53 protein-coding genes and 1 tRNA gene (2 of these 54 running past the window's edge) are annotated in these 54,825 nt (G+C 68.8%); 11 read left to right on the top strand and 43 right to left on the bottom strand.

What is annotated here, in order from left to right:
- A protein-coding gene (locus PGB34_RS13320; protein WP_271428582.1) for a hypothetical protein crosses the window boundary here: on the top strand, positions 1-430 show its 3' portion. Its footprint begins 305 nt before the window's first position; the window shows 430 of its 735 coding nt (coding positions 306-735); its start codon lies beyond the left edge, outside the window; the stop codon is at positions 428-430.
- Positions 431-479: 49 nt separating this feature from the next.
- Here PGB34_RS13320 and PGB34_RS13315 read toward each other — a convergent pair whose 3' ends face one another.
- The 25 genes from PGB34_RS13315 to PGB34_RS13195 all read right to left on the bottom strand — a co-directional run bounded on the left by PGB34_RS13315 (position 480) and on the right by PGB34_RS13195 (position 24,841).
- Positions 480-1,469, bottom strand: a complete 990-nt coding sequence (locus PGB34_RS13315) for a Bug family tripartite tricarboxylate transporter substrate binding protein (protein WP_271428581.1) — start codon at positions 1,467-1,469, stop codon at positions 480-482.
- An 86-nt stretch (positions 1,470-1,555) separates the two neighbouring features.
- Entirely contained in the window at positions 1,556-2,839 is a 1,284-nt protein-coding gene (locus PGB34_RS13310) for an MFS transporter (RefSeq protein ID WP_271428580.1), read from the bottom strand.
- 158 nt (positions 2,840-2,997) lie between these two features.
- The gene (locus PGB34_RS13305; RefSeq protein WP_271428579.1) at positions 2,998-4,020 is read right to left on the bottom strand and encodes a porin; all 1,023 of its coding nucleotides are present in this window, start codon (positions 4,018-4,020) and stop codon (positions 2,998-3,000) included.
- Positions 4,021-4,147: 127 nt separating this feature from the next.
- Positions 4,148-5,116, bottom strand: a complete 969-nt coding sequence (locus tag PGB34_RS13300; RefSeq protein ID WP_271428578.1) for a PDR/VanB family oxidoreductase — start codon at positions 5,114-5,116, stop codon at positions 4,148-4,150.
- Positions 5,117-5,214: 98 nt separating this feature from the next.
- Positions 5,215-6,249, bottom strand: a complete 1,035-nt coding sequence (locus PGB34_RS13295) for an aromatic ring-hydroxylating oxygenase subunit alpha (RefSeq protein WP_271428577.1) — start codon at positions 6,247-6,249, stop codon at positions 5,215-5,217.
- A gap of 25 nt (positions 6,250-6,274) precedes the next feature.
- Positions 6,275-6,556: a recombinase-like helix-turn-helix domain-containing protein gene (locus PGB34_RS13290; protein ID WP_408647886.1), complete on the bottom strand. Its 282-nt coding sequence runs from the start codon at positions 6,554-6,556 to the stop codon at positions 6,275-6,277.
- A gap of 50 nt (positions 6,557-6,606) precedes the next feature.
- Positions 6,607-7,602 carry a Bug family tripartite tricarboxylate transporter substrate binding protein gene (locus tag PGB34_RS13285; RefSeq protein WP_271428576.1) on the bottom strand — a complete coding sequence of 332 codons (996 nt, stop codon included), beginning with the start codon at positions 7,600-7,602 and terminating at the stop codon, positions 6,607-6,609.
- An 11-nt stretch (positions 7,603-7,613) separates the two neighbouring features.
- Entirely contained in the window at positions 7,614-8,585 is a 972-nt protein-coding gene (locus tag PGB34_RS13280) for a VOC family protein (RefSeq protein WP_271428575.1), read from the bottom strand.
- Positions 8,586-8,611: 26 nt separating this feature from the next.
- Positions 8,612-10,093 carry an aldehyde dehydrogenase gene (locus PGB34_RS13275; protein ID WP_271428574.1) on the bottom strand — a complete coding sequence of 494 codons (1,482 nt, stop codon included), beginning with the start codon at positions 10,091-10,093 and terminating at the stop codon, positions 8,612-8,614.
- A gap of 23 nt (positions 10,094-10,116) precedes the next feature.
- A complete protein-coding gene (locus PGB34_RS13270; protein ID WP_271428573.1) occupies positions 10,117-10,914 on the bottom strand; it encodes an aspartate dehydrogenase in 798 nt (265 codons plus the stop codon).
- A 13-nt stretch (positions 10,915-10,927) separates the two neighbouring features.
- Positions 10,928-12,622 carry a thiamine pyrophosphate-binding protein gene (locus tag PGB34_RS13265; protein ID WP_271428572.1) on the bottom strand — a complete coding sequence of 565 codons (1,695 nt, stop codon included), beginning with the start codon at positions 12,620-12,622 and terminating at the stop codon, positions 10,928-10,930.
- 37 nt (positions 12,623-12,659) lie between these two features.
- Complete coding sequence (locus PGB34_RS13260; RefSeq protein WP_271428571.1) at positions 12,660-13,487, bottom strand: SDR family oxidoreductase; 828 nt, start codon at positions 13,485-13,487, stop codon at positions 12,660-12,662.
- Between the two features lie 34 nt (positions 13,488-13,521).
- Positions 13,522-14,373 (bottom strand): IclR family transcriptional regulator, encoded by an 852-nt coding sequence (locus PGB34_RS13255; protein WP_271428570.1) that lies wholly within the window; start codon positions 14,371-14,373, stop codon positions 13,522-13,524.
- A gap of 37 nt (positions 14,374-14,410) precedes the next feature.
- Positions 14,411-15,304 (bottom strand): alpha/beta fold hydrolase, encoded by an 894-nt coding sequence (locus PGB34_RS13250; RefSeq protein WP_271428569.1) that lies wholly within the window; start codon positions 15,302-15,304, stop codon positions 14,411-14,413.
- A gap of 7 nt (positions 15,305-15,311) precedes the next feature.
- Complete coding sequence (locus PGB34_RS13245) at positions 15,312-15,869, bottom strand: cupin domain-containing protein (protein WP_271428568.1); 558 nt, start codon at positions 15,867-15,869, stop codon at positions 15,312-15,314.
- 43 nt (positions 15,870-15,912) lie between these two features.
- Positions 15,913-16,659, bottom strand: a complete 747-nt coding sequence (locus tag PGB34_RS13240) for an SDR family oxidoreductase (protein WP_271428848.1) — start codon at positions 16,657-16,659, stop codon at positions 15,913-15,915.
- Positions 16,660-16,763: 104 nt separating this feature from the next.
- Positions 16,764-17,735, bottom strand: coding sequence for a Bug family tripartite tricarboxylate transporter substrate binding protein (locus tag PGB34_RS13235; RefSeq protein ID WP_408647898.1), 972 nt, complete (start codon positions 17,733-17,735; stop codon positions 16,764-16,766).
- Positions 17,736-18,363: 628 nt separating this feature from the next.
- Complete coding sequence (locus PGB34_RS13230) at positions 18,364-18,600, bottom strand: type 2 periplasmic-binding domain-containing protein (protein WP_271428566.1); 237 nt, start codon at positions 18,598-18,600, stop codon at positions 18,364-18,366.
- A 52-nt stretch (positions 18,601-18,652) separates the two neighbouring features.
- Positions 18,653-19,096 (bottom strand): cyanase, encoded by a 444-nt coding sequence (gene cynS / locus PGB34_RS13225; protein ID WP_271428565.1) that lies wholly within the window; start codon positions 19,094-19,096, stop codon positions 18,653-18,655.
- Positions 19,097-19,155: 59 nt separating this feature from the next.
- A complete protein-coding gene (locus PGB34_RS13220) occupies positions 19,156-20,010 on the bottom strand; it encodes an ABC transporter ATP-binding protein (RefSeq protein WP_408647885.1) in 855 nt (284 codons plus the stop codon).
- Positions 20,000-20,866 carry a nitrate ABC transporter permease gene (gene ntrB / locus PGB34_RS13215; RefSeq protein ID WP_271428563.1) on the bottom strand — a complete coding sequence of 289 codons (867 nt, stop codon included), beginning with the start codon at positions 20,864-20,866 and terminating at the stop codon, positions 20,000-20,002. Before ntrB ends, PGB34_RS13220 begins: the two co-directional genes overlap by 11 nt.
- A gap of 9 nt (positions 20,867-20,875) precedes the next feature.
- Entirely contained in the window at positions 20,876-22,270 is a 1,395-nt protein-coding gene (locus PGB34_RS13210; RefSeq protein ID WP_271428562.1) for a CmpA/NrtA family ABC transporter substrate-binding protein, read from the bottom strand.
- 165 nt (positions 22,271-22,435) lie between these two features.
- Positions 22,436-23,095: a response regulator transcription factor gene (locus tag PGB34_RS13205; protein WP_271428561.1), complete on the bottom strand. Its 660-nt coding sequence runs from the start codon at positions 23,093-23,095 to the stop codon at positions 22,436-22,438.
- A 1-nt stretch (position 23,096) separates the two neighbouring features.
- On the bottom strand, positions 23,097-24,317 hold the full coding sequence (locus PGB34_RS13200; protein WP_408647884.1) for a sensor histidine kinase: 1,221 nt from the start codon (positions 24,315-24,317) through the stop codon (positions 23,097-23,099).
- Positions 24,318-24,358: 41 nt separating this feature from the next.
- Positions 24,359-24,841 carry a nuclear transport factor 2 family protein gene (locus PGB34_RS13195; protein WP_271428559.1) on the bottom strand — a complete coding sequence of 161 codons (483 nt, stop codon included), beginning with the start codon at positions 24,839-24,841 and terminating at the stop codon, positions 24,359-24,361.
- A 98-nt stretch (positions 24,842-24,939) separates the two neighbouring features.
- Between PGB34_RS13195 and PGB34_RS13190 the strand changes: the two genes are divergently transcribed.
- Complete coding sequence (locus tag PGB34_RS13190) at positions 24,940-25,539, top strand: TetR/AcrR family transcriptional regulator (protein ID WP_271428558.1); 600 nt, start codon at positions 24,940-24,942, stop codon at positions 25,537-25,539.
- An 11-nt stretch (positions 25,540-25,550) separates the two neighbouring features.
- Here PGB34_RS13190 and PGB34_RS13185 read toward each other — a convergent pair whose 3' ends face one another.
- Genes PGB34_RS13185 through alaS form a run of 3 tightly spaced genes read right to left on the bottom strand, consistent with a single transcriptional unit; the run spans position 25,551 to position 29,989 of the window.
- A complete protein-coding gene (locus PGB34_RS13185; RefSeq protein WP_271428847.1) occupies positions 25,551-26,537 on the bottom strand; it encodes a 2-dehydropantoate 2-reductase in 987 nt (328 codons plus the stop codon).
- A 31-nt stretch (positions 26,538-26,568) separates the two neighbouring features.
- The gene (locus PGB34_RS13180) at positions 26,569-27,276 is read right to left on the bottom strand and encodes a histidine phosphatase family protein (protein WP_271428557.1); all 708 of its coding nucleotides are present in this window, start codon (positions 27,274-27,276) and stop codon (positions 26,569-26,571) included.
- A 19-nt stretch (positions 27,277-27,295) separates the two neighbouring features.
- A complete protein-coding gene (alaS, locus tag PGB34_RS13175) occupies positions 27,296-29,989 on the bottom strand; it encodes an alanine--tRNA ligase (RefSeq protein WP_271428556.1) in 2,694 nt (897 codons plus the stop codon).
- A 265-nt stretch (positions 29,990-30,254) separates the two neighbouring features.
- Here alaS and PGB34_RS13170 point away from each other — a divergent pair, with 265 nt between their 5' ends.
- A complete protein-coding gene (locus PGB34_RS13170) occupies positions 30,255-31,550 on the top strand; it encodes an Hsp70 family protein (protein WP_271428555.1) in 1,296 nt (431 codons plus the stop codon).
- Positions 31,551-31,588: 38 nt separating this feature from the next.
- Positions 31,589-31,843, top strand: a complete 255-nt coding sequence (locus PGB34_RS13165; protein WP_271428554.1) for a hypothetical protein — start codon at positions 31,589-31,591, stop codon at positions 31,841-31,843.
- Between the two features lie 3 nt (positions 31,844-31,846).
- On the opposite strand, the gene PGB34_RS13160 is transcribed toward PGB34_RS13165, so the two are convergent.
- On the bottom strand, positions 31,847-33,274 hold the full coding sequence (locus tag PGB34_RS13160) for a short-chain fatty acyl-CoA regulator family protein (protein WP_271428553.1): 1,428 nt from the start codon (positions 33,272-33,274) through the stop codon (positions 31,847-31,849).
- Between the two features lie 116 nt (positions 33,275-33,390).
- Here PGB34_RS13160 and PGB34_RS13155 point away from each other — a divergent pair, with 116 nt between their 5' ends.
- The 5 genes from PGB34_RS13155 to PGB34_RS13135 all read left to right on the top strand — a co-directional run bounded on the left by PGB34_RS13155 (position 33,391) and on the right by PGB34_RS13135 (position 39,787).
- The gene (locus tag PGB34_RS13155) at positions 33,391-33,801 is read left to right on the top strand and encodes an acyl-CoA thioesterase (protein WP_271428552.1); all 411 of its coding nucleotides are present in this window, start codon (positions 33,391-33,393) and stop codon (positions 33,799-33,801) included.
- On the top strand, positions 33,785-34,954 hold the full coding sequence (gene prpC, locus PGB34_RS13150; RefSeq protein ID WP_271428551.1) for a bifunctional 2-methylcitrate synthase/citrate synthase: 1,170 nt from the start codon (positions 33,785-33,787) through the stop codon (positions 34,952-34,954). The genes PGB34_RS13155 and prpC overlap by 17 nt, the downstream gene beginning before the upstream one ends.
- A gap of 71 nt (positions 34,955-35,025) precedes the next feature.
- A complete protein-coding gene (gene acnD, locus PGB34_RS13145; protein ID WP_271428550.1) occupies positions 35,026-37,674 on the top strand; it encodes a Fe/S-dependent 2-methylisocitrate dehydratase AcnD in 2,649 nt (882 codons plus the stop codon).
- A gap of 20 nt (positions 37,675-37,694) precedes the next feature.
- Positions 37,695-38,894, top strand: coding sequence for a 2-methylaconitate cis-trans isomerase PrpF (gene prpF / locus PGB34_RS13140; protein WP_271428549.1), 1,200 nt, complete (start codon positions 37,695-37,697; stop codon positions 38,892-38,894).
- Between the two features lie 32 nt (positions 38,895-38,926).
- On the top strand, positions 38,927-39,787 hold the full coding sequence (locus PGB34_RS13135; RefSeq protein ID WP_271428548.1) for an isocitrate lyase/PEP mutase family protein: 861 nt from the start codon (positions 38,927-38,929) through the stop codon (positions 39,785-39,787).
- Here PGB34_RS13135 and PGB34_RS13130 read toward each other — a convergent pair.
- On the bottom strand, positions 39,778-40,674 hold the full coding sequence (locus tag PGB34_RS13130) for a LysR family transcriptional regulator (RefSeq protein WP_271428547.1): 897 nt from the start codon (positions 40,672-40,674) through the stop codon (positions 39,778-39,780). The two genes, PGB34_RS13135 and PGB34_RS13130, sit on opposite strands and share 10 nt — an antisense overlap.
- A 115-nt stretch (positions 40,675-40,789) precedes the next feature.
- Between PGB34_RS13130 and metE the strand changes: the two genes are divergently transcribed.
- A complete protein-coding gene (metE, locus tag PGB34_RS13125) occupies positions 40,790-43,135 on the top strand; it encodes a 5-methyltetrahydropteroyltriglutamate--homocysteine S-methyltransferase (RefSeq protein WP_271428546.1) in 2,346 nt (781 codons plus the stop codon).
- Between the two features lie 37 nt (positions 43,136-43,172).
- Here metE and PGB34_RS13120 read toward each other — a convergent pair whose 3' ends face one another.
- The 7 genes from PGB34_RS13120 to PGB34_RS13090 are packed head-to-tail and all read right to left on the bottom strand — an operon-like array spanning position 43,173 to position 50,787.
- Entirely contained in the window at positions 43,173-43,610 is a 438-nt protein-coding gene (locus PGB34_RS13120) for a GlcG/HbpS family heme-binding protein (protein WP_271428545.1), read from the bottom strand.
- Positions 43,611-43,634: 24 nt separating this feature from the next.
- A complete protein-coding gene (locus PGB34_RS13115; protein ID WP_271428544.1) occupies positions 43,635-45,377 on the bottom strand; it encodes a thiamine pyrophosphate-binding protein in 1,743 nt (580 codons plus the stop codon).
- A gap of 1 nt (position 45,378) precedes the next feature.
- Positions 45,379-46,356, bottom strand: a complete 978-nt coding sequence (locus tag PGB34_RS13110) for a tripartite tricarboxylate transporter substrate-binding protein (RefSeq protein WP_271428543.1) — start codon at positions 46,354-46,356, stop codon at positions 45,379-45,381.
- A 30-nt stretch (positions 46,357-46,386) separates the two neighbouring features.
- The gene (locus tag PGB34_RS13105; RefSeq protein WP_271428542.1) at positions 46,387-47,367 is read right to left on the bottom strand and encodes a Bug family tripartite tricarboxylate transporter substrate binding protein; all 981 of its coding nucleotides are present in this window, start codon (positions 47,365-47,367) and stop codon (positions 46,387-46,389) included.
- A gap of 53 nt (positions 47,368-47,420) precedes the next feature.
- Positions 47,421-48,983: a bifunctional 3-(3-hydroxy-phenyl)propionate/3-hydroxycinnamic acid hydroxylase gene (locus PGB34_RS13100; RefSeq protein ID WP_271428541.1), complete on the bottom strand. Its 1,563-nt coding sequence runs from the start codon at positions 48,981-48,983 to the stop codon at positions 47,421-47,423.
- The gene (locus tag PGB34_RS13095; RefSeq protein ID WP_271428540.1) at positions 48,980-49,846 is read right to left on the bottom strand and encodes a fumarylacetoacetate hydrolase family protein; all 867 of its coding nucleotides are present in this window, start codon (positions 49,844-49,846) and stop codon (positions 48,980-48,982) included. Before PGB34_RS13095 ends, PGB34_RS13100 begins: the two co-directional genes overlap by 4 nt.
- A 38-nt stretch (positions 49,847-49,884) precedes the next feature.
- Positions 49,885-50,787: a VOC family protein gene (locus PGB34_RS13090; RefSeq protein WP_271428539.1), complete on the bottom strand. Its 903-nt coding sequence runs from the start codon at positions 50,785-50,787 to the stop codon at positions 49,885-49,887.
- Positions 50,788-50,931: 144 nt separating this feature from the next.
- Between PGB34_RS13090 and PGB34_RS13085 the strand changes: the two genes are divergently transcribed.
- Positions 50,932-51,858, top strand: coding sequence for a LysR family transcriptional regulator (locus PGB34_RS13085; protein ID WP_271428538.1), 927 nt, complete (start codon positions 50,932-50,934; stop codon positions 51,856-51,858).
- A 127-nt stretch (positions 51,859-51,985) separates the two neighbouring features.
- Here PGB34_RS13085 and PGB34_RS13080 read toward each other — a convergent pair.
- The 6 genes from PGB34_RS13080 to PGB34_RS13055 form a co-directional block, all read right to left on the bottom strand.
- A tRNA-Gly gene (locus tag PGB34_RS13080) sits at positions 51,986-52,059 on the bottom strand.
- Positions 52,060-52,097: 38 nt separating this feature from the next.
- On the bottom strand, positions 52,098-52,283 hold the full coding sequence (locus tag PGB34_RS13075; RefSeq protein WP_271428537.1) for a hypothetical protein: 186 nt from the start codon (positions 52,281-52,283) through the stop codon (positions 52,098-52,100).
- A 117-nt stretch (positions 52,284-52,400) separates the two neighbouring features.
- A complete protein-coding gene (locus tag PGB34_RS13070) occupies positions 52,401-52,580 on the bottom strand; it encodes a hypothetical protein (RefSeq protein WP_271428536.1) in 180 nt (59 codons plus the stop codon).
- Between the two features lie 154 nt (positions 52,581-52,734).
- Positions 52,735-53,655 carry a hypothetical protein gene (locus PGB34_RS13065; RefSeq protein ID WP_271428535.1) on the bottom strand — a complete coding sequence of 307 codons (921 nt, stop codon included), beginning with the start codon at positions 53,653-53,655 and terminating at the stop codon, positions 52,735-52,737.
- Positions 53,656-53,699: 44 nt separating this feature from the next.
- Positions 53,700-54,266 carry a 2'-5' RNA ligase family protein gene (locus PGB34_RS13060; RefSeq protein ID WP_271428534.1) on the bottom strand — a complete coding sequence of 189 codons (567 nt, stop codon included), beginning with the start codon at positions 54,264-54,266 and terminating at the stop codon, positions 53,700-53,702.
- A gap of 7 nt (positions 54,267-54,273) precedes the next feature.
- Positions 54,274-54,825 carry the final stretch of an error-prone DNA polymerase gene (locus tag PGB34_RS13055; RefSeq protein ID WP_271428533.1) on the bottom strand. Its footprint extends 2,958 nt past the window's final position, so only the last 552 of its 3,510 coding nucleotides appear in the window; its start codon lies off the right edge, out of view; the stop codon is at positions 54,274-54,276.

Raw genomic sequence — 54,825 nt, 5'->3', positions numbered from 1 at the left:
GGCGCCTCGCGTGGCACATGATGCGATGCGAGGTCTGAACGCCACCTACGTGCATGAGCTGGCGCACGTCCTGACCTGGCGCTATCACAGCCACACCTTGCGCGAAGGCCTGGCCGACTACCTGGCGCTGCAGGTGGTTCCAGGCGCCGGTGTCGGCCCAAACCGCGCCGGAGTGCCGCCCCCCGGGCGGGTCACGCCGCAGATCAGCGCCCTGCTTGGCAGCAGCACGCCATCGCCCGCCTGGCTGACTACTGACGCCGAGCTTCGCCGCGAGTACTACTGGGCCAGCCGGCGCTTCGTGCAGCACCTGATCGAACTCAAGGGGCTCGAAACCTTCATGCGTCTGTACGAGAGCCCGCAACCCGAGCAGTTGCTGCCCGAGTTCTACGGCACCGATCAAGCCACGCTGGTGCAGCAGGCCGGACTATGAGGGCGGGTGCACGTTCTAAGAACGAATGGCCTCTGCCCGGCCACGTCCCTCAATCCGCCTGAATCCCAAACTCCTTGATCACCTTGCCGAAGCGCGCGTGGTCGTTGGCCACGGTGCGGCCCAGGGTGGCGCCGTCGGCGATCTCGGGGGTGACGGCCATGGTGCCCAGCTTGGCGACCACGTCGGGCATCTTGATGACTTCACGCATGGTGGCGTCGATCTTTTTCGCCACGTCCTGCGGCAGGCCCCTGGGGCCGAACAGGCCCCACCAGGCCGTGACGTCCACATCCTTGTAGCCCAGCTCCACCAGCGAGGGCACCTCAGGCAGGATGGGCGAGCGGCCCTGGCCCGTGACGGCCAGCGGCACGACCTTCCTGTCGGCCAGGTAGCCCGCTGCCGCGCCAGGCGTGGCGTAGACGGTGGGCAGGTGGCCGCCCAGCAGATCGGCCAGGCCGGGGGCGATGCCCTTGTAGGGCACGTGGGTCATCTTGATGCCGGCGGCCTTGTTGAACATCTCGCCCACGATGTGCATGGGCGAGCCCGAGCCGGAGCTGCCATAGGCCAGTTCCTTGCCGCCCTTGGCCTGGGCCACCAGGCTCTTGACGTCTTTCAGGCCCGACTGCGTGCTGGCCACCAGCAGCAGCGGCGAGGCGCCCACCTGGGTGATGGGCGTGAAGTCCTTGTTCACGTCCATGGGCACGCCACCCTTGAGCACCAGCGGCGCGATGGCGAAGGTGCTGGGCGCGAACAGCAGGGTGTAGCCGTCGGCGGGCGACTTGGAGACATAGCCGGCGCCCAGGGTGCCGGTGGCACCGGGGCGGTTGTCCACCACCACGGCCTGGCCCAGGCGCTGGCCCAGCTTCTCGGCGTAGATGCGGGCCATCGCGTCGGTGTCGCCGCCGGCCGGGTAGGCCACGACGATGGTGACGGTCTTGGCGGGCCAGGCCGCCTGCGCCTGCGCGGCGCCGTGGGCAAGCAGGCCGGCGCCCAGCATCAGGGCAGCCACAGCGGTGGCACGGCGTCGGGTCAGGCGATTCATGGCAACTCCTGGTTCAGCGGGCATGGCGCCCATGGTGGTGGTGAATGAAAAACGGTCACAGCGGGAAAACAGCAGCAGCAGGCCTGTCAGGCCGCGTGGGCCGGCGCGTGTTCGTCGGCGGGCCCGGCCCGCTCGCGCAGCCACAGCAGCGCGCCGCAGGCCATCACGACGACCTGCGTGCCGATGAGCAGGCCGAAGCCGGCCAGGAAGCCGCCGCCCGCGGACTGCGAGGTCCAGCCGATGACGGCGCCCATGATGGCGGGCATGAAGCCGGCCACCAGGCTGCCTGCGCCATTGACCACGCCGTAGGCGCTGGCCACGTGCTCTGGCCGCGCGCAATGCTGCACGGTGCTGGGGAAGGCCGGGCTCATCAGGCCCCAGCAGAAGTTGGCGAGGATCAGGCAGTAGGCGGCCGTGTAGCGGTCCTGCACATGGATGGCCAGCCACACGCCCAGCGCCACGCCCAGGCTGCCGAAGATGAAGATCAGCGGCACCTGCCGGCGCTGGATGCGGTCGATGATCACGCCGCCCACGAAGACGGCCAGCACGCTGGCGTACTGCGGCAGCGAGGCCAGCCAGCCCATCTCGCGCATCGAAAAACCGCGCGATTCCTTGAGGTAGGCCGGCAGCCAGTTGCTGCTGCCCCAGAGGTAGGAAAGAAAGGCCGCCGTCATCACCGTGACCAGCAGCAGGTGCCGCGTGTGCAGCGCGCCGCGCACGATCTGGCCCACCTGCCCCACGGCCTCAGTCATCGAACGGGGCTTGGGCAGGCCGCTGTCCACCCTGGGCATGCGGATGAAGGCCAGCACCAGCGGAATGCCTAAAGCGATGTTGATCAGGCCCAGCACATGGAAGGAGGTTTCCCAGTCATGCCCCACCACGAGGTAGCCGATGAAGGGGTAGCCCACGGCCAGCCCCAGGCCGGTGCCCATGTTGACCAGCGAATTGGGCTTGCCGTTCTCGCGGCTTTCGAAGTGCGCCTTGATGTAGCTGCCGGCCAATGAAAAAAGCGGCCCTTCGGACACGCCCAGCAGGATGCGCGAGGCCAGCAGCAGCCCGTAGCTGCTCATCATGGGCGACAGGAAAGTGACCACGCCCCACAGCACCAGCCCCGCGATGAGGCTGCGGCGCACGCCGAACAACGCGGCCGCAAAAGGCGTGAGCACGAAGGACGAGACGCCGTAGCCCACCATGAAGGCCGTCGCCAGCAGGCCCTGGCGCGTGCGGTCATCGGGCGTGAGGCCGATGTGCGCCAGGAACGCCGGGTCCGTGATCAGGATCGAGATGTTGATCCGATCCACATAGGAGATGGCCACGATCACGAACAGCGTGATCACGCCCATCCAGCGCAGACTGCGCGCGTCCTTCATACCTTCACCTTCCAGACTCGTCCATCACACCGGCGGCCGCACGGCCGCAGGTTCATACGGTTTCGCATTCGAGCGCAGAGCGAGGCGGGGTGCCGCAGACAGTGCTGACGCACGGCAAGGCACCCCAACGAAGCTATGCGCTTGAAGGCGAAGCCGTATTAGAAGAAGTGGCGCATGCCGACTTCGTAGCCGGTGGACTTGCCGCCCGGCACATTGGTGGGCGCTGCCAGGCCCTGCACGCCGATGGCCTTGAGCGCCCCTTCGGCGTTGTTCACGCGCGCGACGGTGGCGTAAAGCTGGGTGCGGCGCGACAGGTTGTGGCCATAGCCCAGCGCGACCTTGTTCCAGTCGGCATTGCTGTTGTTGCCGCGCGTGTCGTAGCGGGCCACCGAGGCGCGGATCTCGCCCGCGCCCACGGGCACCTTCACACCCAGCTGCAGGCCGCGCACTTCCAGGTCGCCGCGCTTGTGGCTGGCCCACAGCAGCATGGGCTGCGCCACGCCGAAGTCGTAGGACAGGCCCACGTTGCGAAAGCGCTGGTCCTGCGCCTGCGTCAGGCCCTGCAGCTTGGCCGCCGAAGCCGAGGCATGGAAGCCGCCCTGGCGCCAGCCGAAGCGCGCGCCGTTGTACTCGCCGGCCACCGTGGGGTCGGTGTTCAGCCTTTCGCTGAAGGCATGCTGCACCTGGCCGTAGAAGCCGCCCAGGTTGGGCGGCAGGAAGTAGCTCACCGCGTTGCTGATCTGGATGGTGGGCGCGCCGTTCATCACAAAAGCGTTGGTGCCGCCCACGCCGTTGGTCAGGAAGGGGTCGAAGATCAGCGTGTTCAAAAAGGTGGCCGAGTCGTCGCGGCCCAGGCGCAGCTCGCCCCAGCGGCCGTTCAGGCTCACGGTGGCGCGGCGGTTGAAGCCGGCATTGACTTCGCCGGTGTCGGGCGAGAAACCAGCCTCGAGCCAGAAGCTCGCGCTCATGCCGCCGCCCAGGTCTTCCACGCCGCGAAAGCCGAAGCGGCTGATGTTGGCGCCGCTGTGCGACAGGCCGGTGCGCGAACCGGTGTCGCTGCGCACATGGCTCACGCCCACGTCCACGGTGCCGAACACGGTGACGGAGGACTGGGCGTGGGCAGCGGCGGCACCCAGGGCCAGCACGGCGGCGGCCGTGGCGGAAGAAGCGAATCGGTTCATGGTGAGGAAATGAGCAAGAAGGGAAAGGGCGCAATGCGGCAGCCTGGCCCGCCGCAGCGGGCGGGGTTCTCAGGCCAGGGCGCAGTGAGGAAAAAAGAGGAGGAAAAAGGGTCTGACGACGTCGCGTTCAGATGTCCAGCACCAGGCGCTTTCCGGTGCAGCGCGAGACGCAGATCATCATGGTCTTGCCCGACTGGCGCTCGATCTTGGTGAGGATGCCGTCCTGGTGGTCCAGCTCGCCGTCGAAGTCCAGCACGGCGGTTTCGCAGGCACCGCACACGCCTTCCTTGCAGCTGTGGTCGGGGTTCAGGCCGGCGTCGATCAGCGCGTCCAGCACCGACTTGCCTGCCGGCACTTCCACCGACTTGCCGCTTTGCTCGCACACCACCTCGAAACCGTGCGAGTCGCTGGCCGACTCCACCACCACGGCGGCGAAGCGTTCGATGTGCGCGTTGGCGTAGCCCAGCTGCTCGCAGTTCTTCTCGAAGGCGTCCAGCATGGGCGTGGGGCCGCAGCAGTAGTAGTGGCTGTCTGCCCCGCGGCCGGCCAGCAGGCTGGCCAGGTCGGGCGGACCGCCGGCCTCATCGTCGAAGTGCCAGGTGATGCTGGCCTTGTCGGCCAGGCCTTCGATGGCCTCGATGAAGGCCGCTTCCTTGCGGGTGCGCGCGCAGTACACCACCTCCACCGGGCGGCCCAGGGCCGCCAGGCGCTGCAGCATGCAGAAGATGGGCGTCACGCCGATGCCGCCCGAGACCAGCACCGACTTGGGCGCGTCCTCGTGCAGCTCGAAGTTGTTGCGCGGCGCCGAGATGTCGATCACCTGCCCCACGCGCAGCTGCTGGTGCACGTAGCGCGAGCCGCCGCGGCTTTTCTTGTCGTTGAGCACGCCCACCACGTAGCGACCGCGGTCGCTGTCGGGATTGCACAGCGAATAGCTGCGCACCAGGCCGTTGGGCAGATGCAGGTCGATGTGCGAGCCGGCCGCAAAGGGCGGGAACGCCACGGCGGCGCTGGCCGGGCGGAACTCGACGCTGACGATGCCATCGGCTTCGTAGCGCATGGTGTGCACCAGGGCCTTGAGCGTGGAAGCGGACATGATGGAAGGAACCTCGTGGGCGAATCAGGGAACGGGCACCGGCCCCGTCAGGCCGGTGCCGGAAGGCGCGGGCGATTCTGCCGCCCGGCCTGCAGGTGTCAGGCGGCTGCGGGTTCCGCCTGCTTGTCGAGCTGGGCCTGGGCCTGGCCGCGCAGGTAGCGGCGCAGGCGCACGATGCCCAGATCGTGCTGGTAGAGGTTCTCGTGCTGGTTGGCATCGGCGGGCATCTGCTCGAGCACCACGCGGTCCTGCTCCAGCACGTGCCAGTGGCGTGCCTCCAGGCGGTTGCGGTACAGGAAGCGCCAGGTGTCGCGCTGCCAGCCGGCTTCCAGCTTGCGCACGCGCCAGAAGAACACGGCCGACAGCTTGGGCGTGATCGGCGTGCACATGCCCACGATGATGAAGTTGCCGCCGGGGCCGCCGGTCTTCGGGTACGGAATCTCCAGGCGCATCCAGTGCGCGCCGGTGTCGCCGAACTCGGTCCAGTCGAAGTTGACGTTGCGCTGGCCTTCCTTCTCGAACACGAAGCCCGTGTCGGTGGGGCGCACCACGAACTTGGCGGTGTTGTCGCCCTCGGCCATCGAATGCGACTGCTTGTGCAGGAAGGTGCCGTGCATGGGGTCCATGACGTTGTCCAGTGCGTAGCGGTAGTCGCACTTCCATTCCGTGTAGCACAGGAAGTTCGAGTACGCATCGTCCTGCGTCAGCTCCTCGGGCAGCACCAGCGGCGGGGGTTCGTCCACCGCCTCGCTGGCGTTGTAGATGAACACGGTGCCGGCCACTTCGCGCACATGGAAGCTGCGGGTGGCCTTCTGGCCTTCGAGCTTGCAGCCCGGGCTGCCGGGCACGCTGGTGACCACGCCGTCGTGGCGCACTTCCACGCCGTGGTACGGGCAGGACAGGCGGTCGCCCAGCGTCACGCCCTGCGACAGCGGCGCGCCGCGGTGCGGGCAGCGGTCTTCCAGCGCGCGCACCTGGCCCTGGGCGTCGCGCCACAGCGCCAGCTTGTAGCCAAAGCGCTGCAGCGACACCGGGCGCTCCTTGATGAAGTGCGAGGGGCACACCGCGTACCAGAGGTCCTGCAGGCCGGTTTCAAGGCGCTGGTCCACCGGGTCGATTCGTGGGTTGCTCATGATGTTTCTCCTTCAGGCGTGCGGTTCAGCGGCTCAGGGCGGCGATCTCGGGGCCGTAGTTCTCTTCGGTCCAGCGCTCGCCGGCACGCGTGGTCATGCCCTGGCGATTGAGGCTTTCGACCAGGCCGGCCAGGTCGTGCACGCCGGAGGCGAAGGTGCGCTCGATGGCGTCGCCCAGCAGGTCTTCGTAGTTGGTGGGCGCGCGGTACTGGGCCTGCTTGGGCTGCAGGTAGCGGTCGGGTTCCTGGCTGGGTGCGGGCAGCTGGCTGCCGACCACCTGGACGAGTTGCATGATTCGTTCTGCCATGGGGATCTCCTGCGGATGCCTGTGGTGTCAATGGGTGCGGGGGCTCTTGTTCATTCCGCCTTGATCTGGCGGTCCTGGATGACGCCGGCCCAGGTGGCCGTCTCGTCCTTGATGTACTTGGCGAAGGCGGCGGGCGCCATCGTGTTCTGGGTCATGCCCTGGGCCGCCAGGCGCTGCTTCACATCGGGCTGCGAAAGGAACTCGGCCGCATCGCGCGCCAGCTGCTGCACCACCACCGCGGGCGTGCCGGCCGGGGCCATCATGCCGTACCACGAGGTGACGTTCACGCCCTTGATGCCCTGCTCCGCCAGGGTGGGGATGTTGGGCGCCACGCTCGTGCGCTGCGCTTCGGTGATGCCCAGCGCCACCAGCTTGCCGGAGGCCAGGTGCGGCAGCGCGGCCGGCAGGTTGGTGAACATCAGCGGCACGGTGCCGCCCAGCACGTCGTTCATGGCCGGGCCCGTGCCCTTGTAGGCCACGTGCAGCAGGTCGGTGCCGGTGTGCTGCTTGAACAGCTCGCCGGCCAGGTGCAGGCCGCTGCCGATGCCCGGCGAGGCATACGAGAGCGTGCCCGGCTTGGCCTTGGCCAGTGCGACCAGCTCCTTGGCGCTCTTGATGCCGCTGGAGGGCGCCGCCACCAGCAAGTTGGGCGCCTTGGCCAGCATGGTCACGGCCTCGAAGTCCTTCTCCACGTTGAACGTGAAGTTGGGCATCAAGGTCGGGTTGATGGTCAGGTTGCCGGCCGGGATCAGCAGCAGCGTGTGGCCGTCGGCCTTGGCACGCTTGACCTTGTCCATGCCGATCTTGGCGGCCGCGCCGGGCACGTTCTCCACCACCGCGGGCTGCCCATAGCGCCTGGAAAGGCCATCGGCCATCACGCGCGCCAGCGTGTCCACTGGCCCGCCCGGCGGGAAGGGCGAGATGATGGTGAACTTGTCATCCGAGAGCTGCTTGAAGGCTTCGGCGTTGACACCCGCGGGCGCCTGCGCCAGCAGCGGCAGGCTGACGATGCCCAGGCTCAGGGCGATAAAGGTCTTGCGCAACATGACTTCGTGCTTCACTTCTTTTCGGTCAGGAACTTGCCGGCGGCTTCGACGCCCCTCTGGCGCCGCGTGTGGCCGTCCAGGCCGCCATCGACGGCCCATTCGGCGAACACCGTCGGGCCGGGCTCGAACTCGCGCGGCTGCCAGTCGCCGGTCAGCTGGTCCTCGTCGGCGTAGTACTCGATCAGGCCGCCGGCCGGGTTCTTGAAGTACCAGAAATAGGCCGAAGACACCGGGTGCCGACCCGGGCCGAGCTGGGTTTCCCAGCCGCAGCGCGAGAAATGCAGGCCGCCGCCGAACACCTCGTGGATGTCGCGCACGGTGAAGGCCACATGGTTGATGCCGCGCTTGCCCGTGGGCAGCTGCAGCAGGAACAGGTCGTGGTGGCCGCCCTCGGGTGCGCAGCGCATGAAGGCGCCGCGGCCCGGGTAACGGTCCGACGAGACGAAGCCGAAGCGGCTGGCGTAGAAGGCTTCCACGGCCTGCACGTCGGCCACGAAGAAGACCACGTGGCCCACCTCGATGGGCGTGGCGCGCTCATAGATGGGCGCCGGCTGGTTCACGCGGGTCTTGCTGGTCCAGGTGTTCATCACGGCCGAGCTGAGGTCGGTCAGTTCCCGCTTGCGCGTGAGCTGCAGCCGCACGGCCAGGCCGTTGGGGTCGGTGCAGCCGATGCGGCGCGCGCCGTCCACCAGGCCGTCGACGAAGCCGGGGTCGTTGCGGATCGCGTCGGCGTAGGCCGTGAGGTCGGCTTCGCTTTCCACGCCCCACACCACTTCGCGCAGCGTCGGGCCTTCCTCGATGCCGGGCGGCAGGCCGGCCTTGTCCATGTGGGCCACCACCACGCGGCAGCCGTTGAGGCATTCGAAGACCAGCTCGTCGGCGCTCTCGTTGGCCAGGGTCAGACCCCAGTCCTGGAAGAAGCGGCGCGACAGCAGCAGGTCGTCGGTGCCGTAGGTGATTTGATCGATGCCGAGAACGCTCATGGGTTTCTCCTTGCCTTGTGCCGGTCTCAGAGCGCGTTGGCCCAAGGGATCGGCTGTTCGTTGGTGCCCCAGTACATGCTCTTTTGCTCCATGTACTGGAAGATGCCTTCGCGGCCCTTCTCGCGGCCCAGGCCCGAGTCGCGCCAGCCGCCAAAGGGCGTGGACACCGAGAACTGCTTGTAGGTGTTGACCCAGACGGTGCCGGCCTGCACGGCGCGGCCCAGCTTCCAGGCCCGCTTGAAGTCGCGGCTCCACACGCCGGCGGCCAGCGCATAGATGGAGTCGTTGGCCTTGGCAATCAACTCCTCTTCGGTGTCGAAAGGCATCGCCACCAGCACCGGGCCGAAGATCTCTTCCTGCGTGATGCGGGCTTCGTTCGTCAGCCCTTCGAGGATGGTGGGCGTGTAGAAGTAGCCCTTGTCATAGCCCTCGCCCTGCGGACGCACGCCGCCGGTGCGGATGCGCCCGCCCTCGGACACGCCCAGGTCCACGTAGCGCTCGATGCCTTCGCGGTGCCTGGCCGTGATCAGCGGGCCCATCTGGGTGCTTTCGCTGGCCGGGTCGCCCACGCGCAGGTTCTTGGCGCCTTCGGCCACGCGGGTCACGAATTCGTCGTAGATGCTGCGCGCCACGAACAGGCGCGAACCGGCGATGCACGATTCACCCGAGCTGCTGAAGATGCCGTAGAGCACGCCGTTGACCGCATGGTCGAGATCAGCGTCTTCCAGCACCATGGTGGGCGACTTGCCGCCCAGTTCCAGCGAGACCGGCATCATCTTGTCGGCCGCGATGTGGGCGATGTGCTTGCCCGTGGTGGTGCCGCCCGTGAAGGACACGCGCTTGACCAGCGGGTGCTTGGTGATGGCGTCGCCGATCACCGAACCCTTGCCCGGCAGCACGCTGATGATGCCCTTGGGCACACCGGCCTCTTCGCACAGGCGGGCCAGCTCCAGCGCCATCAGCGGCGTGACTTCGGCGGGCTTGACGACCACGGCGCAGCCGGCGGCCAGCGCGGGCGCGAGCTTCTGGGCTTCGCTGGCGATGGGCGAGTTCCACGGCGTGATGGCCGCGACCACGCCCATGGGCTCGTGCACGCTCAGGGTCACGTAGGGGCCGCGCGAAGGCGTGATGGCTTCTTCCAGCGTTTCGCAGGCGGCGGCGAAGAACTGGAAGGTGCCGGCCGCGCTGGCCACCAGGGCGCGCGTTTCGCTGATGGGCTTGCCGTTGTCCAGGCGCTGCTTCTGCGCGAGTTCTTCGGCATTGGCGCGGATCAGCTGGGCCACGCGGTACAGCACGGCGGCGCGCTCATGGGGCAGCTTCTGGGCCCAGCCGCTGGTGCGGAAGGCCTTGTCGGCGCCGGCGATGGCCTCTTCCACGTCGGCCAGGCTGGCGGCCCGCAGGCGCGCGATCACCTCGCCCGTGGCGGGGTACAGGCTTTCATACACATCGCCGCCGCCCAGGCGCCATTGCCCGGCCACGTTGATGGGGAGCAGTTCGAGATTCGACATCGTGAGCTCTCTTCTTCGTTCGGTCAGATGACCAGGGGGGCGACGCGGCCGCGCAGCGCACGCACCGCGCTGTAGACGGTCAGCGCCGAGGTCTTGGGGTTGGCGGCCAGCGCCTGGTTGCGCATGGTCAGCTCGAAGCGGCCGAAGGCACCTTCGGCTTCCACCTGGTGCACGTTCTCGCTCACGCCGGGGTCGGCGATCAGGCGCACGCTGGTGTGGTCCAGGCCCAGCCCGGCCAGCGACACGGTGGCCGCCACGTTGGCGTTCTTGGGGAACAGGCGCGCGGCTTCGCGGGCGCTGCCCTCGAAGATCACGGTCTCGGCCGTCAGCGCCGCCAGGTCGCGCCCTTCCTCGGCCGGCGTGCCGGTCCAGGCGTGGGGCGGCTTGCGGCCGGTGTAGCGCACGCTTTGGAGCCCGCCCACGCGGGCCGCGGCCAGTGCGTCGATGGCGCCGATGGCACCGGCGATCAGCTGGGCCTGCGTGCCGCCCTTGCGGGCCGCAGCTTCCAGCTGCTCGGGCAGGCCGGGCGCCGACAGCGCACCCACCGAGGCCACGATGGCCGGCAGGCCGCGCTCCAGCGCCGGCAGCACATGCTGCTCGATGGCGGCGTGGCCTGCGGCCTCCACCACCAGCTCGATGCCGGCGGCCGGCACGGCTTCCACCACCTGCGCCTTGGGCGCCAGGCGCGCGGCGGTCTCCCGTGCCGCGTCGGCCGCAAAGGCCGGCACCACGATGGCGGCAATCTCGATGCCGGCGTCGTCCTTCACCAGTTCCAGCAGCGAGGTGCCGATGGCACCGCAGCCGATCAATGCGATCTTCATGGCGCTGACGTCCTCAGGCGTTCTTGGGGGTGGCGGGAACCTGGTCCATCTTGTTCACCGGCGGGCCGGCGAACTGGGCCTTGAAGCCGCCGATGGCCTGCATGTCGATCTCCAGCAGGAAGGGGCCCTTCTTCGCCAGCGCCGCATCCAGCACGCCCGGCAGGGCCTTGAGGTCCTGCACGCGGGCGTGCGGCAGCTTGATCGATGCGCACAGCTGCTCGTAGTCGGGCGTGTGCAGGTCCACGTAGCAGCGGCGGCCACCGTAGGAGGCGTCCTGGATGTTGCGGATCACGCCATAGCGCTGGTCGTTCATCAGCACGATCACGGCGTCGCATTCTTCCTGCACCAGCGTGGCGAGTTCGCCCAGGTTCAGGATGAAGCCCCCGTCGCCGGCCAGGCCGATGGTCTTGCGGCCCGAACCCGTTTCGGCCGCGCCGATGGCCGCGCCGATGGCCATGGGCATGCCCATGCCGATGCCGCCGCCCGTGGCGTGCACGCCGGCATTGGCTTCGAAGAAGCGCAGCTCGCGGTTGCCCCAGATGCTGTTGGACAGCGTGACGTCGCGCACCCAGTTGAACTGGCGGCCTGCGGCCTTCTGCAGCGCCTGCACCAGCTCGGTGTAGGGCCCCAGGCCGTCATGCAGCGTGGCGGTCACTTCGTCGTGCGTCTTGCGCAGGTCGGCCAGCAGTTCCGCATCGGCCTTGTAGCCGCGCTTTTCCAGGCGCTCGGCCAGGCCGGTCAGCACCAGGGCCGAATCGCCGCACACGAAGCCGTCGTCGGCGTAGCAGCGGCCCGACTGGGCGGCGTCCACGTCCACGCGGTACAGCGGGCGCGGCAGCTTCAGTTCGTACTTCAGCGTTTCATTGCTGCGCAGGCGCGTGCCCACGGCCAGCATGGCGTCGCAGCGCTGGTAGAAGGCTTCCACCGGCTTCTGGATGTTGTAGGCGCCCAGCGAGGCAGGGTCGTCCTCGGCCACGATGCCGCGGCCCTGCACGGTGCTGACGATGCCGAAGCCCAGCGCCTTCAGGCGTGCCACGGCCGCGCCCGCATGGCGTGCGCCACCGCCCAGCCACAGCAGCGGGCGGCGGGCCTTGGCGATGTTGTCGGCCAGTGCGTCCAGCGCGGCCTCGGTGGGTGCCGCCACGGTGACGGGCAGCGGCGACAGGTCGGCCGGCATGTCGATCACCGACTGCTGGATGTCGATCGGGATCTCGACGCTGACCGGGCCCGTGGGCGCCGTCAGCGCGCACTGCACGGCGGCCTTGAGCGTGGACAGGCAGGTCTCGGCCGTGCGCACGCGGAAGGCCGCCTTCGACACGGCCAGCAGCATGTTGAGCTGGTCCGGTGCCTCGTGGATGTAGGCCAGGTTCTGGTCGAGGTACTGGGTCTCGATCTGGCCCGTGATGTGCAGCAGCGGCGTCCCGGCATTGCGCGCTTCCACCAGGCTGCCCGCGATGTTGCCTGCGGCCGGGCCCGTGCTGGTGATGGCCACGCCCAGGCTGGAGGTGGAGCGGGCATAGGCATCGGCCATGTTGCCGGCACCGGCCTCGCCGCGCGCCATGACGAAGCGCGTCTTGCCGCGCTGCGCGAAGGCGTCCAGGATCGGCATGTTGTGGATCGAGATCACGCCGAAGGCGGCCTTCACGTCGCACTGTTCGAGGAAGGCGGCGACAACGGCGCCGACGGTCACTTGCTGCTTGGAGGTCATGGGGTTCCTGAGGAGTTCTGGTGTTCGGTCAGAGGCGTCAGATGCCTCTGGAATGGCCGCCCGAGATGTCGATGTGGCTGCCGCTGGTGTAGGAGGCGAAGGGCGAGACGAGGAAGGTGAGCGCGCGGGCCGCTTCCACGGGCAGGCCCAGGCGGCCCAGCGGGATGTGCTTCTTCACGGCCAGGTCGGCGCTCCATGCAGCCCAGTCCTGCGACTTGTCTTCGCGCGCATCGAAGCGGCGGCGCCACTGGCCCGACTCGACCAGGCCGATCAGGATGCCGTTGACGCGCACGCCCTGCGGCGCGAACTCGGTGGCCAGCGAGCGCACCAGGTTCAGGATGCCGGCCCGCGCGGCCGAGGTGGCGACCATGTGCGGCTCGGGCTGGCGGGCCAGCAGCGAGTTGGCGCAGGCAATGGCCGCATCGCCCAGGCGCTGGCGCTCGGCCACCAGTTGCGGCAAAAAGGCGCGCGTGGGATGGATGATGGAGAAGAACTTGAGTTGCAGCTCGTCCATCCAGGCCTGGTCGGTGGTGTCGGCGAAGGTGGAGACGCGACCCTGGCCCGCGTTGTTGACCAGCATGGAGGCCGGGCCCAGCGCGGCCTGCGAGGCGGCGGCGAATGCCTTCACCGATTCCGCATTCAGCACGTCGCAGCTTTGCGCGAACAGCTTCGCCTGCGGGAACTGCGCGCGCAACTGGCTCACGGCGCCATCCAGGCGCTCGGCATTGCGGCCGCACAGGGCCACGGCGGCGCCGGCCGACAGCAGCACCTGCACGGTGGCCAGGCCGATGCCCGAGGAGCCGCCCGTCACGACGGCGGTGCGGCCAGCCAGTGCGTCGGGGGCGAGGAATTGCAAAGCTTCCATTTTTTGGTTCTGCGTTCTGTGTTTGGCGCGCAGCTCAGCGGCGCAGCGGGACCACGTTGCGCCCGCTGGCGCTGGGCGCATGGTTCAACAGGCCCGACAGCTCATCGGCCGCGGCGCGCACGCGCAGCACCAGGGCTTCGACCTGGCCGTCCTCCACATGGGCCGAGGTGACCGTGACGCCCAGCGCCGCGACCACGCCGCCGCTGTGGTCGCGCACGGGCGCGGCCACGCTGGAGATGTTGGTCTCGAAGAAGCCCTCGCCCAGCACGTAGCCGCGCTGGCGGTCGGCCTGCACCATGTCGAAGAGCTGGTTCACGGTGGTGGGCGTGCTGGCCGAGAAGGACTCCAGATGGTCTTCGGGGTAGAGCGCGCGCAGCTGCGGCAGGCTCAGGTCTTCCAGCAGGATGCGGCCCAGCACCGTGGCGTGGGCCGGCAGCCGCGTGCCCACATTCACCGCGCTGGCAAAGGGCGAAGGCGGCGCCACCTTGGCCACGTAGACGATGGAGCGGCCGTCGCGCACGACCAGGTTGCAGGGCAGGCGCAGCTCGTCCGACAGGCGCTGCAGCAGCGGCAGGCCCAGTTCGTTGAGCGGCAGCGAGGCCAGGTATTCGAAGCCCAGGCGCAGCACGGCCAGGCCCAGGCGGTATTCACGGCCGCCTTCGTCGCGCTCGATGAAGCCCATGGTCTCGAGCGTGCTGAGCAGCCGGAACACCGTGGAGCGCGGCAGCTTGAAGCGGCGCGCAAGCTCGGGTGCCGTGAGGGTGCGGTTCTCGCGGCTGAACTCGCACAGCACGCGCAGGCCGCGCTCGAGCGCCGGCACGTTGTAGCGGTCGGCGCCCTCTTCGCTGGCTTCCACCGCCTCGGCGGCTGGGTTCATGTCCTGCATGTGTGTGTTCCCTTCATGGCTTGTTGTCGTGCCTGGCTCAGACGCTCGCGCGCTTGAGTACTTCGGTCAGCAGCGCCGCCACGGCCGCCGGCTGTTCCACATAAGAGGCATGGCCCGCATGGGCGATGGGCACGAGCGGCACGCCGCGCTGCTGCGCCACCTGGACGCAGGCGGCCGGGGGGGTCACCACGTCCAGCTCGCCACAGGCCACCATCAGCGGCAGGCCGGGCGGCAGCGCGGCCACGTCGGCCAGCAGGCGGCCGCCGCACAGCAGTTCAATGGCCTGGCGATAGCCGCCCTCATGCAGGCGTGCCATGTTCCAGCGCACCCAGGCCCGCGCCACGGGCGAGGCATGCTCAGACACCAGCCGGCCCGAGCGCCTGGCCGCCATGCCGGCGATGCCCAGTTCGGCCAGCGAACCCATGCGCTCGGCATGCACGCGCGCGCGCTCGGCTTCGCGGCCTTCGGCGCCATAGCCCTGGGCCGGGCTGATCAGCACCAGCGCGGCGATACGTTCATCGCTGCGCGCAGCCGGCGCAGCCATCAGCGCGCCCAGCGAATGGCCCACCAGCACGCAGCGCGTGATCTGCAGGGCGTCGAGCAGCGCGTGCACACGCTGCGCGTAGTCGGCGCCCGTGGGCTGGGCCTGCGGCAGCGGCGTCGATTCGCCATAGCCCGGCGCATCCCAGGCGATCAGCCGCGTGCGCGGCGCCAGCAGCTGCGCGCTTTCCAGCCACGAGGCCGAGCCCGAGCCGATGCCATGCAGGCAGACCAGCGGCAGCGTGTCGGCAGCAGCGTTGCCGCATTCACGCACCGAGACCCACACGCCCTCGCCCACCGCCACCCGGCGCGCGGGGAACAGCGCATCCAGCCGCGCGATCTCGGCGGCAGGCAGTTCAGGCAAGGTCGAATCCGTCACGGTGGTGCTCACGCGCGGCTTACTTCTTCTCGCGCTTGATCTTGGCAAGCGGATGGTCTTCGGGGTACGTGGGGGTGATGGGCTTCTTGGCGCCCAGCATCACGCACATCAGCGCGTCTTCGTCGCCGATGTTGATCTCTTCGCGGTACACGCCGGGCGGCACCGAGATCAGGTCGCGGTCGGTCATCACGGTCTCGTAGCGCTCGCCTTCGGGCGTGGTGATCACCACCTTCAGCTTGCCGCGCATCAGGAAGAAGATTTCTTCCACGTCGGTGTGGATGTGCGGCGGGCCTTCATGGCCGGCCGGGATCACCATCGTGGAGAAGGTGAAGTTCTCCGAAGGCACGGTGTTGGTGTCTGCCGTCACGCCGGTGCCGCCCGTGCCCACGTAGCGCATCTGCGCGCGGCGGAACTTGGGATCGAAGTCGGCCTGGAACTTCAGCGCGTCCCAGTCGTACTTGCGGGTGCTGTAGCGTGCGATGCGCGTGTTCATCCACTGCTCCAGGCTCGCGCCCTCGGGGCGGGTCCAGCTGGGCTGGTCGGCGCTCATCTGCTGTTGTTGCGACAGGTCGGTCATGGGGGAACTCCTTGGGGATGAGGGGAGGGAAATCCGGGGTCGGTCAGTGCATGACGAAGCCGCCATTCACGGCCAGCAGCTGGCCCGTGACGAAGCGCGACAGGCCCGACAGGCCGAAGAGCACGGCGCCACACACGTCGGCCGCCTGCTGCTCGCGCGGCAGCGAACGGCCTTCGAGGTATTTGTCATGGCGCGCCTGGGGCACGTATTCGGTGGCCTCGACCAGCGTCAGGCCCGGCGCGACGGCGTTCACGGTGATGTCCTGGCCGCCCCATTCGCGCGACAGCGAGCGGGTCAGCGAGATCACGGCGCCCTTGCTGGCGGCATAGGCCAGCAGGTTGGGCGCGCCCCACAGCGCGGTGTCGGACGCGAGGTTCACCACCGCGCCGCGGCCGCTGGCGGCCAGCGCGGCATGGCAGGCGCGGCTCATCAGCCAGGTGCCGCGCACGTTCACGTCCATCACGCGATCCCACATGTCGATGGCCAGCGCATGGGCGTCCTTGCCGCCGGAATTGGTGATGGCCGCGTTGTTGACCAGCCCGTCCAGGCCGCCCAGCAACTGCACGGCCTGCGCGGCGCAGGCTTCGATGGAGGTGGGCTCGCACAGGTCCACGGCCAGCGCCTGCACGTCGAAACCCTGCGCACGCAGCGCGGCCGCTTCGGTCTGTGCCAGGTCGGCCAGCACGTCGGCGATCACCACCCGGCCGCCAGCCGTGGCGATGCTGTGCGCGAAGGCCAGGCCCAGGCCGCGCGCGGCGCCGGTCACCAGCACGCGGCGGCCCTTGAGCATGTCGCGGGGCACTTCGGCGAGCAGTTTTTGCAGGCTCTGGGGATCGACGGCGCCGGTGGCTGCGTTCATGGGGTTCTTGCTCGATTCAAAAAAAGAGAGAGAAATCAATCGGCCTGCACGCCAAGCTCCTTCACCACACGGGTGAAGCGCTCCAGGTCGGCGATGGTGGTCTTGGCCAGCACCTCGGGGCTGCCGCCCAGCGGCAGCACGCCCAGCACCTTCATCTTGGCGGCCACGTCGGGCATGCGGATGATTTCGTTGAGGTGGGTGTTGAGCGTCTTGACGATTTCAGGCGGCACGCCCTTGGGGCCGTACAGGCCGTTCCAGGCGCTGACTTCCACGCCCTTGACGCCCAGCTCGGCCAGCGTGGGCACCTGCGGCGCCAGCGGCGAGCGCTCGGCCTGGGCCACGCCCAGCAGGCGCATCTTGCCGTCGGCCAAGTAGGGCTCGACCGGGCCATAGGTCATCCAGGTCAGCGGCACATGGCCGCCGGCCACGTCGGTCAGGGCCGGCGCCACGCCGCGGTACGGCACGTGGCGGAACTGGGCACCCGAAGCCTTGTTGAACATCTCGCCCAGCACATGCATGGGCGAGCCGCTGCCCGGGCTGCCGTAGGCCAGGCCACCCTGGGCCTTGGAAGCAGCGACGGCTTCGTTGAGCGTCTTGGCCTGCGTGCCGGGGCCACTGACCAGGAACAGCGGCTGCGTGCCCGCCTGGATGATGGGCGTGAAGCTGCGCACGTCATAGCCGGCGGCCGGGCTGGTCTTGAGCACCAGCTGCGCCATGGTGAAGGTGCTGGGCGCCATCAGCAGGGTGTAGCCATCGGGCGCGGCCTTGCCCACGAAGCTGCTGCCGATCACGCCGCTGGCGCCGGGCCGGTTGTCCACCACCACGGGCTGGCCCAGGCGCGGGGCCAGCTTTTCAGCGAACACGCGCGCGATGGCATCGGTGTCGCCGCCCGCGGGGTAGGCCACCACGATGGTGATGGGCTTGGCCGGCCAGGCCTGCGCACCAGCGCCTGCGGCCGCGAACGCGGCCACACCCGCACACAAAACAGTGGAAAAACGGACCTTCATACGGACCTTCATCGTGTTTGTCATGATTGTCTTACCAGTGAAACATGGATCAATTAATGAGACAACGGCGCAAGCGTAAGGCAGCACCGCGGCATCGAGATTAGTAGTAACCCTAGTTTTTCAGTCGTTGATGATTCATTTGAGAAACGCCGGTTATTTAATGGCACGTTTATGCATCAATCGTGCCAGCAGCGGAAACACTGTTTGATAGATGGATCGCGTGGCTGCGCAGGCGCAAAGCGGCGTCCCGCGCGCCGCGGCGCACATCCGAAGTGCATCTGTGATCAGGGAGCCCCCGCTTTTGGGGCAGATGAAGCGCCGGGCCGGGCCGGCGATGTCACGCACGGGCGGCTTTGGGCCTTAGAACGTGTTCAAGGTCTCGCAGGGGCCGCGTTGGAATGCAATCGGGATGAGTTCGCAGGCCGTTCGCGCCGCATGGACTGGTGTCCATGCAAGCGGACGGCCGAAGAAATCGCCCGATTTCATTCCAACCCGAAGGGCAGCCGCCTTGCCGGGCGTCCTGCGGCGTTGCGCTGCTTGCTCGCAGATCACTGCGAGCGGCGCAGCGCGCCTTGCAGGCCACCCGGCAAGGCGGCTGCGCGACCCCTGGGAGACCTTGAACACGTTCTTAGCGCACGGGCGGCCCCGGCGGCGCGTGCTGCGCCATCAGCGCCACGATCCAGTCGATGAACACGCCGGCCGCGAGGTAGGCATTGCCGTCATCCACCGCAAAGCCATGGCGCCCCTGAATGGCGACGCGCTCGCCCGCGCGCTGCATGCCATAGGGAAAGGGCTTGCCGCTGCTGGCGCCCGGAAAGGCCACGGAGCACTGGGGCGATGCGCCCCACCCCACGCTCACGGGCATCGGCGTGACCTGGCCCCTCTCGACCGCGCTGCCCCTGCGCGTGGGGTCCGCGTCAATAGCTCTTGTACGGCAGGAACTTGCCCGACAGCACCACGTTCACGCGGTCGCCCTTGGGGTCGGCTTCGCGCCGGATGTCCATCGAAAAATCGATGGCGCTCATGATGCCGTCGCCGAACTCCTCGTGGATCAGCTCCTTGATGGTGCTGCCGTAGACGTTGACGATCTCGTACCAGCGGTAGATCAGTGGATCGGTGGGCACGGTGGTGGGCAGCGAGCCCTTGTAGGGCACCACCTGGAGCCATTTCTGCTCCTCGGCGTTGAGTTCGAAGATCTCGCCCACGATGGCCGCCTGCTTCTCGTTCAGCGTCATCTGGCCCAGGCATGCGGCCGTGACCCACTCCTTGGACAGGCCCACCTGCCGGGCCACGCTGGCCCAGCTGATGCCCTTGGACACCTTGGCGGTGATGATCTTTTCGGTCACTTCGATGCGGTTCATGGTGCTTGACTCCTGTGCGATGGCTTGAAGAGAGGGGTGTTGAAGAAACTCAGCCGGGCTCAGGCGGCGTGCGCGCGCGAGACCAGGAAATCCACGATGTGGTTGCGCGCCTCGTAGTAACCGGGCGTGTGGTGCAAGGTGGCGCGCGTGCGGCTGCGCGGCAGGCCCAGGCGCATCGATTCGGCAATGTCGCCCGGCCGCCAGCGGCCATCGGGCAGTTCCACGCCGTTGCGCATGAGCAGGATGCGGTCGGCCAGCAGGATGGCCTCGTCCACGTCGTGCGTGATCATGAAAACCGTCTGCTGCGTGCGCTGCACGATGGCCAGCAGCTCGTCCTGGATGGTGCCGCGCGTGAGGGCGTCCAGCGCGCCGAAAGGCTCGTCCAGCAGCAGCATCTTGGGCTCGATGGCGAAGGCGCGCGCAATGCCCACGCGCTGCTTCATGCCGCCCGAAAGCTCGGAGGGCTTCTTGTCGATGGCCGCCGAGAGGCCCACCATGGCCACGTACTTCTGCACCTGGGCCTGCACCTGTGCGCGGCTCCAGTCCGGCCAGCGCGATTCGACGGCGAAGGCGATGTTGCGCCGCACGCTGAGCCAGGGCATGAGCGCATGGCCCTGGAAGACCACCCCGCGCTCCAGGCTGGGGCCGGCCACTTCGCGCCCGTCCATGAACACATGGCCGGTGCTGGCCTGGTCCAGACCCGCGAGCACGTTGAGGATGGTGGTCTTGCCACAACCCGAGTGGCCGATGATGCAGACGAACTCGCCGCGCGCCACGCCGAAGCTGACGCCGCCAAACACCGGCCGCTGCGCGTTGAAGGCGCGGCCCAGGCCCTCGACGCGCAGGAAATCGTCGGCGGTCACGGCCGGGGCGGCAGACGGGGCGCGTGCATCCATGCTGCGTTCACTCCACATAGGTCACCTTCTTCTGCAAGGCTGCAAAGGCCAGGTCCAGCAGCATGCCCACCACGCCGATCACCAGGATGGCAAAGATCACGTGCGTGAGCGAGAGGTTGTTCCACTCGTTCCACAGGAAGTAGCCGATGCCCGTGCCGCCCACCAGCATCTCGGCCGCCACGATCACCAGCCAGGCGATGCCCATGCTGATGCGCATGCCCGTGAGGATGGTGGGCGCGGCCGCCGGCAGGATCACGCGCAGCGCGCGGCGCATGGGCCGCACTTCCAGCGTGGCCGCCACGTTGAGCCAGTCGCGCCGCACGGAGGCCACGCCGAAGGCCGTGTTGATGAGCATGGGCCAGACCGAACAGATGAAGATCACGAACACGCCCGAGACCGAGGAGTCCTTGATCGTGTAGAGCGCCAACGGCATCCACGCCAGCGGCGAGATGGGCTTGAGCACCTGGATGAACGGGTCCAGCGCGCGGTGCAACAGCGGCGACATGCCGATCACGAACCCCAGCGGCACGGCCACGGCGCAGGCGATCAGAAAGCCCAGCGCCACCCGCAGCAATGACCAGCCCAGCTGGATCGCGATGCCCTTGTCGTTGGGGCCGTTGTCATAGAAGGGGTTGGCCAGCTGCTCGGCCATGGTGCGCCCCACCTGCAGCGGCGTGGGAAAGCCCTCGCTCTTGCTCGCGCCCGGGTCCTTGCCCATGAGCTTCATGTATTCGATCTGCTCGGGCGTCATGCCCGCCAGATCGGCCGCCGCGCCCGAAGACTGCGTGGCCAGCTGCCAGATGCCCAGCAGCAGGGCCAGCAGCAGCAAGGACAGCACGGCCGCACGCGTTCCCAGCTTGCCCAGTGTGCGCATGGCCGCTCCTCAGCCCGCGGCCTTGCTGATCGCGAAGCTGTTCGCGTACGCCTCGGGCCTGGCCGGGTCGAACTCCTTGCCCATCACCTTGAACTTGCGGTACGCCCCCTCGGGCGGGCGCCAGCCGGCCGCGGCCATCTGCTTCTTGGCGTCGGTCAGCATGAACACCTTCTCGGCGATCTGCCTGTAGTTCACATCGCCCTTCACATAGCCCCAGCGCTTCATCTGCGTGAGCATCCACACGGCCATGCTCTGCCAGGGCACGGGGTCGAAGTTGGCGCGGTCGGGCACGTTCTTCACCGCGCCCAGGCCGTCGGCGAACTTGCCCGTGAGCACCTGCGCCACCACCGTTTCGGGCTGATTCAGGTACTGCGTGGGCGAAATGACCTTGGCGATCAGCTCGCGGTCCTTGGGCATGCTGGCCATGTACGAGGCCGTGATCACCGCGCGGTACAGCGCCGCGAAGGTGTTCGGGTTCTGCTGGATGAAGGCTTCGCTGATGCCGAAGGCGCAGCAGGGGTGGCCATCCCAGATCTCCTTGGACAGGATGTGGATGAAGCCCACCTCGTCATACACCGCGCGCTGGTTGAAGGGGTCCGGGCCCAGGAAGCCGTCGATGTTGCCGGCGCGCAGGTTGGCCACCATCTCGGGCGGTGGCGTCACGCGGATCTGCACGTCGGTGTCGGGGTTCACGCCATGCTCGGCCAGGTAGTAGCGCAGCAGGAAGTTGTGCATGCTGTACTCGAAGGGCACCGCGAACTTCATGCCCTTCCATTGCTTCGGGTCGCGCTTGTCCTTGTGCCTGACGTGCAGCGTGATGGCCTGACCGTTGGTGTTCTGGATGGTGGCCACGTTCATGGGCACCTGCGTGGAGCCCAGCCCCATGCTGATGGCCAGCGGCATGGGCGAGAGGAAGTGGCTCGCGTCATGCTCCTTGTTGAGCATCTTGTCGCGGATCAGCGCCCAGCCCGCCGTCTTGTTCAGCTGCACGTTCAGGCCTTCCTTCTTGTAGAAGCCCAACGGGTCGGCCATGATCAGCGGCGTGGCACAGGTGATGGCGATGAAGCCGATCTTCAGGTCCTTTTTCTCCAGTGAGCCGCGCTCCTGCGCCATGGCCTGCAGCGAAGCCACGGGCAGCAGCGACGCGATGGCCGCGCGTGCCGTGCCGGCGCCCACTGCCTTGAGAAAGCGGCGCCGCACGGCCTCCTGCGGGAACAGCGCCTTGACCAGCGTGGCCTCCACGAAGTCGCGCGACGCCTCTTCCAGCGAAGCCGCGGCGGCCGTGGCATGCGCCTGCGGCGCATGGTCCTGCCCGCAGGCGCAGCGCAGCATCAGCGGCCGGTCGGCGTCGTAGGGGTCAGCGGCACTGGCGGAGGTCGAAGCGTTGGAAGGCAGGCGGGACATGAGCACTCCTCGATGGATTCGAATGTCCTGCTCTTGCAATGCGCGGGCCTGAATGGGCGCCATGCACCTGGCCCGCGCGATTCGTGCGCGCTTCGTCGAAGCCTTGTAGGGCTGGCACTACACGCGCCGTGGGGCCAGCCCCTGGCTCAGAACCGTTTCAAGGTCTCAGCGCCGCAAGCCCTCGCGCTCGGCATACAGCGCCAGCTCCACATCGTTCTTGGTGCCGGTCTTTTCCAGGATGCGTGCGCGGTAGGTGCTGACGGTATTGGGCGCCAGGCTCAGCGCCGCACCAATTTCGCTCACGGTGTGCCCCATCGTGAGCAGCCGGAACACCTGGTGCTCGCGGTGCGAGAGGCTTTCGGTGGCCGGCCCGCCGCGGCCCACCACGCTGGCCAGCGCCTCGGCCGTGGAAGGCGTGAGGTACATGCCGCCACCCGCCGCCTTGCGCACAGCCGCCACCATCTGATCGGCATCAGCGCTCTTGTTCAGGTAGCCGGCCGCGCCCAGGCGGATGCAGCGCACCGCATACTGTCGCTCGGGGTAGGTCGAGATCATCAGCACCGGCAGGCTGGGCCACTTCTCGCGCAGCGCGCGCAACACCTCCAGACCGTCGCGCTCCGGCAGCGCGATGTCCAGCAGCACCACGTCCAGGCCCAGCGGCCCCTGGTGTTCGGCCACCCGCGCCAGCACCTCGGGGCCGGTCTGCGCCTCGGCCACCACCACGATCTCGGGCTCGCCGTTGGCCAGATCGCCCAGCACCTGCTTGAGGCCCTCGCGCACGATGCGGTGGTCATCGCCAATCAGCACCCGCAATATCGACGGCATTTCATTGCTCCTGCAGGCCATGCAGCGGCAGGCGCAGTTGCACGCAGGCGCCCTGCCCTGGCTGGCTGCGCACGTCCAGGGTGCCGCCAAGGTGCAGCGCGCGCTCGCGCATGCCACGCACGCCAAAGGAGCCCGGCGCCTGGAAGGCCTGCTGGGCGGCGCCCACGCCATCGTCCTGCACGCGCAGGCTCAGCACCCCGGCTTCCACAGCGATGGCGATGTCCACCCGCGACGCGCGTGCGTGCCGGCCCACGTTGCTGAGCATTTCCTGGAAGATGCGAAACACCGCCATGGCGGCGGGCTCGGGCAGTTCCAGCGCCTCGTTGACGGCCAACGACCAGTGCAGCTCAAGCTCTGCGGCCTGGGCGAACTCGCAGGCCTGCCATTCCAGCGCTGCCCACAGGCCCTGGTGGTCCAGGATGCTCGGGCGCAGGTCGGTGATGATGCGGCCCACGTTGTCCACCGCACGCTCGATGAGCTGGCTCATGTTGCCGCACTTGCCACGCATCTGCTCGCGCATGGCCTGGGCGGCTTCGGGCGCACGGTGTTCCTGCTCGCCCAGGCGCTTGCCGATCCAGTTCACGTCCATCTTCAGTGCCACCAGCAGGCTGCCCAGCTCGTCATGCACTTCGCGCGCAATGCGGGTGCGCTCGTCCTCGCGCACCGAATCCATCCACGCAGACAGGTCCCGCACCTGGCGCAGCGCCGCACTCAGCTCGGCCGTGCGCTCGGCCACGCGCCGCTCCAGTTCCTCGCGCGACTGCTGCAGCGCCAGCGCCGCTCGCTTGCGCTCGGTGATGTCCACGAAGGTGATGACCGCGCCGCGCACCGCGTCGCCATCGACGATGGGGTAGCTTGAATACTCGACCGGAAAGGCCGTGCCGTCGCGGCGCCAGAACACCTCGGTGTCGATGCGGCAGGGCAAGGCACGGCGGAACGCGTTGAAGATGGGACAGTCGGTGTCTGCGTAGGCGGCGCCGTCGGCATGCGAATGGTGCGTGAGCTCATGCATGTTGCGCCCGAGCACATCGGCCGCCTCATGGCCCAGCAACTGCGCGCCCGCGCGGTTGATGAACACGCAGTGACCGTCCAGGTCGATGCCGAAGATGCCCTCGCCCGTGGATTCGAGCAGCAGGCCCAGTCGCCGATGCCAGGGCGAATCGGCCGCCAGATCGGCCAAGGGCGGGCCGCCGAGGGGTGATGCATGGGCGTGCGCGTGCATGCACCATTGGCAAGCAACCCCCGTGCCTGAGCGGTGCGCTCTTAGAGCCCCAGCTCCTCCAGGCCTGGATGCTCGTCGGGCCTGCGACCCAGCGGCCAGTGAAAGAGCCGGTCGGCCGCGGCGATGGGCAGGTCATTGATGCTGGCAAAGCGCCGCTGCATCAGGCCCTGGGGGTTGAACTCCCAGTTCTCGTTGCCGTAGCTGCGAAACCACTGGCCCGAGTCGTCATGCCACTCGTAGGCAAAGCGCACGGCAATGCGGTGCCCGGCGAAGGCCCACAGTCCTTTGATCAGGCGGTAGTCCAGCTCGCGCGTCCATTTGCGCTGCAGAAAGGCGCGCGCCGCCTCTCGGCCGACCGGAAACTCGGTCCGGTTGCGCCATCGCGTGTCTGGCGTGTAGACCTGCGCGACCCGGTCCGGGTCGCGCGAGTTCCATGCATCTTCTGCGCCGCGCACTTTTTGCGTGGCACTGGCCAGGGTGAAGGGCGGTACGGGCGGGCGGCTTTCGGGCGAGGCATCGGGCATGGCTGGACTCCAGGATCAAGGAATGGAAATGAGTAGACAGAGCTGTCTACTTCTGCGCACGATAGCCCATGTAGACAGGTCTGTCTACAATGTCCGGCATGCCAGCCCCCTCCTCCCCCATGGCCGAAGAGACGGCCCGCGAGCGCATCCTGCGCAGCGCGCACGATCTGTTCTACCGCGACGGCATCCGCGCCACCGGGGTGGACCGGATCATTGCCGAGTCGGGCGTGGCCAAGCTCACCTTCTACCGGCACTTCGCAAGCAAGGACGCGCTGGTGCGCGCCTTTCTGGACCTGCGCCATCGCCACTGGATGGCCTGGTTCATCGACGCGCTGGGGCGCCATGGCGCGGCAGCCCCGGAGCCCGGCAATGGCCGATTGCTGCTGCTGGCGCCGGTGCTGGAGGAATGGGTCACGCAGCCGGCTTTCAGGGGCTGCGCCTTCATCAACAGTGCGGTGGAGATCGCGCAGGCCCTGCCCGAGGCCGTGGCCATTGCGCGCGCGCACAAGGCCGAGATGACGCAGGTGATTGCACAACTGCTGCCCCCCGGTGCGCTGCGCGCGCTGCTGGCCGATGCGGCCGCGCTGGCTTTCGACGGCGCCATCGTGCGTGCGCAGATGGCGGCCGATGCCGATGAACGCCAGGCGGCCGTGGCCACCTTGCAAGCCGTACTCAGTGCGCTGGTGGCGCGGCGCTGAACGCCGCTTTCTTAAAGCTTGAGCGCGCGCTGCAGCGCCGCTGAATCGAGGCGCTCGGGCGGCGTGGGCCAGCCGCCATCGAGCAGCGCGACCATCTTCGCGTTGCGCGGCGCCTTCAGGCCGTGGGTGCGGGCCAGCCGCACGACTTCGCCGCTGAGCGCATCGACCTCCGTGCGCCGGCCCAGCGCGAGGTCATCGGCCATGCTGGAGCGGGCCTTGGCGTCCACGCGCAGCATGGGCGCCGCCACGCGCCTGAACAGCCAGTCGGGCAGGCGCAAGAGCATGGGCAGGCGGTGTGGCGGCACGGCCGTCATCTGCGCCGGTGCAATGCCCGCGGCCTGCAGCACGCCCAGCGCCTCGTCGATCAGCGCGGCGAAGCAGCGGCGATAACCGCGGTCCAGCAGTTGATCGCGCAGCGGCAGGCCCGACAGCGCATTGACCGGGTTGTTGAGGTTCAGCAGCAGCTTGCCCCATTGCACGCTCTGCAGCTCGCCGTAGAAGTCGATGGGCACGCCCGCCGCCTCGAACACCGGCGCCCAGGGCTGGAACACCGGATGCGCCACGCTGGCCAGCCGGCCGGCCGTGCCGCGGTGGTAGGCGCCGGGGCCCAGTTCGGCGACGTTGTAGGGCACCATGCCCGGCAAGGCGGCCAGCGCGGGCGCGGCCTGCTGCAGCCGGTCTGCATTGCCGATGCCGTTCTGCAGCGACAGCACCGGCGTGCCGCTGGGCAGCGCCTGGGCCAGCTCGGCCGCCGCGCTGGCCGTGGCGCCGCTCTTGACGGTGAGCAGCACCAGCGCGGGCCGGGCCTGCGCGGGCACCGAGGTGGCGAGCTTGAGTTGGGCGGCCGGCACCTGCAGCCGGCCCCCGTCGCGGTCGGTGAGCGTGAGGCCGTGCTGCGCCAGGGCATCGAGCACCCGCGGCCGGCCCACGAAGGTGACACGCACGCCCGCAGCAGCCAGGCAGCCGCCCACATAGCAGCCGACGGCGCCGGCGCCCATCACCAGCAGTTCGCCGGGGGTGTCGATCTGATCAGCGCCTGCCAACACGCGCTCCTGCGGGCGCAGCGCGTTCGGCGCGCGCGGCGCGGCCATCCATGGCCAGCGGCAGCTCGGGGCCCGCGTTCGGGTCTTCGTCGACCAGGCGCCACAGGCCCCCGGCATGCTGCAGCGACAGCTTCTGGCAGTTCAGCACTGGCGAGCGCTGGTCGAAGGGCCAGAACTGCGCCATCTTGTCTGCATCGCTCTGCCCGGCCAGGCCCACGCTCTGGCGCACGGCCTGCATGAACTGGCCGTGGCTGAAGAGAAAGACTTCGGCGTCGTCGGGCAGCGCCGCCAGCCGCGCGAGCGCGGCTTCGGCCCGGCGCAGCACCTGGGAAAAGCTTTCGGCGCCCTCACCGTCCAGATAGGCCGGGTCGCAGCGCGCCCAATAGGCCTCGACCGAGGGCCGCCGCTGCGCCCGCGTGGTGTTGGCCCAGTTGGCCGGGCACAGGTAGGTGAACTCGTGGATCGGCCACAGCGCCAGGCGCACACCCGGAAAGCGCAGGCAGGTGGGCTGCGCCGTCTGCCGCGCGCGCACGAAGGGTGAACTGACGATGTGCGTGGGCTCGCGCCGCCAGCCGCTGGCCACTTCCTGCGCCTGCGACACGCCCAGCGGCGTCAGCGGCATGGCCACCAGGTCGGGCGTGGGCAGGCCGGCGTTGCCGGTGCTCTGCCCGTGACGCACGAACGTAGCGCGCATGAGCTGGCCGCCCAGGTTCTCAGGCCCTTTCGGCCACCCAGCCCTGCACCGAAGCCAGCGCCTTGGGCAGGCCCGCGGCATCGGTGCCGCCGGCCATGGCCATGTCGGCCTTGCCGCCGCCCTTGCCACCCACCTGCTGGGCCACGAAGTTGACCAGCTCGCCGGCCTTGACCTTGGCCGTGTGGTCGGCCGTGACGCCCGCGGCGATCTGCACCTTGGCGCCGTCCACGGCCGCCAGCACGATGGCCGCGCTCTTGAGCTTGTCCTTGAGCTTGTCCATGGTCTCGCGCAGCGTTTTTGCGTCGGCGCCTTCCAGGCGCGCGGCCAGCACCTTGATGCCCTTGACCTCCACGGCCTGGCTCAGCAGCTCGTCGCCCTGGCTGGAGGCCAGCTTGCCCTTGAGCTGCGTGATCTCCTTTTCAAGCGCGCGCACCTGCTCCAGCACCTGCGTCAGCCGCGGCTGCACTTCGGCCGTGGGGGCCTTGAGCGTGGCGGCCACGCTGTGCACGGTGGATTCCAGACCCTGCACATAGGCCAGCGCGTTGGCGCCGGTGATGCCTTCGACGCGGCGCACGCCCGCGGCCACGCCGCCTTCGCTCACGATCTTGAACAGGCCGATGTCGCCCGTGCGCTGCACGTGCGTGCCGCCGCACAGTTCGCGGCTGGTGCCGATGTCGAGCACGCGCACGGTCTCGCCGTACTTCTCGCCGAACAGCATCATCGCGCCGGTCTTCTGCGCGTCTTCCATGCCCATCACACGCGCCTGCGTGGGCGTGTTGGCCAGGATCTCCGCGTTCACGAGACGCTCGATCTCGAGGATCTGGTCATGCGTGACGGCCGCGTTGTGCGCAAAGTCGAAGCGCGTCTTGTCGGCATCGACCAGCGAGCCCTTCTGCTGCACGTGCGTGCCCAGCACTTCGCGCAGCGCCTTGTGCATCAGGTGGGTGACCGAGTGGTTGCGTTGCGTGGCGGCACGGCGCGCGCCGTCCACGGCGGCCTTCACCGCATCGCCCACCTTGAGCGTGCCCTGGGTCTGCTGGCCATGGTGGCCGAAGACGTCGGCCTTGATCTTGAGCGTGTCTTCCACGCCGAAGGCCACGCCCTCTGCGGTGATGAAGCCCTGGTCGCCCACCTGGCCGCCGCTTTCCGAATAGAAGGGCGTGGTGTCGAGCACCACGATGCCGGCCTGGCCTTCCTTGAGCTCGGCCACGGCCGCGCCCTCGTGGTACAGGGCCACGACCTTCGCGGCCTCTTCCAGATGCTCGTAGCCCGTGAAGACGTTGGCGGCGCCGCTGTACTCGACGGCGCGTTCCATCTTGAACTTGCCGGCCGCGCGGCCCGCGGCCTTCTGCTTTTCCATCGCGGCCTTGAAGCCGGCTTCGTCCACGGTCACCCCGCGTTCGCGGGCCACGTCCTGCGTCAGGTCGAGCGGGAAGCCGTAGGTGTCGTGCAGCTTGAAGGCCACCTCGCCAGAAAGCAGGTCGTACCTGACCCGCCCGGTTTTCTTTCCCTCGACTAACCTTCCGTCTTGCCCCTCGGACGGCTGGTGACCACCCATCCTGTAAAACTCAAGCTCCAAGATCTCCATGCCGTTGGCCAGCGTCTCGAAGAAGCGCTCTTCCTCCACGCGCAGCGTGTCGGTGATGTGCTGCGCCTGCGCCTGCAGGCGCGGGTAGGCCGCGCCCATCAGCGCCACCAGGTCATTGACCAGCTTGTGGAAGAAGGGCTTCTTCTGGCCCAGCTTGTAGCCGTGGCGGATGGCGCGGCGGATGATGCGCCGCTGCACATAGCCGCGGCCTTCGTTGCTCGGGATCACGCCGTCGCTGACCAGGAAGGCCGTCGCGCGGATGTGGTCGGCGATCACCTTGAGCGAGGCGTTGTGCAGGTCTTCGCAACCCGTTTCGCGCGCAGCAGCCTTGATCAGCGCATCGAAGATGTCGATCTCGTAGTTGCTGTGCACGTGCTGCAGGATGGCCGCCAGGCGCTCCAGGCCCATGCCGGTGTCCACGCAGGGCGCGGGCAGCTTCACGAGGCTGCCGTCTTCCTGCATGTCGAACTGCATGAACACATGGTTCCAGATCTCGATGAAGCGGTCGCCGTCTTCGTCGGGGCTGCCCGGCGGGCCGCCGGGGATGTGCGGGCCGTGGTCGTAGAAGATCTCCGAGCAGGGGCCGCAGGGGCCGGTGTCGGCCATCATCCAGAAGTTGTCGGACTTGTACTTGCCGCCCTTGTTGTCGCCGATGCGCACGATGCGGTCGGCCGGCAGGCCGATTTCCTTGTGCCAGATGTCGTAGGCCTCGTCGTCGTCGATGTAGACGGTGGCCAGCAGGCGCTCGGGCGGCAGCTTGTAGACCTGCGTCAGCAGCTCCCAGCCCCACTTGAGCGACTCGCGCTTGAAGTAGTCGCCGAAGCTCCAGTTGCCCAGCATCTCGAAGAAGGTGTGGTGGCGTGCCGTGTAGCCCACGTTCTCCAGGTCGTTGTGCTTGCCGCCGGCGCGCAGGCAGGCCTGCACCGAAGCCGCGCGCACATAGGGGCGCTTGTCGGTGCCCAGGAACACATCCTTGAACTGCACCATGCCCGAGTTCGTGAACATCAGGGTCGGGTCGTTGCCCGGCACCAGCGGGCTCGAGGCCACGACCGTGTGGCCCTTGGATTCAAAGAAATCGAGGAAGCTCTTGCGGATGTCCGCGACCGTGAATGTGGGCTGGCTCATGGATGGGTGGCTAAAGTGAGGCATCAGGCCGGGATCAGCAGGCATCGTTGGGTTTCGGACCCTGGAGGACCCTGGACCACCGCAGGCGCTGCGCCTGCTAACTGCTTGATGCGATTGAACATTCGATTATAGGTTTGAGGGGGTGCCCGGGCGCGTCGCGCGGATGCCCGCGGCAGCCCGCACCCGCCTGGGATCAGCCCCTAGAATCCGCGCCCTTCCCGCCAGCCCCCTGCCCTGCGCGCCTGCCTCATGCGGGCCAGCCGCCATGCCCGCTTCCCCCGCCTTCTGCGCCATCGACTTCGGCACCTCCAACTCCGCCATTGCCATCCCGGGGCCGCAGGGCATGCAGTTGGTCGAACTCGAGCCCGGCCGCCGCACCATGCCCACCGCCGTCTTCTACCAGGTCGAAGGGCTGCAGCCGCACGAGGCCCCGCAGCGCCTGTACGGGCGCCAGGCCCTGGCCGCCTATGTGCAGGGGCACGAGGGACGGCTGATGCGCTCGATGAAGAGCATCCTGGGCTCCAGCCTGGCGCAGCAGAGCACCGACGTGGGCGAAGGCCGTTCGGTGCGCTACCTGGACGTGGTCTCCGGCTACCTGCAGCGTTTGAAGGCCCAGGCCGAGGCCCGCGCCGGCCAGCCGATCGCGCGCGCCGTGCTGGGCCGGCCCGTGTACTTCGTCGACGGCGACCCGGTGCGCGACGCGCAGGCCCAGCAGGCCCTGGAAGACGCCGCCCGCGAGGTGGGCTTTGCGGCGCTGAGCTTCCAGTACGAGCCCATCGCCGCGGCGCTGGACCACGAACAGCGCGTGCAGCGCGAAGAGCTGGTGCTGGTGGCCGACATCGGCGGCGGCACTTCGGACTTCTCGCTCGTGCGCGTGGGCCCGCAGCGGCGCCAGCGCCTGGCGCGCAAGGACGACATCCTGGCCAGCCACGGCGTGCACATCGCGGGCACCGACTTCGACCGCCACGTGGAGCTTGCGGCCATCCTGCCCCTGTGCGGCTACCGCGGGCTGGGCCCGGCGCGCGCCGGCAGTACGCCGCGCGAGGTACCCAGCCGCGTCTACCTCGACCTGGCCACCTGGCACCTGATCAACACCGTCTACGCGCCGCAGCGCCTGGCCGAGCTGCGGCGCATGCGCGATTTCTATGGCGACCCGGCCCAGCACCAGCGCCTGATGCGCGTGGTCGAGCACCAGTTGGGCCACGCCCTGCTGGGCCAGGCCGAGGCCGCCAAGATCGCCGTGGCCGAAGGCGGCAGCACCGCCATCGACCTGGGCGCGCTGGAAGCCGGCCTGGCCTGCGGCCTCGACGAACACCAGGCCGTGCAGGCACTGGACGCCGACCTTGGACGCATCGTGCAGGCCGCGCGCGAAACCGTGCAGATGGCGGGCCTGGGCGCCGATGCGGTCGACGTCGTCTACTTCACCGGCGGCTCCACCGGCTTCAAGCCGCTGACCGAGCGCATTGCCGCCGCCTTCCCCACGGCCCAGGCCCTGCACGGCGACCGCGACGCCAGCGTGGCCCAGGGGCTGGGCGTGCATGCGCAGCGGCTGTTTGCCTGAGCCCGCAACCAACGCCCCATTGGCATACTTCAAGCACCATGTACGACCCCAAGAAAAGCTGGATGTGGGGGCGCGCCTTCCGCACCTATCCCTTGAATGAATTTGCGCCCGGCCTGCGCCTGAGCGTGCCGGCCAGCTACACCGATGGCGAAGGCGTGGCCAACGAAGATGCGCAGGGCGCGCTGCGGCTGGCCAATGGCCAGCAGGTGGGCCGCGTGAACCGCGATACCGGCGAAGTGCTGATCGGCCGCAAGTTGCGCGAAGGCGATCTGCCGCGCGGCCCCAGGAACTGAGGTTCAGCCCGCGCCGCCGTAGGGCGCGAACTCGCTGAGGTTCTCGTCCACGGCCAGCGCGCGCCCCACGTAGGGGAAGGCGCGCTGCGGGCAGCGCTCGCGTTCGCAGACCTTGCAGCCCATGCCGATGGGTGTGGCGGCTTCGGTGTCGTGGATGTCCAGGCCCTTGGCGTAGACCAGGTGCTGGGCATGGCGCACGTCGCAGCCCAGCCCGATGGCGAAGGTCTTGCGCGGCAGGCCGAAGCCCGAAGGCCCGCTGCTGACCATGCGCGCGATCCACAGGTAGGTGCGCCCATCGGGCATGCGCGCCACCTGGCGCAGGATGCGCTGCGGCTGGCCGAAGGCCTCGTACACCTTCCACAGCGGGCAGGTGCCGCCCGTGCGGCTGAAGTGGAAATGCGTGGCCGACTGGCGCTTGGAGATGTTGCCGGCGCGGTCCACGCGCACGAAGAAAAAGGGAATGCCGGCCGCCCCGGGCCGCTGCAGGGTCGACAGCCGGTGGCACACGGTCTCGAAGCCCACGCCGAAGCGCTGCTGCAGCAGTTCGATGTCGTGGTGCAGCGTGTCGGCCGCCTGCAGGAAATCGCCGTACGGCAGCAGCAGCGCGCCCGCAAAGTAGTTGGCCAGGCCCAGCCGCGCGAGCCGGCGCGAAGCCTCGTCATGCGCGAAGGTGGGCACGTCCACCAGTTCGGCGATGGCATCCGCAGCCTCCAGCAGCCCGACCTGGGTGGCGAGCTGGAAGGCCGCCTGCCCCGGCTCCAGGCCCGAGGACAGCGCCAGCACGCGCCGCGATTCGTCGTAGCGGCGCTTGTCGGCCCCCGCGGGCATGAGCACCGTGCGCACGCCGTGCTTGCGCTCGAGCCGGTCGGTCAGCCATTCGGCCAGAGTGCCGCGCTGGCCACGCGCCTGCGCCGCCAGCGATTCGGCCATGCGGTCCAGCGGATCGAAGTAGTTCTGGTAGGCGAAGAAGAAGTCGCGCACCACCTCGAAAGGCAGTGCCGGTGCGGCACGGGGGTCGGTCGGGTCCGGCGGGTCGGCGCGCTCGTCGCCCATGCGCAGCGCCATGGCCTCCATGCGCTCGGCCGCGGCCGCATTGCGCCGGTGCAGCGCGATGAGCGCGCGCGCCAGCGCCGGCATCTGCGAAGCCACTTCCTTGAGCTCGGGCAAGGTGATGGCCTCGGGTGCGTCGCCCAGCGCCTCGCGCATGCCGGCCACCAGGCCGGCCTCTTCGTCGGCCGAGAAGGCCTGCACGTCCACGCCCAGCGCATGCTGGATCTTCAGCAGCACCGCCACCGTCAGCGGCCGCTGGTTCTGCTCGAGCTGGTTCAGATAGCTGGCCGACAGACCCAGCGCCTGGGCCATCGCCACCTGGGACAGGCCGCGCTCGGCGCGCAGGCGGCGCAGCCGCACGCCCATGAAAAGCTTGCTCATGTGAGACTCCCGGATGCCTGTATTTTCGCAATATTCGCAAGGATCGACAGCGGCCTTCGCAAGAATTCGCTCTGCCACACCTTGCCAAGGCGACAAGCGCTGCGTAGATTGCGAACATGGAGACACCCCAGACGGTCGTGAGCCTCGAAGAGCTGGTTCTGCCGGCCCTTGCCAACCACCACGGCACCCTGTTCGCAGGCCAGGGCCTGCAACTGATGGCCAAGGCGGCCTACCTGGCAGCGCGGGCGCATGCACGGCGCGACATCGTGATGGCGGGCGTGAAGTCGGTGGACTTCCTGCGCCCCGTGCCGGTGGGCCACACGCTCACCCTGCGCGCGCAGGTGGTGCGCAGCGGCCGGGCCTCGATGACGGTGCGCGTGCTGGGCTCCAGTGCCGCGGTGGCGCAGCCGGCGCAGGAGGTGCTCCAGGGCGAGTTCGAACTCGTGGCCATCGACGCCGACGGCCGGCCCGCGACCATCCAACGTGATCAACAAGACAAGGAGAACACCCATGAGCAATCCCACTGACACCGCGCCGGCAGCCGGCGGCTTCAAGCCCAAGAAATCCGTGGCCCTGTCGGGCACCGCGGCAGGCAACACCGCCCTGTGCACCGTGGGCCGCAGCGGCAACGATCTGCACTACCGCGGCTACGACATCCTGGACGTGGCGACCACCTGCGAGTTCGAGGAGATCGCCCACCTGCTCGTGCACGGCAAGCTGCCCACGGTGGCCGAACTGGCCAGCTACAAGACCAAGCTCAAGGCCCTGCGCGGCATTCCGGCCGGCGTGAAGGCCGCGCTGGAACAACTGCCGCCCTCCAGCCACCCCATGGACGTGATGCGCACCGCCGTCTCGGTGCTGGGCTGCGTCAAGCCCGAGAAGGACGACCACAACCACCCCGGTGCGCGCGACATCGCCGACAAGCTCATGGCCAGCCTGGGCTCCATGCTGCTGTACTGGTATCACTTCGCCTACAACGGCAAGCGCATCGAGGTCGAGACCGACGACGACTCCATCGGCGGCCACTTCCTGCACCTGCTGCACGGCGAGAAGCCGCGCGAGAGCTGGGTGCGCGCCATGCACACCTCGCTGATCCTGTACGCGGAGCACGAGTTCAACGCCTCCACCTTCACCGGCCGCGTGGTGGCCGGCACGGGCTCCGACATGTACTCGGCCATCTGCGGCGCCATCGGCGCGCTGCGCGGCCCCAAGCATGGCGGCGCCAACGAGGTGGCCTTCGAGATCCAGAAGCGCTACGACAACCCGGACCAGGCCGAGGCCGACATCCGCGAGCGCGTGGAAAAGAAGGAAGTGGTGATCGGCTTCGGCCACCCGGTCTACACGGTGAGCGATCCGCGCAACGTGGTCATCAAGAAGGTGGCCCAGGAGCTGAGCGCCGAGCAGAGCAACATGAAGATGTACGACATCGCCGAGCGCCTGGAATCGGTGATGTGGGACGTCAAGAAGATGTTCCCCAACCTGGACTGGTTCAGCGCCGTGAGCTACCACATGATGGGCGTGCCCACCGACATGTTCACGCCGCTGTTCGTGATCGCCCGCACCTCGGGCTGGTCGGCCCACGTGATCGAGCAGCGCATCGACGGCAAGATCATCCGTCCCTCGGCCAACTACAACGGTCCCGAAGACCAGAAGTTCGTGCCGCTGGCCGAGCGCCGCTGAAACGGGCGCCGCGCGAGAAAGCCAAGAAAAACACGGGTGGGCCAAGGTCCACCCTTTTTGATTCGCCCCACATGAACAACACCCAACACCGCAAGGCCCTGCCCGGCACGGCCCTGGACTACTTCGATGCCCGCGAGGCCGTCGAGGCCGTGCGCCCCGGCGCCTGGGCACGCCTGCCCTACACCGCGCGCGTGCATGCAGAGAACATCGTGCGCCGCGCGCAGCCGCAGGACATTCCTGCCTTCCTCACGCAGCTGATCGAGTTCAGGCGCGACCTGGACTTTCCGTGGTTTCCGGTGCGCGTGGTCTGCCACGACATCCTGGGCCAGACCGCGCTGGTGGACCTGGCGGGCCTGCGTGATGCCATCGCCAAGGAAGGCGGCGACCCGGCTGCCGTGAACCCCGTGGTGCCGGTGCAGTTGATCGTGGACCATTCGCTGGCCGTGGAGTGCGGCGGCTTCGACCCCGACGCCTTTGCGAAGAACCGCGCCATCGAGGACCGCCGCAACGAAGACCGCTTCCACTTCATCGAGTGGACCCGCAAGGCTTTTGCCAACATGGAGGTGATCCCGGCGGGCAACGGCATCATGCACCAGATCAACCTGGAGAAGATGTCGCCCGTGGTCTACGTGCAGCCCGCCGCCAAGGCTGGCGAGCGCGCGCTGGCCTTCCCCGACACCTGCGTGGGCACCGACAGCCACACGCCCCACGTGGACGCGCTGGGCGTGATTGCCGTGGGCGTGGGCGGCCTGGAGGCCGAGAACGTGATGCTGGGCCGCGCCTCCTGGATGCGGCTGCCTGAGATCGTGGGTGTGGAACTCACGGGCCGGCGCCAGAGCGGCATCACGGCCACCGACGTGGTGCTGGCGCTGACCGAGTTCCTGCGCAAGGAGAAGGTGGTGGGCGCCTACGTGGAGTTCTATGGCGAAGGCGCGCGCAGCCTCACGATTGGCGACCGCGCCACCATCTCGAACATGTGCCCCGAATACGGCGCCACGGCCGCCATGTTCTCCATCGACGAGCAGACCCTGGACTACCTGCGCCTGACGGGCCGCGAGGAGTCGCAGGTCGAGCTGGTCGAGACCTATGCCAAGACCGCCGGCTTCTGGGCCGACAGCCTGCAACAGGCGCAGTACGAGCGCGTGCTGCGCTTCGACCTGTCGAGCGTGGTGCGCAACATGGCCGGCCCGTCCAACCCGCATCGCCGGCTGCCCACCTCGGCACTGGCCGAGCGCGGCATCGCCACCGACCTGGCCGCCGCGCGCGCGCAGGAGGCGCAGGGCCTGATGCCCGACGGCGCCGTGATCATCGCCGCCATCACCAGCTGCACCAACACCAGCAACCCGCGCAACGTGATCGCCGCGGGCCTGCTGGCGCGCAACGCCAACCGCCTGGGCCTGGTGCGCAAGCCCTGGGTCAAGTCCTCGCTGGCGCCCGGCTCCAAGGCCGTGGAGCTGTACCTGGAGGAAGCCGGCCTGCTGCCCGAGCTGGAGAAGCTGGGCTTCGGCATCGTGGCCTTTGCCTGCACCACCTGCAACGGCATGAGCGGCGCGCTCGATGCGAAGATCCAGCAGGAGATCATCGAGCGCGACCTCTACGCCACGGCCGTGCTCTCGGGCAACCGCAACTTCGACGGCCGCATCCACCCCTATGCCAAGCAAGCCTTCCTGGCCTCGCCGCCGCTGGTGGTGGCCTATGCCGTGGCCGGCACGGTGCGCTTCGACATCGAGCAGGACGTGCTGGCGGTGGTCGACGGCAAGGAGATCCGCCTCAAGGACATCTGGCCCAGCGACGAAGAGATCGACGCCGTGGTGCGCAGCGCCGTCAAGCCCGAGCAGTACCGGCGCGTGTACGAGCCCATGTTCGCGGCCCGCGTGGACGACGGCCATCGCGTGAGCCCGCAGTACGACTGGCGTCCCATGTCCACCTACATCCGCCGTCCGCCCTACTGGGACGAGGAAGGCGTGGGCGCGCTCGCGGCCTACCCGCGCACGCTCAAGGCCATGCGTCCGCTGGCCATCCTGCCCGACAACATCACGACCGACCACCTCTCGCCGTCCAACGCCATCCTCATGAACAGCGCGGCCGGCGAGTACCTGGACAAGATGGGCCTGCCCGAGGAGGACTTCAACTCCTACGCCACCCACCGCGGCGACCACCTCACGGCCATGCGCGCCACCTTCGCCAACCCGCAGCTGGTCAACGAGATGGCCGTGGTCGATGGCCAGGTGAAGAAGGGCTCGCTGGCCCGCGTGGAGCCCGAGGGCCGCGTGATGCGCATGTGGGAAGCCATCGAGACCTACCTGAACCGGCGCCAGCCGCTGATCATCATTGCCGGCGCCGACTACGGCCAGGGTTCCAGCCGCGACTGGGCCGCCAAGGGCGTGCGACTGGCCGGCGTGGAAACCGTGGTGGCCGAAGGCTTCGAGCGCATCCACCGCACCAACCTGATCGGCATGGGCGTGCTGCCGCTGGAGTTCAAGCCCGGCGTCAACCGCCTCACCCTGGGCCTGGACGGCACCGAGACCTATGACGTGAGCGGCGAACTGAAGCCACGCGCCGACCTGCTGCTGGTGATCCACCGCAAGGACGGCCAGACGCTGGAAGTGCCCGTGACCTGCAGGCTCGACACAGCCGAGGAAGTCTCGGTCTATGAAGCCGGCGGCGTGCTGCAGCGCTTCGCCCAGGACTTCCTGGCCGGCCAGGCGGCCGCGGCCTGAAACCCAAGGAGCCTTCTTCGATGCCTTCTGATTCGCAATTCCCCGCGCAGGTGCGCATCCCCGCCACCTACATGCGCGGCGGCACCAGCAAGGGCGTGTTCTTCAAGCAGGAAGACCTGCCCCCTTCATGCCAGGCGCCCGGCGAGGCGCGCGACCGCCTGTTCATGCGCGTGATCGGCAGCCCCGACCCCTACGGCAAGCAGATCGACGGCATGGGCAACGGCAGCTCCAGCACCAGCAAGGGCGTGATCATCGGCAAGAGCACGCGAGCCGACCATGACGTGGACTACCTCTACGGCCAGGTGGCCATCGACTCGGCCTTCGTGGACTGGTCGGGCAACTGCGGCAACCTCTCGACGGCCGCGGGCGCCTTCGCCATCCACGCGGGCTATGTGGATGCGGCGCGCGTGCCCGACAACGGCGTGTGCGTGGTACGCATCTGGCAGGCCAACATCGGCAAGACCATCGTGGCGCACGTGCCCGTGGCCAACGGCCAGGTGCAGGAGACCGGCGACTTCGAGCTCGACGGCGTGACCTTCCCCGCGGCCGAGATCGTGCTCGAGTTCATGGACCCGGCCGACGAAGGCGAGGACGGCGGGGCCATGTTCCCGACCGGCAACGTGGTCGATGCGCTTGAAGTGCCGGGCCTGGGCACCGTGCAGGCCACGATGATCAATTCGGGCATCCCCACCGTGTTCGTCAACGCGGCCGAGATCGGCCACACCGGCACCGAGCTGCAGGACGCGATCAACGGCGATCCCGCGCTGCTGGCCAAGTTCGAGGCCCTGCGCGTGGCCGGTGCGCTGCGCATGGGGCTGATCCGCACGCCCGAGGAAGCGGCCAAGCGCCAGCACACGCCCAAGATCGCCTTCGTCGCACCGCCGGTGGACTACACCGCCTCCAGCGGCAAGGCCGTGCGCGCGGCCGACATCGACGTGCTGGTGCGCGCCCTTTCCATGGGCAAGCTGCACCACGCGATGATGGGCACGGCCTCGGTGGCCATCGCCACCGCGGCGGCCATCCCTGGCACGCTGGTCAACCTGGCCGCGGGCGGCGGCGAGCGCAATGCCGTGCGCTTTGGCCACCCTTCCGGCACCCTGCGCGTGGGCGCGCAGGCCAAGCAGGTCGACGGCCAGTGGGTCGTCACCAAGGCCGTCATGAGCCGCAGCGCACGCATCCTCATGGAAGGCGTGGTGCGCGTGCCCGGCGGCAGTTTCTGAATCCCGAAGTCATCCAGCAAGCAACCCACACCATGTCTACCCGCCAACAACTCAAGGCCCTGGTCGAAGCGCGCAACGGCCTGATCGTGCCCGGCGCCTTCAACGCGCTGTCGGCCAAGGTCATCGCCGACCTGGGCTTCAAGGCCATCTACGTCACCGGCGCCGGTGTCACCAACATGTGGTTCGGCATGCCCGACCAGGGCTTCATGGGCCTGGCCGAGATCGCCGACCACACGGCGCGCATCCGCGACGCCGTGGACGTGCCGCTGCTGGTGGATGCCGACACCGGCTTCGGCAATGCGCTGAACGTCTACCACACGGTGCGCACGCTCGAGCGCGCAGGCGCCGACTGCATCCAGCTCGAGGACCAGGTCGCGCCCAAGCGCTGCGGCCATTTCTCGGGCAAGGAAGTCATCGCCACCGAAGAAGCGGTGAGCAAGATCAAGGCGGCCGTGGATGCGCGGCGCGACAGCAACCTGATGATCATGGCGCGCACCGACGCGGCGGCCACCCACGGCTTCGAGGCTGCGGTGGAGCGCGCGCAGAAGTTCGCCGAAGCCGGTGCCGACATCCTCTTCGTCGAGGCCGTGACCCAGGCCGAGGAAGTGCGCGCCCTGCCCACGCGCCTGAGCAAGCCCCAGCTCATGAACATGGTGATCGGCGGCCGCACACCCATCTTCAACGCCGAGCAGCTCGGCGAGCTGGGCTATGGCGTGGTGCTGTACGCCAACGCCGCGCTGCAGGGCGCGGTGGCCGGCATGCAGAAGGCGCTGACGGTGCTGCGCGACGAAAAGGAAGTGCAGGAATCCAGCGGCCTGGTCACGCCCTTCGCCGAACGCCAGCGGCTCGTGAGCAAGCACGAGTGGGACGCGCTGGAAAAGCGCTACACCTGAGACGAAGGCGCCGCGCGCGCCAGCTGCACGAAGGCGCGCACATAGTCGATGGCCGTGTCGGCCTCGCGGGCACCCAGGTAGATCTTCTTGGGAATGCCGCGCGGGCCCAGGCGCACGGGCACCACGTCCATCCGGGCGGCGTACTCCAGCACCAGCCAGCGCGGCAGGGCCGCCACGCCCCGGCCGCTGGCCACCATCTGCAGCATGATGTCGGTGGTCTCGATGGTCTTGTGGCGCCGCGGCGTCACGCCCGCGGGCAGCAGGAACTGGTTGTAGATGTCCAGCCGCTCGATGTCCACCGGGTAGGTGATCAGCACCTCCTTCGTGAGCTGCTGGGCCTTGACATGGCTGGCGCCTGCCAGCGGATGGCCGGCCGCCACCACCAGCACCTGCTCGTAGTCGAAGACCGGCTCGAACACCAGCCCCGGCTTGAACAGCGGGTCGGGCGTGACCAGCAGGTCGATCTCGTAGCCGAACAGCGCGCCGATCCCGCCGAACTGGAATTTCTGCTTCACGTCCACATCCACGTCGGGCCATGCCGCCAGATAGGGTGAGACCACCTTGAGCAGCCACTGGTAGCAGGGATGGCATTCCATGCCGATGCGCAGGCTCCCGCGCTCGCCCTGCGCAAACTGCTGCAGCCGCTCCTCGGCCAGGTCCAGCTGCGGCAGCACGCGGTTGGCCACGGCCAGCAGGTACTGGCCGGCCTGCGTCAGGCGCAGGCCGCGGCCTTCACGCAACCACACATCGGTGCCCAGCTGCTGCTCCAGCTTCTTCATGCTGTGGCTCAGCGCCGACTGCGTGACGTGCAGCACTTCGGCCGCGGCCGTCAGCGAGCCCTGCTTCTCGACCTCCTGCACGACGGCCAGATGGATACGCTCCAGCATTTATATGAACACCGTTCATGGATACGTGAGATAAGACCATTTTACTTCATTGATCGCACTGCCTACGATCCGCCGCTTCCCTGAATCCCGATCCTGAGAGATAGAGAAAGCGGCCATGACCACCATCCACAACCTCGGCTTCCCCCGCATCGGCGCCCGGCGCGAACTGAAGTTCGCCCTGGAGTCCTACTGGAAGGGCGAGTCCACGCGCGACGAACTGCAGGCCGAGGGCGCCCGGCTGCGCCAGCGCCACTGGCAGGAACAGGCGGGGCTGGACCTGGTGCCCGTGGGCGATTTCTCCTTCTACGACCAGGTGCTGGACACCAGCTTCCTGCTGGGCAACCTGCCGCAGCGCGTGCGCGGCTTCCAGGGCGATGCGCTGGACAACTACTTCCGCGTGGCGCGCGGCCGCTCGGCCCAGGGCGGGCAGGCGCAGGCCAGTTGCTGTGGCGGCGCGGGCCACGGCCACGGCCACGATCACGCGCAGGCGCCTTCGCAGGCCGAGGGCGTGAAGGCTGGCGAGATGACCAAGTGGTTCGACACCAACTACCACTACATCGTCCCGGAGTTCACGGCCGACACGCGTTTTGCGCTGGACGCCTCGCGCCTGCTGGCACAGCTGGACGAAGCGCTGGCGCAGGGCGTGAAGGCCAAGCCCGTGCTGCTGGGGCCCGTCACCTACCTGGCCATCGGCAAGGCCAAGGACCACAGCGACCGGCTGGCGCTGCTGGCGCATCTGCTGCCCGCCTATGCGCAGCTGCTGGAGCTGCTGGCCGCGCGCGGCGTGCAATGGGTGCAGATCGACGAGCCCCTCCTCGTGACCGAGCTCGATGCGCCATGGCAGCACGCCTTCAACGAGGCCTACCACCAACTCAAGACGGCCCCGGTGAAGATCCTGCTGGCCACCTACTTCGGCCAGCTGCAGGAAAACGCATGGCTGGCCGCGAACCTGCCGGTGGCCGGCCTGCACATCGACGCCATCAACGACCGCGAAGGCGTGCTGCCGCTGCTGAACCTGCTGCCCGCGCACAAGGTACTGTCGCTGGGCGTGATCAGCGGCCGCAACATCTGGAAGACCGACCTCACGGCCGTGCTGGACTGGGTGGAACCGCTGGCCCAGCGCCTGGGCCAGCGGCTATGGATCGCGCCTTCGTGCTCGCTGCTGCATGTGCCGGTGGACCTGGCCCAGGAACAGCGGCTGGATGCCGAGCTGCAGTCCTGGCTGGCCTTCGCGCTGCAGAAGCTCGACGAGCTGCGCCTGCTGGGCCGCGCCCTGCGCGAGGGCCGCGAGGCGGTGCAGGCCGAACTGGCCGCCAACGCCGCGGCCATCACGGCCCGGCGCATCTCGCTGCGCGTGCACAACCCGGCCGTCAAGGCCGCGGTGGCGCGGATCGACGCGGCCCTGGGCCAGCGCGCGAGCCCCTACGGCGAGCGTGCGCCCAGGCAGGCCGCATGGCTGCGACTGCCGCCCTTCCCCACCACCACCATCGGCTCCTTCCCGCAGACCGCGGGCATCCGTCAGGCCCGCAGCGAATTCAAGGCCGGCCGGATAGACGCCGGCGCCTACCAGCGTGCCATGCGCGCCGAGATCGAGCGCAGCGTGCGCGAGCAGGAACAGCTGGGCCTGGACGTGCTGGTGCACGGCGAGGCCGAGCGCAACGACATGGTCGAGTACTTCGGCGAGCAGCTGGACGGCTACGCCTTCACCGAGTTCGGCTGGGTGCAATCCTATGGCTCGCGCTGCGTGAAGCCGCCCATCCTCTTTGGCGACATCAGCCGGCCCCGGGCCATGACGGTGGAATGGATCCGCTACGCGCAGTCGCTGACCGACAGGCCCATAAAGGGAATGCTCACGGGTCCGGTCACGCTGCTGAACTGGTCCTTCGTGCGCGACGACCAGCCCCGCGCGGTCTCATGCAGGCAGCTGGCGCTGGCCATCCGCCAGGAGACGCTGGACCTCGAAGCGGCGGGCGTGGGCGTGATCCAGATCGACGAGGCCGCGCTGCGCGAAGGCCTGCCGCTGCGGCGCGCGCAATGGAAAGCCTACCTAGAGTGGGCCGTCGAGTGCTTCCGCATCTGCGCCAACGGCGTGCAGGACCGCACGCAGATCCACACCCACATGTGCTACTCGGAGTTCAACGACATCATGGCGTCCATCGCCGGCATGGACGCGGACGTGATCACCATCGAAACCTCGCGCTCCGACATGGAGTTGCTGGACGCCTTCGAGCACTTCCAGTACCCCAACGAGATCGGCCCGGGCGTATACGACATCCACTCGCCCAACATCCCGAGCGAGGCGCACATCGTGCAGCTGATGAGGAAAGCCGCGGAACGCGTGCCCGCGCAGCGGCTGTGGGTCAACCCCGACTGCGGGCTCAAGACACGGCAATGGCAGGAAGTGCTGCCGGCCCTGCGCAACATGGTGGCCGCGGCGAAGACGCTGCGCGCCCAGGCCTGAGCGGCCGGGCCGCCCGCCGTGGATCGCCGCGCGCCGCTCAGCCGTGCTGAAGCCTCGCAGCCTGCACGCCGGCGATGCAGATCAGCTCGTCTTCGTCGCCCGTGCCCCCACTGGCACCGACCGCGCCGATCACATGCCCTTGCGCATCCTTGACGACGACCGCGCCCGTCTGCGGCAGGAAGCGGCCCTGCGCCGTGGAGGCCAGCGTCACGAAGAAGTTCGGGTTGTCCTTCGCGCGCTCGGCCAGCACCCGGCTCGAGACGCCCATGCCCACCGCGCCCCAGGCCTTGCCGCGCGCGATGTCGAAGCGGAACATGCTGGCGCCGTCCTCGCTGGCAAAGGCCTTGAGATGGCCTGCGGCGTCGAGCACGGCGATGGCCATGGGCCGGAATCCGCTGGATCGGGATTGGGCCAGCGCGGCCTCGATGATGGTCGAGGCCTGGGCCAGGGTCAGGGTCAGGGTCAGGATGGTCATGATCGATGTCCAGGTTGGAAAGAACTAGTGCGAGGATGCGGCCGCAGGCGCCGGGCCCAGCGCCTCGAAGCCATAGCGGTTCATGCTGCCGAACAGGGGCATGGCCGGATGGGGCACGAAGCGGGTGCGGCAGTCGAGCACCGCCGGCAGGCCGCTGGCCAGCGCCCGCTGCATGGCGGGGCCCACCTCATGCAGCACCGCCACCCGCTCGCCATGGCAGCCGAAGCCCCGGGCAATGGCGGCGTAGTCGGTGCCCTGCAGGCCGGTGCCCAGTTCGAAGTCCAGCGCGTTCCTCTGGCCCGCCCGGATGATTCCCCAGGCTTCGTTGTTGTGGATGATCGTCAGCACCGGCAGCCCATGGCGACGTGCCGTGTCCAGCTCGTTGAGCGTGAAGCCGAACGAGCCGTCGCCGGTGACCAGCACCGCGGGTCGGCCGGGCTGCGTCGCGCTCAGGGCCAGGGCATAGGGCAAGCCAAATCCCAGGTGGCTCATGCCGGGCTCATGAAAGCGCGTGCGGACCTCCTGCACCGGCGTCAGGTCGTTCGACCAGAAGCTCGTGTGCCCGCCGTCGTAGACGACCCTGGCCTGCGCCGGCAGCGCACGGGCGATCTCGCGCGCCAGCGCTGCAGGATGCATGGCCTCGCCAGCCCCCTCTTCGGGCACCTCGAAGAGTGACTCGTAGCGGCGCCGCGCCGCCTGGCATCGCGGCAGCCAGTCCTGCTCGGTCCGCAAGGCCTGCGCTCCTTCGAGCGCAGCGATCAGATCGGTCAGCGCCGCCTTCGCATCGGCCTGCATGGCGACTTCGTGGATGACGGGGTGCCCCAGGGCCGAGGGGTCGATGTTGACCGCGATGGTGCGGTGGCCGCGCCGTGCATAGGGCCCCTGCGCGTCCCACATCCACGACGACCACCGGCAACCCACGCTGAGGATCACATCGGCGGCCGCAAAGGCCTCCTGGATCGGGGCGCCCGCGATCAGCCCGCCATGGCCGATGAAATGCTCGCTGCCGGAGGGAACCACGCCCAGCGCCATCTGGGTCGCGACGACGGGGCAACGCAGGCGCCCGGCCAGCAGGCGGACCTGCTCGCCGGCATCGCTGGCCACCACGCCCCCGCCGGCCACGATCAATGGGCGGCGCGCCTGGCCCAGCAGGGCCGCCGCCGCCAGCACGGCCTGCGCGTCGGGGCGCGAGCGGCCGATCGCGCGATAGCGCTGCGGCGCCAGGGTGAACTCGTCGTCGTGGAATTCGCAGACCTGGGCCAGCACGTCCTGCGGGATGTCCAGGTGCACCGGCCCCGGGCGGCCGCTCAGCGCCTCGCGCAGCGCGCGCCGCACCAGCTCGGGCATGCGGCGCGCGTCGTGGACCACCGCGTTCCACTTGGTCACGGGCCGGCTGGCGGCCACGGTGTCCAGGTCCATGAACATGCCGCTGTGCGGATAGGCCGCCGCACGGTGCTGGTTGGTGGTGAGAGCCAGCAGCGGCAGCTGGTTGTTGAACGCCACACCCAGGCCCGAGACCATGTTCAGCCCGCCAGGCCCCATTTCAGCCACCGCAAGCGCCAGCTGGCCCGTGGCCGCGAAGGTGGCCGCGGCCATCATGGGCCCCGCGGCTTCATGGCGCGTGCCGATGAAGCGCAGGCCCGGCTGCTGCGCGATGGCATGCAGCAACGGGCTGAGCTTGCCCCCCACCAGCCCGTACACATGCCCCACCCCTTCGTTGGCCAGGATGCGGACCAGCGCCTGCGCGCCCGTCAGTTGGATGCCCACTTCAGTCCTCCGCCGTGAAGCCCGACGCCTTCACGATGGGCGCCCACCGGTTCAGGTCGTCGCGCACGAGCTGCGCGAATGCCTGCGGCGACTGGTGGAAGGGCTGCAATCCCTGGCGTGCCAGCGCCTCGACGAGAACCGGATCCTGCAGTCCCTCGCTCACCAGCCTGCCCAATTGCTGCACACGATCCTGTGGCGTGCGGGCCGGCAGGAACCAGCCCAGCCATTCCTGCACCACGATGTCGGCGTAGCCCTGCTCGACAAAGGTGGGCACTTCAGGGAGAAAGGGCGGGCGCTGGGCGCTGGACACGGCCAGGCCGCGCAGCCTGCCGCTGCGGATGTGGGGCATGACCTCCCCCAGCACGCTCACGCTCACCGGCACCTGGCCACCCAGCACATCGTTGAGCAAGGGCGCGCCGCCCTTGTAGGGCACCGCCGTGAGCCGCCCGCCGATCTGACGGTCCAGCATCATGCCGACGAAATGCAGCGCAGAGCCCGCGGCCGGCACCCCATAGCTGCTGCCCTGGCGGCTGTCGCGCACCCAGCGCACGTAGTCGGCCAAGGTCCGGACCTCGGCTGGCACACCCGGGCCTGCGGTGAGCACGAAGGCGTACTGCACGGTGCTGGTGACAGGAATGAAATCAGCCAGCGTGTCGTAACTCAGCTTGCGGTAGGTGTTCGGGTACAGCGTCATGGGCGAGCTCGGGATCTGCAGGATCGTGAGCCCGTCGGCGGCGGCGCGACGCACGTGGTCGACGGCGATGCGCCCGCCCGCGCCGGCCTTGTAGTCGACCACCACGTTGGCGGCATAGCGCCCGCGCAGCTTCTCGGCCAGGGGGCGGGCCACCTGGTCGCCCATGCCGCCCGCGGGAAAGCCCGAGAAGATGAAGGCGGTCTTGTCGCCCTGGGCGAGCACGGGGCTCAAGGCCGCGGCCAGCGCGCTGCAGCCCGCGCCCTGCAGCAGTGTTCTTCGTTGCATGTCCTGGTCTCCGTCGTGGTCGTGGTGCCGCTACTCGGCCTGCAGGCCGATGGTCTTGACGATGCCGGCCCAGCGCTCGCGCTCGGCCCGCATGAACTGCTCGAACTGCGGCACCGTCATGTGCGCTTCGGCCAAGGTGCCCAGGGTCAGCAGCCGCTCGGCCACATCGGGCTGCGCAAGCACGCGCTCAAGGTCGCGGTTGACCTGGGCAATCAGCGCGGGCGGCGTGCCCGCGGGCGCGAACAGGCCGTTCCAGCCCGTGAACTCGAAGCCCGGCAGGGTCTCGGCCAGCGCGGGCACCTCGGGCATCTGCGGCAGGCGCCGTGCCGTGCTGACGGCCAGGGCTTTCAACTGGCCGCCCTTCAGATAGGAGGAGACTGCGGCCTCGGGCAGGCAGACCAGTTGCACACGGCCGCCGATCAGGTCCTGCAGGGCATCGGGCGCCTTGTTGTAGGGCACATGGTTGAACTGCACGCCGGCCGTGCCGGCCAGGCTTTCGAGCAGCATGCCGGAGAAGGTCTTCGGCCCCTCTGTGCCCACGGCCACCGAGCCAGGACGGGCCTTGGCCCGTGCCAGGACGGCCTGCAGGTCACGCTCCGGCAGGCCACTGGCGGCCGCCAGCACGAAGGGGCTGCGACCGATGAGCCTGACCGGTGCGAAGTCCTTGACGGGGTCGTAGGGCAGCGACTTGAAGGTGAAGACGTTCGTCACCATGGCCGCGGTGGTCGCGTAGTAGAAGGTGTAGCCGTCGGCAGGCGCGCGCGCGGCGGCCTGCGCGCCGATCACGTTCTGGCCGCCGGGGCGGTTGTCGATGACCAGCGGCTGCTGCCAGAGCCTGCCCAACTGGTCGGCCACGTAGCGGGCCAGGATGTCCGGCCCCGATCCCGCCGGCTGGGACAGGATGAGCTTGACGGGCCTGGCGGGCCAGGCCTGTGCCCCTGCCGGCAGCGCCGCCCCCATCACAGGGGCGGCCAGCCAGGCCAGGTGCGCGTGGAAGTCTCTTCGGTTCATGTCTTGTCTCCTTTGTTGTGGCTGTGTGCGCGTTCAGGCGCGCCGTGCGAGCGCTACATCGACAGCGCGTGCTGGCGCAGGCCCAGCGCGCTGGCTGCCTCGTCGATCAATGCGGCGATCTCGGATGCCCGGGCGGCCACGCCGAACACGTAGTTGTCGGGCCGCACCAGCGCCGCCACGCAGGCGTGGCGCTGCATCCAGTCCGCCACCACCCCATCGCGTTCGGGCATGCGCGCCAGGTCCACCCACTGCACGGCGTCCCATGCCGACTGCCCGGCCGCAAGACTGTCCGCGCTGGCGTGCAGGCACACCAGGCGCCAGCCGTTGCCGAACAGGGTGTCCATGCGCTGATGGCCCTGGGCCGTGCGCAGCCAGGGTTGCGGAAACAGCGTGCCGCGCGCGCTGCTGGCCTGCGCCGACAGCAGGCCCTCGGTCAGCGCCGGCAGGATGTCCTGGCGCGGCGTGTCCTGCACCTGGCCCCCGCACTGGGCGAGCAGCGCGGCATCGCGGGCCCGTGCGCGCTGCACGTCGCGCTCGCAGATCACCGCCCCCACGCCCTTGATCCGGCTCGTGAGTTCGCGCACATGGGCCTTGCGTTCCTCGCCGTAGCTGTCGAGCAGCCGCTGCGCCGCGTCGCCCCGCACCCGCCCCGTCAGCACCTCCGCCAGCTTCCAGCTCAGGTTTGCTGCGTCCCGCACGCCCTGGCACATGCCCTGGCCCAGGAAGGGCGGCTGCATGTGGGCCGCGTCCCCGGCGAGGAAGACCCGCCCGCTGCGCCATTGCGCGGCCACCAGCGCGTGGAATCGGTAGCTGGCCTGGCGCCACAGGGTGCCGTCCTCGGGGCTGATCCATCGCGCGAGCAGCTTCCAGGTCTGCTGCGCAGTCGCGACCTGCCGCGGGTCCTCCCCGGGCCGCAGCGAAATCTCCCAGCGGCGGTGATTGCCCGGCCCCAGCACCAGCGAGCAAGGTCGCTCGGGTTCGCAGTACTGCACGCTCACCTTCGGCACCTTTCGCAGGCCCTGTTCATTCAGGCGCACGTCCACGACCAGCCAGGGTTCGTCGAAGTCCAGGTCTTCCAGGGCCATGCCCATCTGCGTGCGCACCGCGCTGGAGCCGCCGTCGCAGGCGATCAGGTAGCGGGCCCGCACCTGCCGTGCCTGCTGCCCGCGCTGCACCGTGAGGGTCACGCCCTGCGCATCCTGCGCGAGCTGCGTCATCTCGGCGCCGAGTTCGACCGCCACGCTGGGCATCTGCGCCACACGGGCGCGCAACGCGCGCTCCACCGGCGGCTGCGTGAACACCAGCGAAGGCGTGTAACCCTGCGGATGGGGCGGCGCAAGCATGGTCATGCGGCGGATCAGTTGCCCATCGACGCCGTAGTACTCCGAGTTGGAAAAAGCCTCGGTGAAGGGCAGCACCGCCTCGGCCACGCCAAGCTGCTGGAACACGCGCATGATCTCGTGATCCAGCGCGATGGCGCGCGGAATCTCGTACACATCGGGCAGCCGTTCGCACACGTAGACCCTGAGCCCGCGCAAGCCCAGCAGCCCGGCAGCCACCTGCCCCGCCGGGCCATAGCCGACGATGGCCACGTCGTACAGCGCGGCGTCGTTCATGCGGCTTCCGCCACGATCGGGTTGACGAGGGTGCCGATGCGCTCGATCTCCACCTCGTAGCTGTCACCGGCCTTCATCCACACCGGCGGGTTGCGCGCCTGACCCACGCCGGCTGGCGTGCCCATCACGACCACGTCGCCCGGCTCCAGGGTGAGCACCTCGGCCAGCAGGGCCAGGGTCTCGGCCACATTGAAGATCATGTCGGTGGTGTTGGCATCCTGCATGAGCTGGCCATTGAGCCGGCCCTGGATCCTCAGGCCCGTCGCACCGGGCGGCAGTTCGTCGGCCGTCACCAGCACGGGCCCGAAGCCGCCGGTCCCGTCGAAGTTCTTGCCGATGGTCCATTGCGGCGTGCGCTTCTGGTAGTCGCGCACGCTCATGTCGTTGAAGCAGCTGTAGCCGAAGACGTACTGCAACGCATCGGCCTGCGTCACATGGCGCGGCACGCGGCGACCGATCACCACGGCCAGTTCGGCCTCGTAGTCGAAGCGCGAGGACACGCGCGGCACCACGCCGGCATCGCCATGGGCGATCAGCGAACTGGCGCCCCGGAAGAAGAACCAGGGGTAGTCCGGCTTCTCGCGCCCGCCCTCCTTGGCATGGTCGAAGTAGTTCAGGCCCAGGCAGATGGTCTTGCCCGGCTCGGGCACCAGCGGTGCCAGCTTCACGCCAGCCAGCGGCTGTCGCGCGGCCTCGCTCTCCAGCGCGGCTTGCGCTGCCGCGCCGAGGTCGACGCCGGCCTGCAGCGCCAGGCGCAGGTCCGCTGGAATGCGCGCGTCGGCCTCGTTCAGGTCGATGAGCCGGTCGCCGTCGACCACGGCCAGGCGGGGGGCGCCGTTGCGCATATAGGTGGTGAACTTCATGGTGGATCGCAAGGAAAAAGAGAAAGGGAAAACTGGGCTCAGGAAGGCGCGAACAGGATGCGGCGCTGCGCCTCCTTGAGCGTGGCCCCGGGGGGCGCGGAGATGCCCCACTGGTCGACGCGGCCGCTGGGCCACTTCCAGTGCTCGGGCCCATGGCTGACGTAGCTGTCGTCGATCTGCTCGACTTCGGCCGTGTACTCGATCACCACGCCGAAGGGGTCGATGAAGTAGTTGAAGAGGTTGTTGCCCGGCCCGTGACGCCCCGGCCCCCACTGAATAGCGAAGCCGGCGTCCTTCATGCGGCCGCCGCCGCGCATGACCGACTCGAAGTCGGGCATCAGGAAGGCGATGTGGTTGAGCGCGTCGTTGTCGGAAATGCCCAGCGCGATCGTGTGATGGTCGCGGTCGCAGTTCATGAAAGCCATGATGGCCGTGCGATCGGCAAGCCGAAAGCCCAGTGCCTGTTCGAGAAAGGCTTGCGTCTGGTCGACCGCATGGGTGTTGAGCACCACATGGGTCAGCCGGATCGGCCGGTCCGGCATGGGCGCGGCCGGCTCGTGACGGGCATCGCCATGCACCACCTGGAACACCCGGCCGTGCGGATCCCTGAACGTCATGCCGGTCCCGCCCGCCGGATCGTGCGTCAGTGCGTGGGGCGCCGCGATCAGCGTGGCACCCGCCGCAAGGGCCCGCTGCTGGACCTGCGCCAGCGCTTCATGGCTGCGCGCCCGCAGGGTGACCTGCCGGATCTGCGGCTGCTCGCCGCCCTGGTGCAGGGCCAGCAGGTAGCCGTCGGTGCCGGTGCCGCGCAGGTAGAGCGCGTCTTCGGTGCGCGCGGCCACCTCGAGCCGCCAGGTGCGGGTGTAGAAATCTTCGGCCTTGGCCAGGTCGGGCACATGCAGCGCCACGCTGCGCAATCCCTCGATCCAGGGGGAACTCATCCAGCAATCTCCTTGGGTGGCAGGCCCGTCAAGCGCCCAGCACGGTGAAGGTCTGAGGGTCTGCAATTCGTGTCTCCGGCCCGGATCGTAGGAAGCTGCCCCAGCGCTGTACAGACGATCTGGCCGATTCATAAAATCGGCTTCATGGATATTCGATCCGTCGACCTGAATCTGCTGGTGGTGTTCGACACGCTGATGCGCACGCGCAGCGTGAACCGCAGTGCCGAGGCGATCGGCCTGAGCCAGTCAGCCACCAGCGGCGCGCTCGCGCGGCTGCGAAAGACCTTCGACGACGCGCTGTTCGTGCGCACGGCCGCCACCATGGAGCCCACGCCGCGCGCGCAGCAACTGGCGCCGGTGGTGCGCCGCGTCGTGCAGACGATCCAGTCGGAAATCCTGCTGCCCCCGCAGTTCGATCCGGCCCAGGCCCGGCGCAGCTTCACGATCCTCACGCCGGACATCGGCGAGGTGGCCTTCCTGCCCGGCGTGCTGCGGCGTCTGCAGGACGAGGCGCCCGGTGTGCATCTGCACGCGGTGTCGCGGCCACGGGCGGCGGCGGCAGACGCGCTGGAAAAGGGAGAAGCGGACCTCGCCGTGGGCTACTTTCCCGATCTGCAAAAGGCGGGCTACTTTCAGCAGGCGCTGTTCACGAGCAGCTATGAATGCATCACCAGCGCCGACCACGAATGGGCGGGCCGGCGCGTGACGCTCAAGCAGTACCTGGCCGCCCGGCATGTGCTGGTGCGCCCCGATGGCCGCGAGCATCTGCTGGACAGCTGGCTGGAATCCAGGGGCTGGCACCGGCAGGTGACGCTGGAGCTTTCGCACTTCATGAGCCTGATTGCGCTGCTGCCGGGCACGAACCTGGTGGCCACCGTGCCACAGGACATCGCGACCGCGGTGGGCCGGCACATCCCGCTGCAGCAGATCGCGCTGCCCTTCAAGCCGCCGCAGCTGCAGGTGCAGCAGTTCTGGCACCGGCGCATGCACAACGATGCGCCCAACCGCTGGCTGCGCAGCCTGTTCTACGAAGTCAACCGACGCGACTCGGGCGCGCGACTGGGCTATTGAGCAGAGGGAGAGGTCGGGGCTTCAGAACAAAGCGCCAAAGGGTGGACGCATCGGTCCGATTCGGGGGTGGCCCTCAGGTTGGCCGCCTTTGCAAAGGTCTGCTTGCGCATGAAAGCACAGGAGCAGATGGAGCGGGTGAAGGGAATCGAACCCTCGTATGAAGCTTGGGAAGCTGCCGTTCTACCATTGAACTACACCCGCAGCGGCGCGGATTCTACTGTGGGAATGGCGCTGTCTTTTCAGGCGCTGGCCGCGGCCACGGCAGAAACCTGGCGCAGGCGCGGCTGGGCGGGCGGTGCATGGCTGTCCGATGCATCCAGAAGGGCTGCGCGCTTTTCGGCCATGCGCTCGCGCACCCAGTAGATGGCGAAGAGCGTCAGCAGCACCAGCAGTTGCATCACGAGGAAGTCGGCAATCGTTGTCATGGATGGGTCCCTCCTGTGGGCGGTGTGGCTTGTGCCGTCCCGGCATTGAAGCCACCCCGCATGAAGTGCGCTTGCACGCACGGTCAAGATTCTGTGGAGGCCGACCCACGCAGGGGCTCAGGACTTGCCCGCAGGCCCGGGCTCCAGCGTGTGAACTCCTGCCTTCAAGGGCGGCTGGTCGGGGCGCGGATCTTCCTCGTCGTCCAGCTCGGCCAGCCGGACTTCGGATTCGGTGTTGGCCTGTTCGACGAGCTGTTCTTCGTCGACTTCGGGGACGGAAGCAGGCAGTTGGGACATCGTGGGCTCCTTCGGCGTTCAACAAGAAAGAATGCGATGGGCTCACGCTAAAAGCAGGGGTTGCGCGCGCCTGTAGGCCATCAGGCAGGCCGCAGGTCGTCGCCCGCCAAGGCGATGTGCGCGGCCTCGCTCAAGCGCTCGATCGCTCGATCGCTCAATGGCAGGCGATCAGGCTGTCCTGCGCGTCGTCGTCGAAGCCGTCCAGGGGCTGGGCCTTGGCCAGCGCCATCCAGACGGCGAAGGGCAGCCTTTCCACGGGCCGGTGCACGGCCGCGCGCGCCACCACCAGTCGCGCGCCCTCCTGCATCAGCACGCCGCAGCCTTCGGACACCTCCTCGGGCGCAGCGATGGCGCGGCCCGTCGCGTCCTGCCCCAGCACGTACCAGCACTCGCCGCCCAGGTCCAGGTAGGCGGCCCGCTTGTCGGCCTTGCGCAGGTCGCCCAGCAGGTCGGCGCGGCTGACCTTGATCTCGTGCACGATGGGGTGGCAGTAGGCCTCCACGCTGGTGTTGCGGATGGAGAACACGTCGGGGCAGGCCATGCACCAGCGCGCGGCGGTGGCGCCCTCCTCTTTCCCCTCGTCGGCCACGGCCAGGCGCGCGCGCAGACGAAGGCCGCGCCAGGCCAGCCGGCCGTTGCGCGTCATCTGCCGCGCCACCTGTTCGACCAGCGCTTCATGCGCCCCCAGGCGCGCGCGGTTGCCGCTGTGGGCCTGGGCCAGATGGGCAATGCCCGCGTCGCTCAGGCGCAGCGTTTCATGGCCGGAGGCAGTGCGTTCGCGAGTGAGCAGGCCCGCGGCCAGCAGCTCGACTTCGACAATATCGCCGCAGGGCCAGCCGGCCGACCGGTGCAGTTCGCGCAGCCGCCGTGCGTGCGTGCGCCCGAGCGGATCGCCCGCGCGGTGCAGCGGCGGGTCGGCCACGGGCGGCTCGCGGCCGGGCTCCCAGACCGGCGGCTCGCCCGGTGGCGGATCGCCTTCGGGAGGCAGGTCGGGGAACGGCGGCGTGGGAGGCGGAATGCCTGGCGGCAGGTCGGGCGCGGGTGGCGGCGGGCCGATGGGGGTTTCGAGCAGCATGGGCGGAAGACGACAGGACTTGGGTTGATGAACAGCCTAGCGGATCAGGCGGCGGCTGTATGTCGGCCGGCATGGCAGGCACCCGGGCGCAATGGTTCCAGCTGGTAACGGCTCAGCACCTCATGGCGAGCCTCTTCGCCGTGCCATGAACGCACGAGCAGGAACTCGCGCACGGGCCAGTGCAGGGGCGTCAGCCGGGCCGCACCAGCCCACGGCACATTCCAGGCCAGCGTGACGTGCGGCGACCAGCTCTGCCGGGTCAGCCTGCCGTGCAGATGCCGGGCCAGCGCCGCATGCAGTTGCGTCAAGCCCTCGTGGGCCTGCGGGCATGCAACCGCGACCTTGCTGGTCCACACACCCGACCATGTCAGCGCCAGATCGAAAGCCTTCACACGCACGCCCGACAGGATGTGCGAGACCTGCCCGATCTCTTCATCGTCCAGCGGTCCCAGGTTGTGCATGCTCAGGTGCAGGCGGTGCGCGGCGGGAAAGTGCTTGTGGCTGAGCCACCACCAATGCTTGCGATGCGCCACCAGCGCGTTCGCGATCTCAGGGGGCGGCTTCAGCCATACCACGGTGTTCGCAAAAGAGTCGGGATGTTCGCGTCGCATGGCTCGCTCAATGAAAGTCCCGGCTGCGCTGGCGCTTGGCCAACTGGCCCAGCCAGGGGGTCAGGTCCTTGAATCGCGCGGCGATCAGGTGCCGCACCTGGCCGCCACCGGCCTCCTCGTTCTGCGCGCATTGCCACTGCCCCTGCACGGCCAGCAGCTGCGACTGCAGCAGCGGCACGCGCCAGGCCTCGACCACGCCCGGCCAGACGATCACGTTCACGGGGCCGGTCTCGTCCTCGAGCGTGACGAAGATGGTGCCCTTGGCCGTGCCCGGACGCTGGCGCACGGTGACGATGCCGCAGGCGCGCACCGTGCGGCCATGGGGCACGGCTTCGAGCTCGCGCGCGCTCAGCAGCCGCAGCCGCGCCAGCCGGGGCCGCAGCAGCGCCAGCGGATGGCGGCGCAAGGTGAAGCCCATGGCGGCATAGTCGCCCACGATCTCCTCGCCTTCGCTGGCAAGCGGCAGTTGCAGCGGCGCCTCGTGCACGGGCACCTCGCGCAGCAGCGAAGCCGTGGCGGGCGGCGGCGCGGGCGCGCCGGCGCGTGGCCGGGCCTGGCG

This window comes from Xenophilus arseniciresistens, from assembly GCF_028023875.1.
Classification (GTDB): Bacteria; Pseudomonadota; Gammaproteobacteria; order Burkholderiales; family Burkholderiaceae_C; genus Xenophilus; species Xenophilus arseniciresistens.
Note: the sequence above shows the minus strand (reverse complement) of the source record. Positions and strands in the feature narration are given on the sequence as shown.

What these genes read in the sequence shown, in the direction of transcription:
- PGB34_RS13315 (WP_271428581.1), bottom strand. Translation starts at nt 1,469, where the DNA reads ATGAATCGCCTGACCCGACGCCGTGCCACCGCTGTGGCTGCCCTGATG.
- PGB34_RS13310 (WP_271428580.1), bottom strand. Translation starts at nt 2,839, where the DNA reads ATGAAGGACGCGCGCAGTCTGCGCTGGATGGGCGTGATCACGCTGTTC.
- PGB34_RS13305 (WP_271428579.1), bottom strand. Translation starts at nt 4,020, where the DNA reads ATGAACCGATTCGCTTCTTCCGCCACGGCCGCCGCCGTGCTGGCCCTG.
- PGB34_RS13300 (WP_271428578.1), bottom strand. Translation starts at nt 5,116, where the DNA reads ATGTCCGCTTCCACGCTCAAGGCCCTGGTGCACACCATGCGCTACGAA.
- PGB34_RS13295 (WP_271428577.1), bottom strand. Translation starts at nt 6,249, where the DNA reads ATGAGCAACCCACGAATCGACCCGGTGGACCAGCGCCTTGAAACCGGC.
- PGB34_RS13290 (WP_408647886.1), bottom strand. Translation starts at nt 6,556, where the DNA reads ATGGCAGAACGAATCATGCAACTCGTCCAGGTGGTCGGCAGCCAGCTG.
- PGB34_RS13285 (WP_271428576.1), bottom strand. Translation starts at nt 7,602, where the DNA reads ATGTTGCGCAAGACCTTTATCGCCCTGAGCCTGGGCATCGTCAGCCTG.
- PGB34_RS13280 (WP_271428575.1), bottom strand. Translation starts at nt 8,585, where the DNA reads ATGAGCGTTCTCGGCATCGATCAAATCACCTACGGCACCGACGACCTG.
- PGB34_RS13275 (WP_271428574.1), bottom strand. Translation starts at nt 10,093, where the DNA reads ATGTCGAATCTCGAACTGCTCCCCATCAACGTGGCCGGGCAATGGCGC.
- PGB34_RS13270 (WP_271428573.1), bottom strand. Translation starts at nt 10,914, where the DNA reads ATGAAGATCGCATTGATCGGCTGCGGTGCCATCGGCACCTCGCTGCTG.
- PGB34_RS13265 (WP_271428572.1), bottom strand. Translation starts at nt 12,622, where the DNA reads ATGACCTCCAAGCAGCAAGTGACCGTCGGCGCCGTTGTCGCCGCCTTC.
- PGB34_RS13260 (WP_271428571.1), bottom strand. Translation starts at nt 13,487, where the DNA reads ATGGAAGCTTTGCAATTCCTCGCCCCCGACGCACTGGCTGGCCGCACC.
- PGB34_RS13255 (WP_271428570.1), bottom strand. Translation starts at nt 14,373, where the DNA reads ATGCAGGACATGAACCCAGCCGCCGAGGCGGTGGAAGCCAGCGAAGAG.
- PGB34_RS13245 (WP_271428568.1), bottom strand. Translation starts at nt 15,869, where the DNA reads ATGACCGACCTGTCGCAACAACAGCAGATGAGCGCCGACCAGCCCAGC.
- PGB34_RS13240 (WP_271428848.1), bottom strand. Translation starts at nt 16,659, where the DNA reads ATGCTCAAGGGCCGCCGCGTGCTGGTGACCGGCGCCGCGCGCGGCCTG.
- PGB34_RS13235 (WP_408647898.1), bottom strand. Translation starts at nt 17,735, where the DNA reads ATGAAGGTCCGTTTTTCCACTGTTTTGTGTGCGGGTGTGGCCGCGTTC.
- PGB34_RS13230 (WP_271428566.1), bottom strand. Translation starts at nt 18,600, where the DNA reads ATGCCCGTGAGCGTGGGGTGGGGCGCATCGCCCCAGTGCTCCGTGGCC.
- cynS (WP_271428565.1), bottom strand. Translation starts at nt 19,096, where the DNA reads ATGAACCGCATCGAAGTGACCGAAAAGATCATCACCGCCAAGGTGTCC.
- PGB34_RS13220 (WP_408647885.1), bottom strand. Translation starts at nt 20,010, where the DNA reads ATGTGGAGTGAACGCAGCATGGATGCACGCGCCCCGTCTGCCGCCCCG.
- ntrB (WP_271428563.1), bottom strand. Translation starts at nt 20,866, where the DNA reads ATGCGCACACTGGGCAAGCTGGGAACGCGTGCGGCCGTGCTGTCCTTG.
- PGB34_RS13210 (WP_271428562.1), bottom strand. Translation starts at nt 22,270, where the DNA reads ATGTCCCGCCTGCCTTCCAACGCTTCGACCTCCGCCAGTGCCGCTGAC.
- PGB34_RS13205 (WP_271428561.1), bottom strand. Translation starts at nt 23,095, where the DNA reads ATGCCGTCGATATTGCGGGTGCTGATTGGCGATGACCACCGCATCGTG.
- PGB34_RS13200 (WP_408647884.1), bottom strand. Translation starts at nt 24,317, where the DNA reads ATGCACGCGCACGCCCATGCATCACCCCTCGGCGGCCCGCCCTTGGCC.
- PGB34_RS13195 (WP_271428559.1), bottom strand. Translation starts at nt 24,841, where the DNA reads ATGCCCGATGCCTCGCCCGAAAGCCGCCCGCCCGTACCGCCCTTCACC.
- PGB34_RS13190 (WP_271428558.1), top strand. Translation starts at nt 24,940, where the DNA reads ATGCCAGCCCCCTCCTCCCCCATGGCCGAAGAGACGGCCCGCGAGCGC.
- PGB34_RS13185 (WP_271428847.1), bottom strand. Translation starts at nt 26,537, where the DNA reads ATGGGCGCCGGCGCCGTCGGCTGCTATGTGGGCGGCTGCCTGGCTGCT.
- PGB34_RS13180 (WP_271428557.1), bottom strand. Translation starts at nt 27,276, where the DNA reads ATGCGCGCTACGTTCGTGCGTCACGGGCAGAGCACCGGCAACGCCGGC.
- alaS (WP_271428556.1), bottom strand. Translation starts at nt 29,989, where the DNA reads ATGAGCCAGCCCACATTCACGGTCGCGGACATCCGCAAGAGCTTCCTC.
- PGB34_RS13170 (WP_271428555.1), top strand. Translation starts at nt 30,255, where the DNA reads ATGCCCGCTTCCCCCGCCTTCTGCGCCATCGACTTCGGCACCTCCAAC.
- PGB34_RS13165 (WP_271428554.1), top strand. Translation starts at nt 31,589, where the DNA reads ATGTACGACCCCAAGAAAAGCTGGATGTGGGGGCGCGCCTTCCGCACC.
- PGB34_RS13160 (WP_271428553.1), bottom strand. Translation starts at nt 33,274, where the DNA reads ATGAGCAAGCTTTTCATGGGCGTGCGGCTGCGCCGCCTGCGCGCCGAG.
- PGB34_RS13155 (WP_271428552.1), top strand. Translation starts at nt 33,391, where the DNA reads ATGGAGACACCCCAGACGGTCGTGAGCCTCGAAGAGCTGGTTCTGCCG.
- prpC (WP_271428551.1), top strand. Translation starts at nt 33,785, where the DNA reads ATGAGCAATCCCACTGACACCGCGCCGGCAGCCGGCGGCTTCAAGCCC.
- acnD (WP_271428550.1), top strand. Translation starts at nt 35,026, where the DNA reads ATGAACAACACCCAACACCGCAAGGCCCTGCCCGGCACGGCCCTGGAC.
- prpF (WP_271428549.1), top strand. Translation starts at nt 37,695, where the DNA reads ATGCCTTCTGATTCGCAATTCCCCGCGCAGGTGCGCATCCCCGCCACC.
- PGB34_RS13135 (WP_271428548.1), top strand. Translation starts at nt 38,927, where the DNA reads ATGTCTACCCGCCAACAACTCAAGGCCCTGGTCGAAGCGCGCAACGGC.
- PGB34_RS13130 (WP_271428547.1), bottom strand. Translation starts at nt 40,674, where the DNA reads ATGCTGGAGCGTATCCATCTGGCCGTCGTGCAGGAGGTCGAGAAGCAG.
- metE (WP_271428546.1), top strand. Translation starts at nt 40,790, where the DNA reads ATGACCACCATCCACAACCTCGGCTTCCCCCGCATCGGCGCCCGGCGC.
- PGB34_RS13120 (WP_271428545.1), bottom strand. Translation starts at nt 43,610, where the DNA reads ATGACCATCCTGACCCTGACCCTGACCCTGGCCCAGGCCTCGACCATC.
- PGB34_RS13110 (WP_271428543.1), bottom strand. Translation starts at nt 46,356, where the DNA reads ATGCAACGAAGAACACTGCTGCAGGGCGCGGGCTGCAGCGCGCTGGCC.
- PGB34_RS13105 (WP_271428542.1), bottom strand. Translation starts at nt 47,367, where the DNA reads ATGAACCGAAGAGACTTCCACGCGCACCTGGCCTGGCTGGCCGCCCCT.
- PGB34_RS13100 (WP_271428541.1), bottom strand. Translation starts at nt 48,983, where the DNA reads ATGAACGACGCCGCGCTGTACGACGTGGCCATCGTCGGCTATGGCCCG.
- PGB34_RS13095 (WP_271428540.1), bottom strand. Translation starts at nt 49,846, where the DNA reads ATGAAGTTCACCACCTATATGCGCAACGGCGCCCCCCGCCTGGCCGTG.
- PGB34_RS13090 (WP_271428539.1), bottom strand. Translation starts at nt 50,787, where the DNA reads ATGAGTTCCCCCTGGATCGAGGGATTGCGCAGCGTGGCGCTGCATGTG.
- PGB34_RS13085 (WP_271428538.1), top strand. Translation starts at nt 50,932, where the DNA reads ATGGATATTCGATCCGTCGACCTGAATCTGCTGGTGGTGTTCGACACG.
- PGB34_RS13075 (WP_271428537.1), bottom strand. Translation starts at nt 52,283, where the DNA reads ATGACAACGATTGCCGACTTCCTCGTGATGCAACTGCTGGTGCTGCTG.
- PGB34_RS13070 (WP_271428536.1), bottom strand. Translation starts at nt 52,580, where the DNA reads ATGTCCCAACTGCCTGCTTCCGTCCCCGAAGTCGACGAAGAACAGCTC.
- PGB34_RS13065 (WP_271428535.1), bottom strand. Translation starts at nt 53,655, where the DNA reads ATGCTGCTCGAAACCCCCATCGGCCCGCCGCCACCCGCGCCCGACCTG.
- PGB34_RS13060 (WP_271428534.1), bottom strand. Translation starts at nt 54,266, where the DNA reads ATGCGACGCGAACATCCCGACTCTTTTGCGAACACCGTGGTATGGCTG.